Source organism: Bradyrhizobium sp. HKCCYLS2038 (assembly GCF_051167655.1).
Lineage (GTDB): Bacteria > Pseudomonadota > Alphaproteobacteria > Rhizobiales > Xanthobacteraceae > Bradyrhizobium.
Genome location: NZ_JBNPTM010000006.1, coordinates 451013 through 508683, shown reverse-complemented (window position 1 = coordinate 508683; position 57671 = coordinate 451013). Strand labels below are relative to the sequence as shown.

Genomic DNA, 57671 nt, shown 5'->3' with positions numbered 1-57671 from the left:
CTCCGCGCCAATCGCTCTCGCTTGCCAAAAGAGCGCCCAACCGCTCCAATTGATCGGTCTGGAGAAGTCCGCGTTTTGCATAGGTCGTCAGGATCGTCAGCTCGTCCGCTGTCCGTCCATGCAGACGATAGAGGGCAATCAACCGGGCGAGCTTGTCGGGGCTGGGCTGTATCTCCACAGCGTGGGCCAACACCGCGAAATAGCGATCGACAAGACCGGTCTCGATCAACAGGGTGTACTGCTTCTGCAGCGCGACGAGGTCGTCCGGCCGAGCGGCGAGATACTGGTCGTATAGCGAAATGGCGCGATCATATTCGCCAAGTGCGGCATGGGAGCGAGCAAGCGCCGCCAACAGGCTGGCGTCGTGGGGACGTTCTGCCAATTGTCGGTTGAGGAGGCGGATCGCCGTCTGGTAGCGTCCATCCGCCGCCAGCGTCGATATCTGCTCCGGCTGACGTTGAAATGCCGCGGCCGACATGAGACCCAGGAGCAGGACCAGCACGATGACAAACCTGGAGGGTGTCGTCATAGGGAGGCTTCCCCTCAGTATCGCGGTCGTGACACCGAAAAACGTTCTATTTGACGTATCTGTCGGTACGGTAGCAGGCAGAATGCTGCCGCACGAAATCGATTGTCTGTCTCAGGCCGGTATCGAGCGAGATGGTGGGCGACCAGCCCATCGCGCGACGCGCGAGCGAGTTGTCCGAAACCAACTTCATGACCTCGCTGCGGGCAGGGCGTAGCCGTTGATCGTCAGTTACGATGGGCTTTTGGACGCCCATCAAAGTGAGAATGCGATCGGCGAACCAGCCGACCGGATGGGTCGCGCCAGTGCCAAGGTTAATCGTTTGGCCATCGAGTCCGGGAGTGGTCGCGGCTGCCAAGAAGCCTGCAACCGTGTCGCTGACGTAAGTCATGTCGCGCTCAGGTGTCAGCGAACCTAGGCGAATTTTTCGGCAATCGATGGCTTGCGAAATGATCGTCGGGATGAATGCCCGAGCACTCTGGCGAGGCCCAAATGTATTGAAAGGGCGTACGGTCACGACGCTTGTACCGAACGATCGATGATAACTTTCAGCGAGCTTGTCTGCCGCGATCTTGGAAGCGGAATATGGCGATTGACCCTGCAGCGGGTGGCTCTCGCTGATCGGCGTGGAGAGGGCGGTCCCATAGACCTCGGACGTACTAGTGTGGATAACGAGGTTGCCGTACCGTCGCGCCGCTTCGAGGACATTCAATGTCCCCTCGACATTCGTACGCAGATAGCTCCGTGGCGCGTCATAAGAATACGGAATGGCGATGAGCGCGGCGAGATGGAAGACAATCTCCGCGTCCTTTAGGGCGCGGTAGACGAAGTCGCTGTCCTCGACGTTTCCGCTCACGACATTGACTGCACCGAGGTGAGCTGGCTCCAGGAAGGCAAGATTTCCGATCGAGGACGCAGAATTGTAGCGAACAATCGCCGTTACGTTCGCGCCGGCGTCGATCAGCGCATCAACGAGATGGCTTCCGATGAAGCCGGCAGCTCCGGTTACCGCGACCCTTCTGTTCGTCAGCATGTCAAAAATCCCAGGGTTGAGATGAACGAAACGTCAGTGCATCAGCGAGTCCACGACTAGGTCAAAGCGAGCTGTTGTTCGTGATGAACGCGTGAAAATGAATCCAGGGCAGCTCCTTCATGAGGAGACGAAAGCCGACGAGCAGGCTGGCTGCTGACGCAAAGAGACTGCCGTAGCCGTAGAACGCCGGGCCAAGCGGCAGAAACGCCAGCGTCAGCGCGCCATTGAGAACAAGAAAAGTGAACACGATCCGAAGGGCCGGGCGACGCAAGTCCATCAGCAGCAGGAAATTGAAGCAAAGGATGGCGCTGGAGTAGAATGCCATCGCGCAGAGAGCGATCCGCAGGATGCTCATATAGGCTGGGCGCAAGCCGAGCTGAGGCATGAACGCCAAGGATGCAAGAATCATCATGGCTGCGACAATCGTGAATGTTCCAAACAGAGCGACAATGCTTGAAAGTACAAGGCTCGTCGCGTCGCTGACGAGGTCCTTCAGATCGGTCAAGCTCGCGCGCGCCTGCATTGTTCGGTGGAATGCCGACAGGCGGGCTGAGAAGCGGGTTTCAACATGGACGACGAAGATCGCAATGACCGGTATCGACGACAATTGCGACCAGAACATCGCCGTGTCGTAGCTCGGCATCGTCTGAAAAAGCCCGGCGACGGCGAGGCTGTCGGAGGGAGCGAGGTGCCACATGACGATCTTGTCAATCCACAGTCCGAGCGCGTAAGCGAAGCCGGCAAGTGGCAGCTCCCAGACCTCGCGAAGTTCGCCGATCAGGTCGCGATCCACTATGATCGTGCAGCCAAATCTGCGGACGATGACGCACATCATGATCAGATCGATGATCGTGAAGCCGCCATTGAACGACAGCAGAAGAGACGTAACCGTGGTGTCAACCGGGATATGGCTGAACAGGAGTATTGCCAGACTTCCGCTGCCGAAGGCGAAGATGATCTGGTTGTGAGCGCGGATGGCGCCAAGAAAGGGAATGAGGAGCCAGGCGCAGCCGATCAGGAAGAGTGTCTGTATGCTCGCCAACGCCTCAATCGCCTCGAGTGTGGTTCCGAAAACATAGAATGGAACGACTAGCAGCAGTGCAATGACAAGAAATATGGCGAGTGAAAGCACGAGCACATAGTAGACGTGATCCTCGGAGCCTCGATAGATCTGACGAGATGCATAGCGGCCTGCGAAGAACGCCAGCGGGCTGGTTATGATCAAGGAGAACATTGAGTTGTAGATGACGACTGAACGGAAGATCGTCAGATCAAGGCATGTTCCGTCGCAGGCGGTGGCGCTCAGGAACGATAGACCGAGGACTGTAAAGAGCCACGGGCCGGCAACGATCATCGCTGCATAGGAATAGGCGCTGAATATGCCGGCAAGGGTGCCGCGCCGTGTCAGGTCCACAATGGTCGCGTTGTTGTTCATCATGCGTGGGCACCAGACGGGTTGGAGACGAGGTCGGTGTAGAGCTGCTCGTAGAGGGCCTTGACGCGATCTCTGTGGTAGTAAGTCGCGGTACGCTCTCGCATCACCCGACCCATTCCATCACGCAGGTCGTCGTCATTTAGGATGGTTGCGAGCGCCGCGGCCATTGCGCCGGGATTGCATGGTGCGACGACGAGCCCACCGGCGCCCTTGACCGGATCATCTTCGAATCCCTCGATAATCTCGCGACAAGATCCGACGTCGGTCGAAACCACAGGCAGTCCGGTAGCTGCAGCTTCCAGGACCGCAATCGGCTGCGCTTCACTGATGCTCGACAAAGCGAGAACGTCGGCCGATAGAAGATAGGTCCGGACGTCTGGGACCCGACCCAGGAAATCGACTGATGACGATACGCCGAGCTGCTCAACGAGTTGACGGCATCCGGCTGCATAGGCCGGATCCTCGCCTTCGGGACCGATGATGATGCCGAGCACATCCGGCACGAGGTCCTTCAAGAGCGCGATCGACATGATGAAGGTGCGGATGTCCTTGATCGGAACGATGCGTCCGATCATCAGCACGGTCGGTCGGCGCGATGCCGTGTTACGGGCAAGGGCCGAGAAGGCGTCAGCGTCGATACCGTTGGGGATGATACGCAGCTTCTTTTCGGGCGCGCCTTCCAGGTTCTGGATCAGCTGGTTGGCGCGATATTGGGTGGTCACGACATCGGCGGTTGCGTAGCTGATACGGGAAATGCATTGGAAGGCGTTGAGCCAGATCGCGCGGAGCTCGGTCGGGTGCGTGGGGATCCCGAACCCGCTTGCGCCGGAGTCGAACAGCCATTCCGAGACGGCGAGGTCGATGCGGCGTTCGTTGGTGTAGATTCCGTGCTCGGTAAGAAGCAGCGGGCGTCCGGTCGCAATCTTGGCGAAGCTGCCGACAAGGCCAGAGAATCCCGTCGCTGAGGCATGGAAGATTTCGACGCTCGGCAATCGGGTCGTCGCGATGGCCAGCACGCTACGCAACAGGAAGCGCCATGACCAGAAGAAGTCGAGCAACGGGCTGCGGGGCAGGAGTTTGGCGTAAGCAGCCTCGATCGCGAGCCATCCCGCCCGCGAGTCCAGGAGCGCAGCTTGGCTGAAGCCTGTCGCGAGAAGTTGCGAGATGAGCTGCCTGAAGATGGCGTCATCTCCGGTGATCATGGAGGAGTGCAACAGGTGAAGAAGTTGCTCGATCTTTTCGTGGTCTTGCCGCGACGGAAGCCGTCCGGCCGGACAAGCATCCAGAATGATGTCGGTGAGTCCGACAACGTTCGGCGGGAAGTCGTAGCTTTGACGGCGGGCTTGGCTTGAGACGCCGATGGCGATGATGTGGAACCGGAGTTGAGAAGAGGCGCGCATGAAGGCATCGGCCCACGATGCGACTCCGCCGACGACGTAGGGGTAACCCCCCTCCACGATCATGCAGACGTCCGCGTCGCTCGACATCTAATTGCTCCGGCGGTCGGTCGTGGTGGAGGTCGCGTTTGCAGGCGCTTCATGACGCCATCGGACGGTTGCATGGTCCATCTCGACGAGGCCTGGTTCCAGCGGATTGATCTCCCTGGCGCGTAGAAGGGCCGCCATGGCTGCGTCGGCTTCGCCCCTGGCTTGCGTGGGCTCGAGCAGCCCGCTCGCCGCATAAGCCAGCCGGGCGTCAGCGAGCTCCAGAAAGACTTTGGCGTCAGTCGTCTCGATTGCGCTGTTCGCCTGGCGTTCGCCGATCCTCCGACTAAAGAGGGCATTCAGCCTTGCGATCACCGTGGCGGCGAGCACGCGGACGGAGGCGTCAGGATCCTCCAAAGCCCGCTTGAGCAGCCGCGCCAAGCTGGCATCGTACGTCCTGAACACGACGGCGAGTGCCTCCAGCTTGTCCGAGCGGGAGCCATCGATCATGACGTCCATCAAGGGGCGGACGTTCCGGGCGCCGTGGATCCGAACACGGTGGTTGCGGAGCGCGCTCTGCAATCGCTCCGCTGGCGTGTCGCCCCTACGATCCGTCGGGGCCTCGGCCAAGTCCGCGGACTCCCGTCGATGTACGTGCGGGGTTGATCGCAACGCCAGAGCGATGGCCACAATGGCTCCTCCGGCGCCAACAAATGTCGACCAAGCGATCATTTGGAGAGCGACGTTGCGCTCGCGATGGATCGGACCGAAGCACTTGAACACCGAGACGGCGAGCAGGATGCAACTGACCAGGTGGCAAGCGAGATATTGGCTGAATGCGATGAGGCCAGCGAGCAGGGCTGTGAGGAGTATGAGCTGCCAGCCAAGGAGGACCGCTGCAAAGCTCACAAGGTGAAGCGAGATAAGGCCGCTACGATCGATCACGGGCATGTCAGCAACGCGCATGTCGCGTCCCTGGCCTGTATCGCAGGCAAGTGATTTGAAGGATTGAGCGGAACCCATTGTCGAATCCTAGGCCTGTTGCTCGGGAACCGTGGACAGGATGGTCGTAAAGGCGCGTTTCAGGTTGTCCAGGCGACGGTCGAGCCGTTGATCGTTGGATGCGTCGGGCGGGACGAGGTAACGGATTGCAGCAATCGGGGGACAGCGACCTGTCGCGTTGGAGCGCAACACGAGCGTGCGCTGGCCAATCGGCGAAGCCATCGGATCTTCGCTCGGCTCGCAGCTGCCATCCAATGGCGCTACCGACGTCAAAGGCCGCCGTATGTCGTTTTCGATGGCCAGAACGGGCTGCAGGAGTCCGTCACTCCGGACGAAGACCGTGAAATCCTGCGCGCCGGTCGCAGTCCGGAACAGGTCGCCCAGGCTGGCTGCCGCACTCGTCCTGCTGCTCATATCAATCCGGGACAGAGCCTCGGTGAAGGTGGCGACAGTCGCAGCGTCGGTGGCGATGCGTCGCTCCAGAGCCGTGATCTCTGTGAGAGCATTCTCGAGCCCGTTGGCGAGGTCATTGGCGCGTTGCTCGAACAGAGACAGCTCGTTAGCGAGCTCACTCGCTTGATGGATCTGGAGGCTGCGCAGTCCGCCGAGCACCAACGCGGTCGCGAGCCAGAGTGTCGGCTGAAGTGCGGCCGCGCTGGCATAGACATAGAGATCCTGTGCCGCAGATCCCGGCGGTATCGCGAGGAGATAGAGAAGAGATGCCGCCGAGGCGGCGATCGTGCCACCGAACACGCCGTACTGGCTGGATATGAGCAGCACGGGGATCCAGTACGGGTGCGGCAGGCCGGAGATACCGGAGAGGTGAGGAAACCAGAAGGTCAGAAGGGCAGTCGCCGCGAGAATGGCCGAGGTCTCCAGTGTGAATTTCGGCCAGTTCGCCAGCGACAGTGATTGGAGCAGTGCGAAGTCCGGCCCAGCTGGCGCGTCGATCGGCCGAACGATTTGCGACGAGGCAGCTCCATCCGTGACGCAATCCGTCGTCATCACGCAAGTCCTCGGTGAGCCTGGACGCGGGTGTTGGTGACGATCGCGCGCCTCAGGAGTGCCTGGGTTCCATTTTGAAAGCTAGCGGCCGCGAGCCAGCAACGCCAATGCAGACCTCTGACGCAAATCAGTGAAACGGCGCGGAGCGGTCGCCAATGCACTCGCAATGATGGGGATGCGAAAGGTCGTCAGCTGGGTTCGGGCACGATGCTGTCAAGCAGGCGTGTCGCGACATAGGGATGGTGGCCGAAGGCCCGTTCACGGCGGTAGAGCTCAGCGATCATCTTGCGGTCGCCGGGATCCCAGTAGTCGAGGCTGAGAATGGGGAGCGGCGGCCGGCGTCTTGCCGCTGGCGCGAGCAAAGCCCTCTCACGTGCAACGGCGTCAGGATCGGCAAGTACGAAGTGTCCCTGTCCGTCCGGCACCGTCAGCAGGCTCTCCACGATCACTGCGTCAATCCTCGGCGCGAGGTCGGCAAGCAAGTCATAGCCGCGGTTCATGATCACAGTCATGTGCGGATGCTGGTCGCGGATCGTGTCGACGAGCGCGATTGCCGCCGCCCGCATTCCCCGGTAGCGCTCAGGGTCGGTTGACTCGAGATATGTGGCAGTATCCAAGGTGTCGAGCATCAGACCGTCAAAGCCCGCGGCCTCGATCGAGGGGATGACTGTATCGAGAATGAAGGAGCGCCAGGACGAATGTCTGACATCGACCCGACGCGTTCCAGGCCAGTCCGGGTTCGGCTCGAGCAGTGCTGACGCGTGAAGAGCATAAAACAGAGGATCTCCGGTTCTGATCTCGCAAAGGCTCAGATAACTGCAAACGCGAGCGCCGCCCGCGCCGATCTTCGTGATTGAGCCGCGATACCCACGGTCCAAAATGACGATCTGATAGCCATCAAAAGCCACATCGTCGGCGATCTCTCCATAGAACGCGAGCCATCGGATTGAGCTCATCTCCTGCCTGCTTGCTGACGGGCTCGATAGCGAGCCCAGACTGATTGCAGCCGCCGAAACCCAGCTCGCGCCGATGATGCATCTCCGCCTGTTCAGACGTAAGATCATCGGATGTGGCTGCTACGCGATTGGAACCTGGCCGCCTCGGCGATGCGCGACATCAGCGCCGGAAAGTCGGTTTTGGGTGGCGCACATCCGAGATCCGAGAGGAGTTTTGTGCTTCCGACGATGGTCGCCAATTCCTTCTCTCTGAAACGGGCGCGGTCGAGCTCGACCCGGACCGGCTCGCCGAAATCGACGATCATCATCTCGACCAGGGCGCGCAGAATGGGAGCTTGGCCGCTGCACACATTGACGATGCCGCGTGCCGCCGGATGATCAGCCAATCGACAAAGCAGGGTAGCGACATGCTCGACGTCGATCATGTCTCGCCTCACATCGAGATTGCCGACCCTCAGTGTTCCTCCGCCTCGCGGCATGGACGCGAGCTGCTTCGCAAAGTCACCGATCGCGAGATGAGAGGGCATGTCTGGCCCGAGCGCGTTAAAGATGCGAGCAACGAGGACGGGATGTCCGGTGTTGTCGGCATAACGTAGCGCGGCGTGGGTCTGCGCGTATTTGCTCATGCCATACTCGGAGCATGGCGCGCATGGCGTCGACTCCTCGATCGGCTCTCCATCGCGTATGGCCGAGCCATACTCGGCCGCGCTTCCTGCAATCACCAGCACCGGGCGTGAGTGAACCGACGCCAAGCCGTCGAGCAGAGCCTCGGTCATTCCGAGATTGATTCGCGTCAGTTCCTCACCAGGCCCAACTGCTGTACCTGCCAGATGAAAGACGCAGTCGGGGTCGACGGTCCGTAGAATGCCGGCAAGCGTGCCGGCGTTCCAATCGTCTCCGCCCAGAACGATATGCCTGCCGTCAAGCCTTAGCTGGCGGCCGATCGTATAGACCTCAATACCGCGACGACCAAGCGTCCGTACGAGATGTCTTCCGATGAAGCCGGAGGCGCCGGTCACTAGCGCGCGATGCATCACGACAGCGCGCTATGCATGACCGAGAAAGGCGTCACGATCGCGCTCGAACATCTGCTGAGCCAACGCAAAGTCGTCCGGACGGCCGATATCGAGCCAGACGCAATCATCCTGGAAACATACCACGGTGCCGTTCGCAGCGTGAATCTTGAGAAGCAGGGTGGGCATATCGAGATAGTCGACGTTCGATACATGTGGCCGGATGGCGGCGCGATCGAGAATATAGACGCCCATGCTCACAAAATACTTGCTGGTTGGCTTCTCGCGATAGGCGCTCAACCGGTGATGGTCATCGAACTCGATCAGGCCGAAATCGATCTTGTTCTCTCGCTCGAAGACGCCAATCGACGCATCCGCCTTTTCGGTCACATGGTTGAACGCCATTCTGCCGAGATCCATGGTGGTCAGAAGATCGCCGTTGGCCAGGAAAAAGGTCTCATCCAGGATATCGAGCATGTTGCCGAGCGCGCCTGCGGTTCCGAGCGGCTTGCTTTCATTGCTATAGCGAAGCTTCAGCCCGATCGACGCGCCGTCGCCAAAGTAGGCTTCGATCAAATGTCGAAGATGATTGACAGCGATGATCACCTCTTCAACGCCGTCCGACTTCATTCGCCGCAGCAGCAGTTCAAGTATCGGCATGTCGCCAAGGGGCATCAAAGGTTTCGGGAAAAGAGCAGAGTAGGGATGCAATCGGGTTCCCTTGCCGCCGGCCATGATGACGGCCTGCCTCACGAGCGGCGCGTTCGGGATTGCAAGACGCTCGGAGTGACCGCTGGGGCTGTGCTCGGCTAGCAAGATGTGCTTGTTCATGATCATCCTCCTGCGAACTGCTGAAGATTGCGACACCATCTCGATCCAGAACGTCACGATACGAACTCACGACGATCGAGGCGAAGCAAAAACTCTGACGTCGATCAGTGCAGTACGAGCAAGTCCGTCAAGCATGACAGTGAGCCGGCGCGATCAATCGGGGCGCGCGAGCTAATCGGCCTCGGAAACGCGGCAGATGATCTCGATCGTAACGGGATCAATGGCATTAGCCGGTATTGCGAAGCGGAGCTGTCCGACGGCATCGGGCTCGGCGTTGTCGCGCCACAGCTCGCGGTCGGATTGCGTAACGCTGATCAGATAGCCTCGGGCGCTCGCGCCAGACCAGGAGAACGTGCCGGGACCGAAACCCTGTGCCTCGAAGCGCGTCGCGCAAGGACCTCTCGTTACATGTCGAATCTGCCATCGACTATCGTCCAGGGCCAAGGTCCCCGGCAATGTCGCTTTCGAGGAGGTCATGACGATGACGGCCGTTTCGACGTCCTCGTCGAGGGCGAGGTAGAGCGCGTGTCCGACGCGCCGTTGTCCAATGACGCCGACGCTGCCATCGATCGACGCGCTCATGCCGTCGGCGTCATCGAAGCGGATCGTCTGCAGGGCACCGCGGTTGCCAATACGCCACGATCCGCTGCCGTCTCTCTCGATGCGTGCGCTGAAAAATCCGTCGACGATGGCGGCATAACGATCGGCGGAGATGGGAGCCAGCGCGGCGGTGTTCGCGATCTGCAGGATCCGGCGTACGCTTTGAAGGAGATCCGCCCGTTCTCCGACATGAGCTTGATAATTCAAATTGAAGGGTGTCAGCCGCGGCGGACCTTCCGTCCTGGCGAAGGTCTGCTCGAGCCCGGCGAGATCCCCCTCGTTCGTGGCGCCTCCGGCATCAAAGATGACCCCGGCGTTCAAAGCCGTATTGACAACGCGTTGGGCTGGGATGCGGGGGCTGGCGCTGACCAGCGGCGACAGGTTGGAGATCGAAGGGTATTCAGCGTCGAATCGTGACCGTGGCGCCTCGAAGCGACGCCGGGAGTTTCGAACGCCGGGTGTCGCAAGGATGTCGTGCGCGATCCGTCTCGCCTCGAGAGCGCTCCGGCCGGACTTTGGAAACGCGTCATCGGGCAGATCGATCGACGTCGGCAGGTCGGGAAAGGCGCCGATGAGCTCGTGCAGAACGACACGGGCCGCGGTCGCGCCGTCATCGCGAAATTGCTCGATCGTGCTCGGCCGGCTCCAGCCCTCTGAGCCAAACAGGTTGAAATAGATCCGACGGCCGGAAGCCGTGGTCGTGTCGGGGATTGGCTCGCCCTGAGAGCCGAGCGCTGCACGAAAGAAGGTAATCGGGTCGATGAGCCAGCGTCCCTGATACACGGGCTGTGTCGGATGACAAAACTCGTAGTTCAGGGCGGCATAGCCGCCGCGTGGCCCGATGGCGACAGGTACCGTCGTGCGGCCGGATTCATATGCTGGCAGCCGAAGCATCAGACCGATGCGTGTGTCCGCGCCGGCTGGTTCGAGTACCGGAAAATCCGGGAGAACTGGATCGAGATGGCATTCGAACTCCAGGAGCTCCGGGTCTTTCTCGACGATACGGGTCCCAAGAGTTGGCGATACGAATGTGCCGGTATGACGCAGGCCAGCGAGCGCGAGCAGTCGGTTGACGACCGCGATATTGTCGGGCCCGACCGCAACACCGATGTCGCCGAGTATGATGAAATGGATGTCTCTTCGTGCGACCTGATCGGCCCATGTCAGATAGTCATCGGGATTCTGGACCGGGCCGGCGAACCACGTCAGGACCGCGCGGTATTGGTCGAGATCGGCGTCATCAGGCAGCTTGTCACGGACGTCACGAAAGTCGAGGATGAAGCCATCGTGATTGAGCGGCAGCTCTGCGAAGCGATGCAGCCTCGTGAAATTGATGTTGCCGCCCTCTTGTCCACCGTCATAGAGCGCCAGGAGGTGGCGTTTGACTGGGCCGATCTGCGGGGCGCGTGCCGCGGCATTGCTGCATCCGGTGGCCCAGATGGTAGAGATGACGAGCAGTATAGCGAGTCGTGTTTTCATCTGCATATGCCGCCGTTTTATTCAGCGTCGGATCAGGGGGCAGAATCATCGCTCCCGAAAAGCTCGCCCAAGCTGATCTGCGAGGGGCTTGATGAAGTAGGACAGCGCGCTTCGGGAGGGAGTCTGGATGAACGCGTCGACTGGCATGCCCGGCAGCAATTTGTGGTTGCCGAGCGCTGTAAGATCGGCGGCATTTGGTAGGATACGAACCGTATAGTAGAATTGATTGGTTTCGCTATCGCGGCTCGCATCGGGGGAGATGCGGGTGACCGTACCGTCGACCTCCGGCGTGGTCCGTTGATTGAAGGCGGTGAAGCGCAGCGTGCTCGTCTGGCCAGTCTCAAGTTGCTCGATGTCGGAGCTGGGAATGCGGACTTCCACTTCGAGCGTGTCGTCGCTCGGCACGATCAGCATCAGCTGCTCTGCCGGATTCACGACCCCGCCTATGGTGTGGACGCTCATTTCATTGACGATACCGTCAATCGGCGACCTCAGCTCAACATGCCGAAGCTGGTCTTCCGCAGCGATCTTGCGCTCCATCAGCTCTGCAATGCGGCCTTCGATATCGCGCAACTCCTTCTGCGAATCGGCCAACCGGCTTTGGCTCAGAGCGATAATCTGTAGATTCGCTTCGGTCATCTGGCCGCCAAGCCTAGCGATTTGCGCGGTGAGCGTGCCGATCTCACCTTCGATACGTGTTTGATCTCGTTGCAGACTGAGGACACGTGTGATCGGGAGTAGGTTCCGCGTGTAGAGATCGTTGACGCGATCGAGTTCCTCGCGGATCAAGACGAGCTCATGACCTTTCGCTTCATTTTGCCGGGTCACGCCGGCGCGTTCCTCGTCATACTGCTTGATCCGCTCTCGCAGCTGGGCTTGCTGTCCTTGCAAGGCTGCGAGGCGAGCCTGGAACAGGCGCGTTTCGCCATTGGCGACGTTCGCGGCCGCGGGTCCCTCCGCGGAGAACTCAGGCGGAAACGACAGATTTTCGAGGCCGTCGCGTTCGGCGGTCAGACGGAGCTTACGGCCGTTCAGCTCGATCAATTGCGAGGTAACAATGCCGAGGGTTGCGCGTGGCTGTGTATCGTCCAGCCGAACCAGGAGATCGCCGGTGACGACGCGAGTCCCGTTCCTCACCTCGATCCGTTGGATCGTCCCGCCCTGGGCGTGCTGGATTTTCTTGCTGCTTCCAGCCGAGACTACGATCCCGCGCGCAACGACGGCGCCGGACAGTTTCGCCAGGCTGCCCCACATGAATATCGTGAGGACGATGGATGCGGAAAGGAACAGTCCGATCAGGATCGGTCGCCACATCTCGGCGATATCCGGCCCGACGGCCGCTTCGGCGCTGGCTGGTCGCGGCGTTGGTTTGAGGGCGAGAATTGAAGCAGGCATCCGTTCATTCCTCCCGCTGGCCGCTGGCCTTCAGCCGACAGCCGTACGAAGCGGTTGACGCAGCACTTTTCTAAGAACGTCCTCCTTCGGACCGAAAGCAGTGAGTTGTCCGGCGTTGATGACGGCAACGAGGTCGACGGCATTGAGCGCGCTTGGTCGATGGGCGACGACGACCGCAATGCCATGGCGATCTCGGATACCTTGGATGGCCGTCGTCAGGCTTTCCTCACCGTCTGAATCGAGATTGGAGTTCGGCTCGTCCAGGACGACAAGAAATGGGTCACGGAAGAGGGCGCGCGCAAGCGCGAGGCGTTGGCGTTGCCCTGCCGACAGGGCGGATCCGTCAGGGCCGACATCCGTTTCATATCCGTTTGGGAGGCGCAGAATCATGTCGTGGATGCCTGCCGCTTTCGCGGCGGCGATAATGGCCATGCTGTCTTTTTCATCTTCCATGCGGCCGATATTGTCTGCGATGGTTCCGTCGAACAGCGTGACATCCTGTGGCAGGTAACCGATATGCTGTCCGAGTTGCTTGGAAGACCAGTGATTGATCTCGGCACCGTCAAGGCGGATGCAGCCCTGCTTCAACGGCCACACGCCGCAGATGGCGCGAGCCAGCGATGATTTCCCGGCAGCGCTCGGGCCGATGATCGCCAAGGCCTGTCCGGCGCGCAGCTCGAAGCTGATATTGGACAGGACGAGACATTGGGTGCCGGGAGCGCAGAGCGTTGCGTTCTCCAGGGACAATCTTTGTGTTGGAGCGGGAAGCGCGAACGGCGGATCCAGAAGTGGCAGGTTCCGGAGCGTTTCGGACAGGCGTCTGAGACTTTGCCGAGCGGCGAGGAACGGCCGCCAATGCGCGATGACCTGTTCGATCGGCGCCAGCGCTCGAGAGGTGGTGATCGATGCTGCGATGATCGCGCCGCTCGTAATTTCACCGCGGACCGTGAGATATGCGCCGAGTCCGAGCATGCCCGATTGCAGCGTAAGCCGCATGAAGCGCGACACGGACGTCAGCCTCGCAATCAGTTGGCTCGAGCGCGTCTGTACGGCCAGATATGAGCGATTGGCTGCGTCGAACCGTTGAGCGGCTCTGTCCTCCAGACCCATCGCCTTCAGCACCTCAGCGTTTCGTGCCTGGGTGTCCGCGATGCCGTGCCTGGCAGCGTCGGCGCGTGTGGCGGCAAGGGCATCCTTCTGCGTCAGCCATTCCGTGAGCAGCGTCAGCATCACCAGCATCAGCATGCCGGCGAGGCATACCAAGCCAAGCAGAGGATGGAGCACGAAGACGAAGGCGAGATAGACAGGCATCCATGGCAAATCGAGAAAGGCGACGGGTCCGCCATTGGCCAGGAAGTGTCGAATGGCGTCGACATCGCGCATGGGTTGTTGCGCAAGCGACCGCGACGCGCCTTGGAGAGGCAGGTTGAGAACCGCAAAATGCACCGGGCGTGCCATGCGCCGATCGAAGAGCGCCGCAGCGTGGCTCGATGCTTGGCTACGCAGCATGTCCAACGTGCCGTGAAAGGCATAGAGCACGATCATGAGGAACGACAGAGCAATCAATGTCGGTACGCTGTGGCTCGACAACACCCGATCATAGACCTGGAGCATGTAGAGCGAGCCTGTCAGAGCAAGCACGTTGATGATGCCGGAAATCACCGAGACACCCAGGATCGCGCCCCGAAAACCTGCAAATGCGGCGCCCGGGGTCGCAGGCGATGTGGCACCGTTCGCGATCGGCGAGTAAGGCAAAGCGTGCTCCGTCTGAAGAAGGCTGATGATCCGCAGGTCATTTCAGCGGGTGGACGTAATCTCCTTCCTTCACGCGAAGTGAATATCGGCCAGCGCACCCAGCTTCAGCGTCGCGAGGCTCACGTTGTTCATCGTGATCGAATCCGTTGAATCGATGGTGATGACAGTGCTTGTGCCCGACTGGGCGACTGTGACGGTGCCTCCCGAAATATTGTGCGCGGTGCCGGCGAGCAGCGACGCCGCGGTCGTGCCCGTTGCGAACATTGTCGCGGACAGCTGAAGAATATCGTGATTGGTATTGTTCGCGTTGGCGATGAAGTCCGTGATGGTGTCATTGCCAAAGCCGGCGCTATAGACGCCGTTCGTCGTCACCGGCCCGACGTGCGCGAAGACGAACGTGTCCTGGCCGGCCCCACCGGACAACTTGTCGTTGCCAGCCCCGCCGATCAGCGTATCTGCGCCGCCATTGCCGGTGAGCGTGTCGTTGCCGGAGCCGCCGGTGATGGTATTGGCGAGGCCATTGCCCGAACCGGTGAAGTTGCCGGTTCCCGTGTAGGTCAGGTTCTGGACGTTGGCAGGCAGAGTGTAGCTCGAAAGCGTGGTCAGGACGGTCGCATTGGCGCTGCCGGCCACTTCTGAGACACTGGTGGTCGCATTGCTGACCAAGAAGGTGTCGGCTCCGCCGTTGCCGCGCAGGATGACATTGGCGAAGTTGCCGTCGCCGAGCGTGTCGGCCCCGGTGCCGCCGGTCAAGGTCTCTCCGGCTGCCGTTGCCGTAGAGGTGAAGCTGCCGACGCCGACGAAGGTCAGCTTTTCGACATTTGCCGGGAGCGCGTAGTCGTTCAAAGTGGTCTGTATCGTGTCGGTTCCGTTGTTCGGCAGCTCTTTCACGATCGTGCTTGCGCTGTGGACGATGTAGGTGTCGTTGCCGGCGCCGCCGACCAGGGTGACCCCGAATATGCTATTATCATTGAGAATATCGGCACCAGCGCCGCCGTCCAGGATCTGGCCGTTGGCGCCGGCGGTCAGCATGTCGTTGCCGGCAAGGCCCTGGACGAGTGCGCTCGGTGTCGAGGTCGTCAGAACGTCTGCGCCGGCCGTTCCATTGATGGTCAAGGCGGTGGTGGCGAGTTGAGATGCGGTCAATACGAGGCCGTCGCTGAAGTCGAAGAAAGAAACGGCACTCGCCGTCAGAGTACCGTCCGGAGAGCCTGCCCTCTTGTCGACGAAGGTGACACTGCCGTCCGCATTGTTCACGACGCTGTATTGGTTGAAAGTTCCGCTGAAGTCGATGGTGTCCGTGCCTCCGCCCCCGCTTACCGTGCTGACGCCGGTAAACCCGCTGAAGATGTCGTTGAGGGCGTTGCCGATGATCTGGATTCCGGTCTTCCCCGTGTAGAAGAACTTCTCGATGTTTGCGGGCATCACAAAGCTCGAGAGACCAGTATAGATGGCTGCCGCAACCGTATTTGGCATTTCGAAGATCGCCGTTGCTGCGTTGCCGACGATAAAGATGTCATTGCCGCCGTCGCCGATCAGCGTCACGCCGGCAAAGCCTGCGTCGCTCAGCGTATTGGCGCCTGTTCCGCCATCGAGCGTCTGGTTGGCGGCGCCGGCGATGAGGCTGTCCGCGCCCGCCAGACCAAGCACGACTGCGCCGGTGAGTGCACTGGTCAGGACGTCGGAGCCCGCGGTGCCAAGCAGGACGCCGTTTCCATTCAATTGTGCGGTGGTCAGAACCAATTGATCGAGGAAGCGGAAGTCTTGGAAGTTGTAGCTGATATCGGTGCCGTCGGGGGTACCGGCCCTCGTATCAATCAGGGTGTTGCTACTGTCCGCATTCAGCTTGATAGTGTAGTTCTCGAAGAGACCCGTGAGATTAAGTGTATTTGTGCCGGATCCGCCAAATAGAATGTTCGTCCCGCTCGACAGGACAGCGGTCGTGCTTTCGACGATCGCGACGTTGTGGAGCACGGGCGTGCCTTGCGGCGAGCTCGATGAAATCGCCAACTGGCCGTCGTTGAAGGCGAGGGACAGGTCTGTGCCGTTGAGCGATGCCGCGGGAGCTCCCTGCACGGAAACAATATTGAGACCCGGTGTCTTGACATGTACATCGACGATGCCATCCCCCGTCATCGAAAAGCTGAGATTCGATCCGTCGCCCCACACGGTCTTCAGATCGACGCGCATCGGCAGCAGGTCGATGTGTGTCACATCATCCTGTGTCGTCCCGAGCGTGACGTTGAACGTTCCGCCGCCATAAGGCAGAAACAGGCTGTGGGTATCATAGGCGTACCAGTTTCCAGCATTCTGGATGACTTGGCCCGTGGCGGCGTTGGTGACGTTGAGTGCCATAGCACCGAGATCAGGCGCGCTGGCATCAGGCGTAATCGTCGCCGTGATGACGTTGCCGGTCGTCGTCTCGGACAAGTGGGCCTTCTGTTGGGCGGAGATGCGGGCTGCGAGATCTTCTTGCGTCACGAACTCGTAACGCGCGGCGGCTGCATAGGCGATGAAATCGCTGAACATCTGGGTGGTATATGCGGGAGGACTGCCCGTGCCATTGGTGTTCCAGTCCGTCGGACCGTAGTCGTGCCAGGGCCAGACGATGATCGGCGTCTGCGAGTGTGCGGAGAGCTGGTTGAACAGTGCTTCCCAATCGGCAAGCGCCTGGGCCGCTGTCTTGTTTTGGAATTGGATCTCCGTGAAATCAAAAGTGATGTTGGGCGCAATATAGACCGATCCCGTGTCGGTCGGGCTGAGATAGCCGAAGGCATTTGGATAGCCGGCGCCGACGCCCGTCCAGCCGCCGCTGACATAGCCAGTCAGGCCGCCTGCCACGCTCTGGTAGTATTGCATGATCTGCTGGGCTGTGCTGAACGTATCGCCCGCGCCGGGCACGGCTGCGCCGGCGATCGTTATGCCGAGGTTCTGCTGCTCGACGGTCTTTGACTGGCCGAACTCATAGGAAAAAGTCCAATTTGGCGCAGAGCCGTTCGACGGCGGAGTCACGTAGAGAAAATTCGTGTTCTCGTTCCATAGCGAGACAGGGGCGCCGTTCACCAGGATTGTGGGAACAGGGTTTCCGTTGGCGTCGATCGTTGGCGGATTGATCAGGTGGGTATAGGAGTGATTTCCGATTTCGCTGCCGAGGGCGATGATTGCCTTGTAGTAGGGGGCGGAGACAGACCAATCGGTCGTGTTGCCATTGGCAGGATTGGCGTTGTCACCGACATTGACATAGAACGAGCCGACAAAATTGTACTGCTGCTTCCACTGCTGCAGCAGCGGAATCAGCTGATCGTAGATCCCCTGTTGACCGGCGCCGGGGGACACATCGGATGGGAATTGAGACTGATCCATATCAGTGCGTGACGCGACGACGCCGGCCATTCGGGTCAAGTCAATCGTAAGACTTGGCGTCGCGCCAAAGACGGCGTTCTGGATGGCATGTTGCAGAAGATTGCTGTCGCCAAGCAGTGCTGTCGTCGCAAAGTGGGTATTGGTGGCGCCCGTCACGGTTTGGACGACGCCGGGCAGCGTGGCGCCGCCCTGGAGATTGATATCCGCGAGCACTGTGGCGGGCTGGGTAACGCCGGAAAAGGTGAGGTATCCGGAATTGGTATAGTATCCGGAGGTCGTTCCGGCGATCTGTCCGCTGGCGCCGCCGATCAGCTCGGTCGCCCCGTAGCCGGTCATCACCGGGTTCTGGCTGCCCAGCGCCGCCGGATCGGCCGTGACGGAGTAGGTCGCAGTTCCGTAGCCGCTCTGGGTCAGGTTGAGCAGGGTCTGCATGTAGATATAGGGATTTCCCGGAAGCGCTGTGCCGGTCTGGTCATTGGTCAAAAAGTCGCCGGCCGTGATGAGCGGCACGTGGTAGCTGTAGACGACCTGACTCAGTGCGTTCGAGATCGCTTCGACCTGGCTGCTCTGGACGTTCTGCATGTCCGGGAAGATGAGCGCGCTGTATTGCGCGAGCTTGGCTACGTTGGTGAGGTCGGCCTCAGTCAGAAGGTCGTAGGAGACACCTGCGGCTTCCGCCTGGTGCTGAGCGGCCATGAACAGGTCGGCGTAGGCCGTCTGTCCCGCTTGGCCGCCGCCAAAATACAGCGCGGCTGTCGTGGCGGAGTATACGATGCCGACCTTCTTGATCGTGTGGTCGACCGCGACCAGTGTCGATGGATCCGTGATCGTGTACTGGGGGTTGCTGGCGAAATCGCCTGGCAGTGCTGCCGCGCCGTTGTTGATCAGCGCGTCGAAGTTGATCGTATGAGGGGCCGATCCGCCGGCAGGTGTCAGCAGCGCCTGCGGAATGGCGAGTTCGACGCTCTTGCCGTCGCTGGACGTGGCAAAAGTGAGCGGCGCTCCGCCGTTCAGCAGCGACGCCGCCCCCGTCGAAGTCACGGAATAGAGATAGGGTTGAAGCGTGCCGCTCGACCCCACTGTGAACTGCACGTAATATTCCGCGCCGACAGCGCCAAAAGGGCTGTAACCGGTCGATGGTGCCTGATCGGTGTTGAGGTAGATGAACGTGTTGGACCCGATCACCGCGTCGGTCGTGCTGGTCGCGTTGATGCCAATGACATAGGTGTTGCCAAGTGTCGCATCGTTCAGGAGAGCGCCGTAGACCTGATATCCCGCCACCGTATTCCCCGGGGTCATCAGCGCGTCAGATGCCGGCCAATCAGTGAAATGCCCATCGAGGGTGATCAGGTTGCCAATTGTCTTCGGCGCGACGGCGGCATGATCGGGGATGACATATTGCGGGTTGTTGGCGAAGTCGCCGGGCAGGGCCGCGGCCCCGTTGTCAATCAATGCGTCGAAGTTGATCGCATGAGGCTCAGGGCCGGCGGCTGGGGTAAGGAGCGATTGGGGAATCGCGAGCTCCAGGCTCTGGCCAGTGCTGGATAAGCCAAAATTGAGTGGTGCGCCCCCGTTGAGCAAGGTCGGCGTGCCGTTGGACGTGACTGAATAGAGGTAGGGCTGAATTGTGCCGGTGGCATCGGGCGCGAACTGGACGTAGTATTCAGCGCCGACAGTTCCGAATGGGCTGTACCCTGTCGACGTATTCTGATCGGTATTGAGATAGATGTAGGTGCCGGACGCGATCACGGGCTCCGCCGAGTTGGTTGATTCTATGCCGATGACATAGGTGTTGCCCAATTGCTGATCGGTGATCAGCGCACCGTAGACAGCATATCCTGCGACAGTGTTTTCCGCCGTCGTGAGGGATGCGGACGCGGACCAATCTGAAAAGAGGCCGTCCAGCGTGATCATGTTGCCGATGTTTGTGGTCATGCGACGAATCCTCAATCGATCAGTGAACGAGCCTTGGCGGCAGCCGATTCGTGGTGACAAGAGCCGCCATGGCGCGATCGAGAGGCCAGAACTAGACGGCATGCATCGCTCGCCTGTCCAACCGAAATCCCTGCTGCAGGTCAGAGTTCTTGTCACTGCTGCAAATCCGTATTGCTCTACGATCTGTGACCAGCAGGTGTCGATGATCGACGTGCGGCTTCTGTGCGAGTATCGCGTCACAGAGGCATGCCGTTCGGCTCACGGCGCCTGCACGGCGGTCAGCAGCAGGTCGCCGTGCACGCGTTCTCAGGGCGTCGGATGGCGCGCCATAGCCCGCTGCCGTTCGGGACGGTTGCGAAGGAGGCCTCATGAGCACAATCGGCGTGGCTACGCTGGATCACACGGTTCAGGAAACGAGCGTCTGGCTCAAGGCGCTCCAGGACGAGCTCGCGCTGACCAATCGCCAGCAGGCCTACAATGCCTTACGTGCCGTGCTGCATGCCGTGCGCGATCGCTTGCCGCCCGAGGTGGCCGTGAAGTTTGCCGCCCAACTCCCGATTCTTGTGCGTGGCATCTACTATGAAGGATGGCATCCGGCAGCGACGCCGACCAGAGAACGGCACCTCGAGGAGTTCGTGGAGCATGTCGAAGGCGAGCTGCCGCCGGCGTTTCCTTGCAAATCTCTGGCCGCGATCCGGGGCGTGTTCGAGACGCTCTGGGAAAAAATCGGCCCCGGCGAGTTCGAGAAAGTAAAGTGATGAGTCACCTGCCAGAGTCGATCAGGGACATGCGGAGTTCGTCATGACGGTCAGTGCAGTGGCTCTCATGTCATGACCAGTCGGCTGTCCACCGGGACGTCCGAGGTCACCATTCCGCCGTCGGATCTCGTTGGAACACTCACTGTGCCTCAACACGCGCGCGGGTTGATCATTTTCGCGCACGGCAGCGGGTCCAGTCGTCAAAGCCCACGCAATCAGGCCGTTGCGGGGGCGCTCAACAAGCTGACATTTGCGACTCTCTTGTTTGACCTGCTGACGCCGAGCGAAGAGGCAGACCGCGCTAACGTTTTCGACATTTCGTTGCTTGCGGAGCGGCTGGTGAATGTCGTTCAGTGGCTTGGGGTGCAGGAGCCATCCATCGCCGCGCTTCCGGTCGGGCTGTTCGGCGCCAGCACCGGCGCGGCGGCGGCCCTGGTCACCGCGGCGCGGCTGCCGGAACGGGTTCGGGCGGTGGTGTCGCGTGGAGGACGCCCGGACCTCGCGGGTCACGCTCTTCCCATGGTCCGCTCCCCGACGCTGCTCATCGTCGGAGGCGCCGACTTCAGCGTGATCGAGCTGAATCAAGCGGCTCTGACCGAGCTGGCAGTGCCGAAGGCGCTCGAGATCATTCCAGGGGCGACTCATTTGTTTTCGGAGCCGGGTGCAATGGACGCGGTCATCGCTCATGCCGCCCATTGGTTTGATCAGTATTTGACGGCTCGGGGGCGGCAAGGTCCGAGAACGGAATGAGATGATCGTTGGCCCTCGAGAGCGCGTGCTGTTCGCCGAGGTCCGGCCGAACGGAGTCCGATCAACAGCACAGCTGCACGCCAAGCACGTTTTCGACCGTATCGTGCTTCATCAGATGCTCTCAGCGCGTGAGCGGAACGGGTAGTCGCCCATGATATCGAGCAGTTCGGCCGCTTGGTCGAACATCTTGGGGATTTCCAGCATTCTGAACGGGCACGATGGATCTCCGTCCTGCGAAGCCATTGGCCGCAGTCTGTCCGGCCTCAAGGCCGGTCAGTTGAGTTGCGCCGGCTGGCTGTTGCCGCCGCTACGACGGAAGGCCCATCCTGCGATCCACCTCGGCAGCGAGCTGCTGCAAGGGCGGCGCTATCCGAACCGGATAGGGCGTCGACCGAGCGGCCCTCGTGAGCTCTACCGGCAGCCGCTGGAGCTGCCGCGCTGCATGAGCCCGGATGTCGTCGAGCGAAAGCTGTGGCGCGATCCGATGACCATTCGTCATGACCCGGTGAATCAATTGTTCGCCATCGTGCCTGTCGCTCTCGGTCGACAGAATATCGCCGGTCATGCGATGATCATGGCCGTCGTAATGTCGCCAGACCTGCTTGCGGCCTGGCCAAGTCGCCTTGCCGACGGATCTCTTGCGCCGTGGCAATCCAGCATACTCCTGAAGCTTGTAGGCACAGTCGAGCGCGGGAGCGTCTGACGAGGTGACAAGGCTCGTACCGACTCCGATGCCATCGATTGGTGCGGAGGTTTGAGAGAATGCAGCGAGAGTGGCGTCCTCGACACCCCCGCTGACAAAAATGCCAACGTCCCTCAGGCCACCTGCATCGAGGATATCACGGACACTTCGAGCAAGCGCTGCGAGATCACCGCTGTCGATTCGCACGGCTCGGACTGCGACACCCTCTTGCTTGAGACGTGGCGCCAACGCGACCAGCTTTCGTGCGGCTGCCTCGGTGTCGTAGGTGTCGATCAGCAGCGTCAGGTTTTCGGGGCGGGCGCGAGCAAACGCTACGAACGCAGCGACCTCGTCATCGAAGGACTGGACGAACGAGTGCGCCATCGTGCCATAGGTCGGAATTCCGAATGACTTTTCTGCCAGCAGCGTCGCTGTCCCGGCGAAGCCGGCGATATAGCTGGCCCGCGCCGCGAGCAGTCCGGCTTCAGAGCCGTGAGCCCGCCGCAGACCGAAATCGACCAGCAATTTCTCAGGCGCCAGCAACGCCATGCGCGCAGCCTTTGAGGCGATCAGTGTCTGAAAATGCAGGATGTTGATCAGTCGCGTCTCGACAAGCTGCGCTTGCGCGATCGGGGCGGTGACACGTAGAATTGGCTCGTTGGCGAAGAACAGCGTTCCCTCCGTGATGGCGTGCACGTCGCCGCTGAAGCGGAACTGGTCGAGATAGTCGATCAACGCGCTGCTGAACTTGCCGCTGCGGCCGAGCCAGTCGAGATCGTCTTCGGAGAACCGCAGGTTCTCCAGAAAGTCGAGCGCCTGCTCCAGCCCCGCTGCCAGGAGGAAGTTGCGCGACTCCGGCAGTTTCCGGACGAAGAACTCGAAGACCGCGATGTCGGACTGGCCGGACTCCAGATAGGCCTGGACCATGCTGAGTTGATACAGGTCGGTCAGCAGCGCGGTTGGTGACAGCGACATGCGTTACTCCTAGCGGTCCTCCGAGGCGGGTGGCGGCTGCTTGTCCGGAAATCTGTTCAACGCGGCGATGACCTCGTCATCATCGACCTGGCGGAAGTCACGGTAGAAGCAGCCGATCGCACCAAGCTCCTGAGGCGTGTCCAGGCAGACGATTGTGTCGACCTCGGGCCGCAGCCGATTGATGGTCTCATGTGCCGCGACCGGGACCGCGAGCACGAGCTCCTTCGGTTGACGCGTGCGGACGGCGCGGATGGCCGCGAGCATTGTCGCGCCGGTCGCGATGCCGTCATCGACGATGATCGTCACGCGTCCCGTCACGTCGGCGCGCGTCCGGTCGCCGAGATAGCGTGCGCGGCGCCGATCGATCTCGCCGCGCTCCTTCCGGCAGACCGTGTCAAACTCCTTTTCGCTGACGCCTGAGGCTTCGATGACGTCGCGGTTGCGTATGATAATCGGCTGTTCGCCTTCAGCAACCGCGCCCATTGCCAGTTCCGGCTGCAGCGGCAGGCCGATCTTGCGCACCAGGAGCAAGTCGAGGGTCGCATCAAGCGCACGGGCCACCTCGGCCGCGACCGGAACGCCTCCGCGAGGCAATGCGAGGATGACCGGGTGGCGGCTCTTGTATCGGTTTAACGCTTCAGCGAGCCGGCGGCCGGCATCGGTGCGATCTCGGAACAGCATGCACGCTCCTCCGCAATTTTGCGCTACGCTATAAACTGGGCAAGTTCGTCGATTGATCGATATCAAGCAAATGGGAGTTCCGATTGTGATATCCCGTGATGCCCGAACGTCAGAATAGACCATTCGACGTCGTCGACGACGCAGCAGTGCTCGCGCGAAAGGTCGGTCATCTCAAGCGCCCGCAGAGCTACCTTTCTGCACCTGCGGCCGTGGTCGCGCGCGAAACCCACATGTCGTGGGTCTTCCTCGCCGGCGACCGCGTCTACAAGCTGAAGAAACCGGTGCGGTTTCCCTATCTCGATTTTTCGACGCTCGAACGGCGTGAGACGGCCTGCCGGGCAGAGCAGGCGCTCAATCGCCGATTGGCCCCGGACGTTTATATCGGCTTGGTGCCGCTTACTGTGGCGGCGGGCGGAAGCTACGAGATTGACGGCACGGGTGCCGTTGCCGATTGGCTGGTTGTGATGCGCCGACTCGATGAAGCGGGCACGCTGGAAGCGGCGCTTCGTGCGCGCGACGTCACGCCCACGCATGTCCACCAGCTCGCGGCGGTCCTGCATCGCTTCTTCCTGCATGTTCCACGCATCCTGATCAGCTCAGACAGCTATCTCGGGTCGCTGCAGAAGGCGGCAATGGCCGATCGGCGTGTCCTGTTGAGCAGGAGCTTCGGTCTGCCGTTCGGAACCATCGAGCAGCTCGCGGATGTTCAGCACCGCTATCTGTTGCAGCGACGTGACGTGCTGGCAGGTCGGGTTCGCCATCGCTTGATCGTCGATGGACACGGCGATCTGCGGCCCGAACACATCTGGCTGAGTCCTCCTTTTCCGATCATCGATTGCCTCGAATTCGATGCCCGGCTGCGAGCGTCGGATGCGCTCGACGAATTGTCGTTCCTTCACCTCGAATGCGAGCGGCTCGGCGGTCGCTGGGTCGCCGATGCGCTACGACGGCGCTTGATGGTCTTGCTCGCGGACGAGACCACCAGCGGCTTGTTCCTGTTTTACCGGATCGGTCGGGCGATGTTGCGCGCGAGGCTCTCGATTGCTCATCTTGCCGACGAACATCCGCGGACCCCCGACAAATGGCCGCGTCTCGCCCGCACCTATCTGGCATTGGCGAGAACCGACGCGGCGCGGCTTGAGCGGCTGCTGACTTCGTAAGAGCTCATCTCGGGCTACGACTGGTACGGCAGCAGCTCGGCGAGGTCTTCGCCGTGATGGATGCGGCGGATGGTCTCGGCGAGCAGCGGCGCGGCCGAGACGAGCTGGAGCTTGTTGCGCACCGGACCGGGCGGCAGCCTGAACGGTGGAACACAATCGGTGGCGATGATCCGGTCGATGGCGGGATCTGCCAGCGTTGTCTCGGCGCCCGGCATGAACAGGCCGTGAGCGATGCACGCAACGACCTGCCTGGCTCCGCGGGCGCGTGCCGCCTTGGCGGCCCTTGCAAGGGTTCCCCCGGTGCTGACCAGGTCGTCGAAGACGACGCAGAATGCGTCCGCCACGTTGCCTGCGAACATGTCGCCGGAGACCACGCCTGCGCTGCGATGCTTCTCGACCAGCGCTTTGCCGATCGGGCGGCCAGTGACTTTCTCCAGCATCTCGCGGAGAATCTCCGCGCGCTTGCCGCCACCGAGGTCAGGCGATATGACGCAAATCGCCTGATCTCCGGCGAGCTCCTTGATCGCATCGACCAATACCGGGGCCGCGCTCAGCGCAACGGTGGGACACCGGAAGGCATTCTCAAAGGCGGCCTCATTGTGCACCTCGAAGGTGACGACCACGTCGACCCCGACCGCCTCGAACAGGGTTGCGAGATAGCGGATGGTCACCGGGTCGTTTGCCTTGGTCCGACGATCCTTGCGCGCATAGCATAGATAGGGCGTGATCGCCGTGATCCGCGCGGCGCCAGCGTCCTTCAGGGCGCCGATGAAGAGCAACAGGCGGCACAGCTTGTCGTTCGGGCTGTGCTCCGGGCCGCCATACAGGCTGTGCAGGATATGCACGTCGCAGCCGGCGACGCTCTCGATTGGTCGGATCTTGTGCTCGCCGTCCTCGAAGTTCCGTTCTTCGAGGGCAGCCAAGCCGCAACCCAAGACGTCTGCAATGGTCTTGCCGAGGATCTCAGTTCCATGCAAGGCAAAGAGGCGCAGCCGGTTGCTTCCGCGTGTCGGCGACAGCATGATGATCTCCGTCTAGAGTCGCAAGCCGTGCTTGCCGAGAATCTTGACGGTGCTTGCCTGCGACCCTTTCTCGCCGGCTTCCTCGACATAGCTCACGCGTGTGCCGGGCGTTATCTTCGCCGGGCTGGCCAGAACGCTACGGGAGTTGAAGTAGATCTGCCGGCCGTCAGCGGCTTCGATAAAGCCAAACTCGCCGCTGGGATCAATGCTCACGACGGTTCCGAGCGGCTGCACCTCGTGGGATTTCACTGAGCCCTGGACCAATCTCGCTTCGTCCTGCAATTGCCTGCGCGCGCGCTTGAACGCGTTGTCCACGGCGAAGGTCAGATCGGAATAGCGCTCATCCGCCTTCGGAGTTCGCCCGACATTGACTTCCCGACCGTTCGGCAGCGAGAGATGGATACTCACCTGGTATTGTCCTCCGCTGTGATGCCGCTCGCCCGGACCGCGGACCACAATGTGGCAGGATGTTGCGCGCCCGAACCGGTTCTCCAGCTCCTTCACATGCTCGCCGATGGTCGCCTTCAGCTCAGGAGAGGCCGGGACGCCGTCGAATTCAATCTGGGGCAACGTCTGCATGTGCGCCTCCGCCATTTGACTCATATCGACAATTCAGGCGCCGGCCTTCGCTCCGGGTTCGTCTCCGGAACCTTCGTCATGGTCGCCTCGGTCAGCAGCAATACGCTCGCAACGGAGACCGCGTTCTCAAGGGCGGTGCGAACGACCTTGACGGGGTCGACGATGCCGGCCTCGACCAGATCAACATACTGCTTGCGTGCCGCGTCAAAGCCGAAATTGCCCTGACCGGTCAGCATACGTGCGACGACGACACCGCCATCGGCCGCGGAATTCTCGGCAATCTGCCGAGCGGGGCATTCCAGCGCCCGCTTCACGATCTGGATGCCGGTCCGCTCGTCGCCTTCGCAGCCCGCCTCCTCCTTGCTCACGGCCTCGATGCACCTCAACAGCGCAAGACCTCCGCCCGGCACGATACCCTCGGCAACCGCCGCTTTGGTCGAGCTGATGGCGTCGTCGAGAGCCTCCTTTCTCGACTTCATCTCGGCTTCGGTCGGAGCTCCGACCCGGATCACGGCTACTCCGCCTGACAGCTTGGCGATGCGCTCCTCGAGCTTGTCCTTGTCATACTGGCTTGTCGTTTGCTCGATCTCGTGCCGAAGCTGCTGCAGGCGCGCATCGATGCGCGTGCGCTCCCCCTTGCCACCGATCAGCGTGGTGTTTTCCTTGTCGACGACGACCCGGGTGGCGTGGCCGAGCTGCTCGACGGTCGCGCTTTCCAACTTCAGGCCGATGTCCTGCGAGATAACCTGCGCTCCAGTCAAAATGGCAATGTCTTCCAGCATTGTCGATGCAGCCGGCCAAGCTTTGACCCTGATCAATGATAGAGACGTCCAGAACCGGCCAGTTTGGTCGTGATAGCAAACAAGGGCCGCGCTGACGAAAGTCCAAGAGACACTGGCGTGGAACAAGCGCGTAGCTAACCGCATCCGTACAGACCGACCACGCGCGCTTTGGGAGGCGCAATCACGAGATGAGGTCGACAGCCACTCCGTGCGCATCGATCAGGTGAACGCGCTGGAGTTCGGTGCGCGGGAGCAAGGCACGAATCTCTGCCTCCGCCATCAGGCTGAAGGCGGTCGATAGGGCATCGGCTGTCGTGGCATCCCTGGCGACAGTGCTGACGCTGCCATAGCGGCCGGCGCAGCGGCCGCTATGCGGATCGAACAGATGGTTGAAGCGGCCTGCCGCATCGAAGCGGAGGCCATACGCACCCGAGGTCGATACGGCGAGATCGATGATCGGAAGCATCGCGGCAGTCCGACCGGGGGTCTGCGGGTCGTCGATCGCGATCTCCCAGGGCAGGCCATCGGGCCGTGTCCCGATGGCGCGGGCCTCGCCCATATCGACGAGGCTCTGCTGAACGCCCCGGCTGCGCAGGAGGTCGACGATGCGGTCGGTGACATAGCCTTGCGCGATTCCGTTCAGGGTGATCGCCATGTCGCGGGGCATGACGATCCGGTCGCGGTGGATCGAAAGCTTGCTGAAACCCACTCGCGCCAGCGCCTCGCGCACGGCCGCCTGCGGCGGGCCGCTGGGGTCCGCATCTGGCCGCGAGAAGTGATCGACATATAGCGTCCAGAAGGGCTGCACGGTAGGATCGAAGCGGCCACCGGTCAGCTCGGCGTAGTGCTGCGAGCGCAACAGGATGTCGACAAGCTCCGGTGCCGGATCGAGCAGCACGCCGGTGCGGTTCAGGCTGACCAGGGCCGAGTCCGTCAGGTACAGGCTGAACAGCCGCTCCAGCCGGCGCGCTTCGGTGATCGACAGCGCAATCAGGTGCTCGGCCTCGTGCGGGTCGCGATGGTGAAGCTTGATGGTCGCGACGGCGCCGAGCAAGGTGCCGCGCCATTCGACCAGGCTGGTGTCGGCCTTGGCGCGCGGGGTGCCAAGCGGAGCGATGGAGAGGCCGGCGACCGCAGCACTGATCTGGATGAAGCGTCGGCGCGAGAGGTGATGTGTCATGACCGCCGCCTCAATTGGTTTTCCTGGCATCCTGCTCGGCTGCACTGGCGCTGTCCTCCGGCGCGCTCAGCACGTAGTCGCGCGGCACCTCGCTGAAGCCGACGATGCGGCCGCCATGCTCGGCGGCGAAGCGCTCGGCGGCTGATCGTTCCGAGAACGGCACCGCCTCGTCGCTGCCCATGCCGCTCTTGAGTCGGCTGCCGATCACGAACAGCGCTTTGCGCGCCTCGATCCAATTGTCGGCGCCGGGATTGTCCCAGCTCGCGGCCTTGCCCATGTCGGAGACGTAGATCGCCTGGATGTCCTTCGGTTCGTCGGGCAGCAACGTGAAAGCGATGGCGTCGCGCGCCGACGAGAACCATACCGGCTCGATCAGGCTGGCGGCGAAGATCTGTCCCTTGGGGCCGGAATGCTCGAGCAGGTTCATGCCGCAGTAATGCCCGATCGCCTGCTGGGTCAGCTTGATCGGCGGCGGCGGTGCGGCGGCTTGCTTCTCGTTGCAGCCCGTGAGGACGAACGCGGCGACGAGCGCGCAGGTAAGAGCGAGGCGGTTCATAGCTCCCTCCGGGAGAAGGCCAGCGTGGCGCCGGCGAGGGGGACCAGGGTCCACAGCACCAGCGCGGTCAGCAGCGCCCGCACCGACAGCGTGCTGCTGGCGGCGAGCCCGGCCATGCCGGAGAACAGGCTGACATTCGCGAAGCCGGTGAGGTTGAACAGCCGATAGGCATCGGCCGGGTTGAGCAGCAGCAGCGCGCTCAGCAAGCCGCCGGAGATATTGCGGCCCTGATCCAGCACGAGCAGACCGAGCAAGGCCATGTCGTAGATCAGCACCAGCACGAGCCACAGCCCGATGCATAGCCCCGCGGCGGTGCCGCGGTCGCGCACCACGGCGCTGACGAGATAGCCGATCGCGACGAACACCGCGCCGAGCAGCACCGACGAGCCGATCATCGCGGCGAAAGCGGCGAGCCCCTCGGCATCGAAGCTGCTGCCGGTGATCAGCAGCGCCACGGCCGCGGCGCCATAGCCGAGGCAGGTTGCGAAGGCGAGCACGGCGAGATGGCCGAGGAACTTGCCGAGCAGCGCCTGCCAGCGCGCCACCGGATAGCTCAGCAGCAGCAGCATGGTACCGCGCTCCATGTCGCCGACGATGGCGTCATGCGCGATCAGCAGCGCGATCAGCGGGATCAGGAAGATCGTCAGGCTCGACAGGCTGACGATGACGACATCGAGCGCGCGGGCGCCGACGGTGCCGGTCGGCGCGCTGCCGAGGAAGGTCAGCGACAGCGCGAGCCCGGCGAGCAGCAAGGTTGCTGCCAGCACCCAGCGATTGCGGATGGCCTGCTGGATTTCCTTGGCGGCGATGGTGATCAGACCGTTCATTGCAGGCGCTCCGCGTGGCGCAGGAAATGCGCGTAGAGCTCGTCGAGATTGGGCGGGATGAGCTCGAGGTCCTGCACGGCGTTGCCGACCGCCGTCGCGCGGCGCAGCAGGTCGATCTTGTCGTCCGGTGCCGCGTCGATCTCGACGATGTGGCCGTTGATCCGGCGATACGTCGTGGCCGGCGGCAGCCAGGCCGGCGCGCCCGATGGCGGCAGGTCGGCCACCTTGATCCGGATCCGCGTCGGCAGCCGCGCCAGGTGGCGCAACTCGTCGAGCGAGCCGTCGGCGACCTTGAGGCCGCGGTTCATGATGATGACGCGGCCGGCGCGCTCTTCCAGCTCGGTCAGCGCGTGCGAGGACAGCAGCACGGTGGTGCCATCGGCCGCGAGCCTCTGAATGACGTCGTAGAAGGTCTGGCGCAGCTCCGGGTCGAGGCCGGTGGTCGGCTCGTCGAGCAGCAGCACGCGCGGACGGCCGATCAGTGCCTGTGCGAGGCCGAGGCGCTGGCGCATGCCCTTGGAATAGGTGTTGACGCGGCGCTTCGCGGCATCGCCGAGGCCGACGACATCGAGCAGCGCCAGCGAGTCCTTGACCGGCTCACGCTTGAGACGCGCATAGAACGCCTGCGTCTCGCAGCCGGTGAGGGCGGCATCGAAGGCGACGTTCTCCGGCAGGTAGCCGAGCTGGCGCCGCGCGGAGAATTCGCCGGCGGCGGGATTTTCGCCGATCACGGCCACCGCGCCGCGGGTGGGACGGATCAGGCCGAGCATCATCTTCATCAGCGTGGTCTTGCCGGCGCCGTTGTGGCCGATCAGCGCCACCATCTCGCCTTCGGCGAGATCGAACGACACGCCCTTCACGGCTTCGACCTTGCCGTAGTGCTTGACGACATCGGCGATATGAACGGTCGCGCTCATCGATTGGTGCTCCCAGCCGCGGTGCGGCGCGCCGGCGGCGACATCAGCGGGTGGCTGTCGACGACGCCGCCGGGCAGGATTGCCGGGAATTGCGCCTGCGCCCAGCGGATCACCTGCACGGCGGGGCTGTTGATCAGCACCTTGGCGGCCGGCGCTGTCCACAGCACGCGGTCGATCAGATCGTTCGGCCGGTAGGCTGTATCCGCCACGCCGTCACCGTTGAGGTCGAAGCCGGGATTGTCGCTCCAATAATTGCCACGGCCGTTCTTCGACCAGTCGAGATGGCGGGTGCCGACATATTTGATCTGGCTGGCATTGTTAACGAAAGCGTTGCCACGGATGTCGTTGCCCTCGGAGCCAGCGGTGAAGTGCACGCCGATCTCGCAGCCCTCAAACCAGTTGTCGGTGATGCGATTGTTGTTGGTATTGTAGATGAACACGCATTTCTCCGGTCCCGGACGAACGCCTCCGATTGGCGTGACCGCGTTCGTCTCGGTCTGCGGCACGCCTTCGTCGGCGCCGCGATTCTCGGCCGTGGCCCAGCGCTCCGCCGGCTGCAGACCGCCGATGACGCTGTTGCCGGAGATCTTGGAGCCGTTGGTTGCGTTGAACAGCATGCCGCGGTCGCGGTCGTGATCGGAGACATTGTCCTTCACCACGAGGTTCTTGGAGAACATCAGCGCATAGCCGATGATGTTTCGGGTCGAGACGTTGCCGGTGATCTCACCGTCATTGGCGTACATGTAGTGGACCGCGAAGCGCAGGTCGCTGAAGCGATTGTGGCTGAAAATGTTGTTGCGGCTGGTGATGGCGAACACGCCATCGCGGCCGTAGCGGATGTCGTTGTCGACTACCTTTGCGCCGGGCGCGTTCCATACCGAGACGCCGTTGCCGGCGCCGCCGGGATGCGTCGCGCGCAGGCCGATGATGCTGTTGTGGCGGACCAGCGCGTTGGCCGAGCCGTGCAGATAGACGCCGAACAGATTGCCGTCGATGTGATTGTTTTCAATGAGCGTGTCGTGCGCAGCCTGCTCGACGAAGACGCCGGAGTCCATCTGCTCCAACGAGTGGCCGGAGCCACGGATGGTCAGGCCACGGATGACGGTGCCCGGTGCTGTCACGGTGATGACGCTGCCTTGGCCGTCGGCCGTGATGGTCGTGCCAGGGGAGCCGGTCAAGCTGATGCTGTGCGTGACGCGCAACGGCCCGCGATAGGTGCCGTCGGACAGCGAGATCTCGTCACCGTCATTGGCGCGATCGAGTACGCCTTGTAGGTCATTGGTCTCGGCTGTGACCTGCAGCGTCTCCGCGCGCGCATGCAAGGTGAGGCCGGCGGCGACGAGCGCCGCCAGCCCCGATATCGTGATATGGCGCATCCGCCGCATCGTCAGGCGTTTCGCGGCGAGACCAGCATGCGGCCGCGCATTTCCATATGCATGGCGTGGCAGAACCACGTGCAGAAATACCAGTAGACGCCGGGCTTGTCGGCGATGAACGTCACCGACGAGGTCTGCTGCGGATCGATCTCCATGTTGACGCCGTAGTTGACGATACAGAAGCCGTGGACGAGGTCCTCCACGTCGTCGATGTTGGTGACATAGACCGTCACCTCGTCGCCCTGCTTGACCTCGAACTTCTCGAGCGCGTAAGCGGGCGCGCTCGACCACATGTAGACGCGCACCTTGTTGCCGTCGCGGATCACCTTGGCATCGCTCTCCAGCGTCACGCCGTCGGCCGCCGCCTGCTTGCGGGCGTCGGCGAAGAACGGGTCGTCGCGCTTCCAGATCGAGGTCACGCGGCCCTCGAGCTTGGAGCGGTGCACGATCACGGCATCATGCGGCTCGGCGAAGCTCGGGCCGTCATGCACCAGCTCCATCTTGTCGCCGGAGATGTCGATCAGCTGATCGTTCTCCGGCTTCAGCGGGCCGACATTGAGGAAGCGGTCCTTGGAGAACTTGTTCAGCGACAGCAGCCATTTGCCGTCGGCTTCCTTGGTCTCGCCCATCGACGAATGGTTATGGCCCGGCTGATACTGGACGTCGAGCTTCTGGATGATCGGATTGACCTTCTCCCCTTTGAAGGCGCGCTTGGCGAGATCGATGCTCCATTTGCAGACCTGGCTGTCGAGGAACAGCGTGGTGTAGGCGTTGCCGCGGCCGTCGAAGGCGGTGTGCAGCGGCCCGAGACCGAGCTCCGGCTCCGCGACCACGACGTCGCGCGGCTTGATCTTGTCGTCGAACAGGCCGTCGATCAGGCGGACGTCGATTACGGTGACGGTCGGCGCCAGCTTGCCGTTTGCAACGATGTGGATACCGTCCGGGCACGTGTTGAGACCATGCGGACTGTTGGAGACCGGCACATAGCGGGTGTAGGGCGAGCCCTTACGGCCGTCGATGACCGGAACGCCGTTCATCTCCTTGAAGTCGCCCTTCTTGACGGCCTCCTCGATGCGCTTGATGTTGAAGATCGTCACCCAGTCCTGTTCGCTGGCCGTCATCTCCGCCAGGGTCACGCCCTTCTCGGAATTGTAGCAGGTCGAGAACGCATATTTGCCTTGGTAGTCGCAATCGGTGTTGTCGAGATTGCCGTCGACGATCACCTGCCAGGCGACCTTCATCGTGTCGCCGTCGACGGCCGAGAACATCGACCAGTATTTGGACTTGTCGTCGAGCACCTTGCCGTCGTTGGGCAGCGGCACCTCATATTCGCCGTTGCAGAACACGTAGCCTGTGCGCGGGAATTTCTGCGGCCGCATGCCGTGGATGGTGTACTGGTTCGGCAGCTCGATGATCTTGTCGCACTTCATCACGTCGGTGCGGATGCGGGCGAGGCGGGTATTGGCCTTGTCGTTGATGAAGATGTAGCGGCCGTCATAGGTGCCGTTGGTGAACGACATGTGCGGATGATGGGTGTCGCCGTTCATCCAGATGCCGAGCCTGTCCTTGAGCCGCTCGCGCGTCTCCGGCAGCAGGCCCTCGGTCATGATCTTTCGGCTTTCGTTGGTCTGGCCCCAGCCGGTGGCGCTGCAACGGTTGAAGACGGGAATGCGCATCAGCTCGCGCATCGAGGGCATGCCGACGATGCGCAGCTCGCCGGTCTGGCCGGAGGAGAAGAACACGTAATATTCGTCGAGCTGGCCCGGTGCCACCTCGGCCTTGTTCTGCGCAGGGCGCGGCTGCGCCGCGGCCGGCGTGGTCTCGAGGCTCTTGCCGAGGCCGATGCCGCCGGCCACGCCGGCCGCGCCGAGCGCGGCCGTGCCGACGATCTGCCGGCGGCTGAGTTTCGTCTGGTCGTCGTCGTGCGTCATCGTCGTCTCCTTATGATGGGCGAGTGAGATCGGGGGATTGGACAGGGGCCGTCAGCGGCTGGCCGGCATGAGTGATGAGCGTCTTTGGGCCGGCCCTTGGGGCGCGCATCGTCGGCGACGACATCGCCTCGAACTTCTCGCGCTTGAGCCGGACCTGGATCATGTGCGGGCAGCGCTGGTCGTCGTAATAGAGCTCCTGGCAATGCATGCAGTAGATGCATTCATTGACGTTGATGTGCCCCTCTGGATGGATCGACTGCACCGGACATTCCTTGGCGCAGCGCTGGCAGGGCGAGCCGCATTCCTTCCAGCGCCGCAGCCATTCGAAGGTGCGGATGCGGCCGGGAATGGCGAGCGCGGCGCCGAGCGGGCAGAGGTAGCGGCAGAAGAAGCGCTCGATGAACAGGCCGATGCCGAGCAGCGCCACCGCGTAGAGCACGAACGGCCAGCTGCGCGCGAACTTCAGGATGATCGCGGTCTTGAACGGCTCGACCTCGGCGACCTGCTCGGCCAGCGCGACGGAGTACAGCGACAGGCCGAACAGGCCGAGGAAGATGATGTATTTGACCGGCCAGAGACGCTCATGCAGGCCCCAGGGCACGGTGATCTGCGGCACCTTCAGCCATTTCGCCACCGTGTTGGTCAGCTCCTGCAGCGCGCCGAACGGACACAGCCAGCCGCAGAACGGGCCGCGGCCCCAGAACAGCAGGCCTGCCGCGGTGGCGGCCCACAGGATGAAGATCAGGGGAGCTGCGAGGAAGAACTCCCAATGGAAGCCGGTGAGCAGCGAATTGGTGAAGGTGACGACGTTGACGACCGAGAGCTGGGCGTTCGCGTACCAGCCGAGCCAGACCAGGACGAAGAAGAGATAGGCGCGTCGCACCCAGGTGTAGAGTTGCGGACGGCGCACCAGCACGTTCTGGAAGAAGAAGATCGCGGTGAGGATGGCGAGAGCGACAGCAGTGATGCCGATGTTGACGGTCTGCGTACGCCAGATGCGCATCCACAGCGGCTCCTCCGTCTCGTCTGTCGAGACCGGCGTGGTCGTGGCCGGAGCGGGCTGTGCCGCGGGCGCCTTCGCCACTGAGGGCGCCGGGCGTGTCTCCCGCTTCAGATAGAGGTCAGGCAGGGTGTAGTTGAGGTCGAAGGTGAGGAACGCCTTGTCGCGGCTGCCGGTGGCCCGCTGCACCAGCAGCTGCAGCAGCCAGGGCTCGGTCGGGTCGAGCGTGAATTCGGGCGGCGTGACGAACAGTCCGATCTCGCGCAGGGCAGGGGCGCCCGCGGCCTGGAGCTCGCCGAGGCGTGTATGGTTCTTGTCGCGGAACCGTGTGCTCGACCCTTCCTGCAGCACCTCGATGCGGTCGAAGATGCCGCCGCGGACATAGGCCGAGCCCTTGAACGAATAGGCGCCGTCGCCGGCGACGATGATCGCCTGCTGGCCCGGCTGCAGCCGGGCCTTCAGCCGCTGATAGCCGTCGTCGCCGAGCAGGCTGCGACCGATGGTCGGCGCGCTGGCGAGCGCGACATAGAGATCGATGAAGGTGTCGTCCGCGCCGCCCGGCTCCGGGTTTTGCGCAGCCGCTGCATTGCCCGACTTCGCGAACGCGTCGTTGACGTCGCCGATGCTCAAGTGCAGTCGCCGCACCGAGCCGTCGCCGAGCAGGCTGGCCCAGTCGCGGATCTCGCTCTTGTCGGGATCGATCGACTTGATCACGCTGGGCTGCGCAGCAGCCGCTGTTCCCGGAGCGGCAGCGCCGATGCGGCCGCTGCGGATCAGGCGGCTCGCGGCGCGTACGATGCTGTCGTGCATGACGAGCACGGTCACCGTCGCGCCGGAGACGATGTCGGCTTGCGGCGGATGCTCCGCGCCTTGCGCGATCGGCGTCATGTCCTTGCCGAGCAGGCCGTTCAGCGCGGCGACGATGCGCGGCTCGGGAATGCCGATCAGCACGATCGGCTCCTTGTGATCGACCAGCTTCAGCCCCGTGATCACGCCCTTCGGATCGATGCCGACGAGAATATGGATCGGCTTGCCGGAGTAGCCGACCGCATTGGCGAAATCGGAGTTCAGATAGACGTAGCCCTTGAGCTCATCGCCGCGATAGACCGGGGCAATCGGCGGCTCGCCTTGCGCCGCGCCGAAGCGATCCGCATCGGGGAAGAACGCGCCCGGCGTCAGCTTCGACAAATAGGTCGCGAGATCGCCGGCCGCATGCGCCGTCCGCGGCGCTGCGATCATGCAGAGCGCGAGAATGACGGCCACGATCGCGGCAGCCATGCGTCCTCGATTGGTGGCGACATGACTCGCAACCATTGATCACCTCAAGCGGAACGGCCCGCCCCCGAAGGACGCGTATTCCTATCAGTACTGTGTCTGGGAAAGAGGGATCGTCGCCGTTGGCGACCCCCGAGCAAATCGAGCCAACCTAAATTGACTCCTGATGTGGCCAGATGTCTAGTGGGTCTGGTTGCGACAAACGTTGCGCTGGATCAAACAGACCCCGGGCGAACACACAGGCCGACCCATCATGTTGTTGTCACGAACGCTTCTGCTCAGGTCGGAACCGGCCGGAAGCCTGCATTCGCTCGAGGAGATGTTTGCCCTCGCGAACGCGATGGAGCAGGAGGCCGCCGATCGCTACACCGAACTCGCCGAGGAGATGCAGCGGCAGGGACGGGGCGATCTAACAAAAGTGTTTACCGATCTGGCAGCGGCCGAGCGCGAGCATGTCGACAGCGTCGCGAAATGGTCACACGCGCGAACCGGACACGCGCCGGATGCGTCGCTCGTGCGCTGGCAGGCGCCGGAAACCTTCGATGCCGATGCCGTCGCGGAGATTGAGCGCTCGCGCCTGATGACGCCGTACCGCGCGTTGTCGATGGCCGTGCGCAACGAGGAACGCGCCTTCGCATTCTGGTCCTACCTCGCGGCGTATAGCGACAACGCCGAGATCAAAGCTGCGTCAGAGGCCATGGCGCGCGAGGAACTTGGTCATGTCGCGACGCTGCGCAAGGAGCGGCGCCGCGCTTATCATCGTGAGAACGAGGCGGGCCGTGCACCGGAGGCGACTGCAGGCCTTTCGATTGAGGCAGCCCAGCTCGAGGGGCACTTGGCGGAACTTCTCAGTCTCAAGGCGACACACGAGAATGAACCGGCATCCCAACGCCTGCGGGAACTCGCTGCGGAAGCGTCCGCCATGGCACTTGATACGATGCCCCTGTTGACGCTGCCTGCCGCGCTCGCGCATGCGGACGTAGTCGTGATCGCTGAAGGCCTTGCCGACGCCTACCTGCAGCGCGCGGAGCGCGTGGATTGCCCCGAGCAGCTCGATGATCTCCAGCGACTGGCATCCCGCGCAATCGCAAGGCTGGCGTGGCTGCGGTCGATGTCCTGTGACGGTGCAAGTCGCGGCGCGTAAATTGGATCAGTCGCGCTCGGGCTGCCTCATCCACGGCAAACGGGCCTTTTCGGCGCAAAATAGCTGTTGAGACCACTGCCGGTGCGTCAATGCTGATCATGGCGATCTGTGTCACGTCCCGAGCTCAAGTCCGAACGATCTGCAGACGGGATGGACCGCGCCGACAGCCGCGCTCAGATTATGATTGCGAGCTCGCCCGTCCACTGCAGCAGCAGCACGGCCAGAAGTCCGATGACGAGGAAGGGGCCGAACGGCAGGGCGGTCTGCCCGGTCAGCGTCCGCCCGGTGACGTAGAGACCGAGAACCGCCGTCAGCGCCGACAACGTCGCGATCAGCAGTAGGATCGGCAGGCCGGACAGCCCGGTCCAGAGTGTCGCGGCCATTAGAAACTTGACGTCGCCAAGGCCCAGGCCCTGCTGTCCCCGGATCATGACATAGAGCCGGCGCAGCAGCAGCAGCGCGGCGCCGACGGCCACAGCGGCGGCGCCATCCCACAGCGACGCCTGCCAATCGGCGGTGACCGTTTCCTGGACGAAGCCGCTCGCCGCAACCAGGGCATTCATCCAGTCGGGCAGGAGGCCATGGCGCATGTCCGTCCAGATCAGGCCGGCACAGGTCGAAAGCAGCACGAGGATGCAGATGATGTCGATGGTGTTCGTCACGCCGCCCGAAGAGTCCAGCTATCAATGACCACAGCATAGACGCGGGAAGGGGCCGAGCGATAGTCCGGCTCGCCAGCTGTCAGCGCGCGCGCTGAGCCCGCCTGCGGCTTGCCGATCAGGGGGCGACGCCGAGCGCCGATTTGATCCAGTCGGCAAAGGCGCGCACGGCCGCGCGCTGTCGCGCCGCGCGCGGAAACACCAGGCGGTGCCCGACATAGCGAATGTCGGTTGCGCGTCCCGCGAGTGGCGCGACGAGCCGCCCGGATGCCAGCTCGCGCTCGGCCAGCAGGGTCGATTCCAGCGCAACCCCGAGGCCTTCGGCCGCCGTCGCCAGCGCCAGGAAGCTGCGGTCGAAGCGCATGCCGTGCAGCGCCGGCGCTTCGAGACCGTTGGCGGAGAACCATTGCTGCCACTGCACCTGCTTGAGGTCGGACCGGATCAGCGTGCGCTCGAGCAGGTCGGCGGGACTGCGGATCGCCGCAGCGAGCGCCGGCGAGCACAGCGGCGTCACCGTTTCCTCCGCGAGCGGGACGATCTCGACGCCTTCGGCGTGCGGCCGGCCGTAGACGATGTCGATGTCGAAATCGTCGTTCTTGAAGCGCGCATAATCCGTGTTGGCCGCCAGGCGCACCTCCAGCTTCGGATGGGCCGCGAGAAACTGCGCCAGCCGCGGCGTCAGCCATTGCGCGGCAAAGCTCGGCGCGGCGTGAACCCGCACCAGCTGGGGACCGCGCGCGGCAACCTCTTCGAGGCCGCGGCGCAACTGGTCGAACGCCGCGCCGGCGTGGCGCATCAGGTTCTCACCGGCCGGCGTGAGCCGTACCGAACGTGCCGTACGCTCGAACAGCACGGTGCGCAGCGTGGTCTCCAGCTTGCGGATCGCGTGGCTCACTGCGCTGGGCGTCAGGTGAAGCTCATTCGCTGCATCGCGAAAAGAGCCGGTCCGGGCGGCAGCCTCAAACGCCTTGATTGATGAGATTGGCACGTTGGACAGCATTCGAAGAGTGAACCAGATTCATCTATCCATGACAACTGTGCGTTTGTCGTACGGGGTCTCCGCGTTCATCCTGGCTTTACCAAAACAAGAACTTGGGAGGACAGAATGCTGCTCAGCGGCAAGACGGCGATCATCTCTGGCGCAGCCTCCAAGCGGGGCATCGGGCTCGCGACCGCGCGGCGCTTCGCCGCCGAAGGTGCCCGCGTTGCCATTCTCGACATCGATGCCGCTGCGGCGGCGGACGCGGCCGCGACGCTCGGCGATCAGCATCTCGGGATCGGCTGCAACGTCGCCGACAAGACCTCCTGCAACGACGCCGTCGCGCAAGTCATCGCCAAGTTCGGCGTCATCGACATTCTCATCAACAATGCCGGCATCACCCAGCCGGTGAAACTCCTCGACATCACCCCGGCTGACTGGGACCGCATCCAGGACGTCAACCTGAAGGGCGTGCTGTTCCTGTCGCAGGCGGTCATCCCGCACATGCGCGCGCGCAAGCAGGGCTCGATCGCCTGCATGTCGTCGGTCTCGGCGCAGCGCGGCGGCGGCATTTTCGGCGGGCCGCATTACTCCGCCGCCAAGGCCGGCGTGCTCGGCCTCGCCAAGGCGATGGCGCGCGAGTTCGGCATCGACGGCATCCGCGTCAATTGCGTCACCCCGGGCCTGATCGGAACCGACATCACGGCGGGCAAGCTGACCGACGAGATGAAGGCCAAGATCCTCGAGGGCATTCCGCTCAACCGCCTCGGCACCGCCGAGGACGTCGCCGGCATCTACACGTTCCTGGCGTCGGATCTGTCCGCCTATGTCACGGGCGCGGTCATCGACGTCAATGGCGGCATGCTGATCCACTAAACAAGGTCTCAAAAGATGGACACCGGAACCAATCGGCTCGCCAACGTGCCGACGCTGGCGCAGCGCGCCTACAACATCCGCCGCAATGCGCTGCGCATGGGCGAGGTGCAGGGACAAGGCTACATCGCCCAGGCGCTGGACATTTCCGACGTGCTGGCGACGGCCTATTTTCATGCCATGCGCTACCGGCCCGAGGATCCCACCTGGGAGGAGCGCGACCGCTTCCTGCTGTCGAACGGCCACTACGCGATCGCGCTCTACGCCGCGCTGATCGAGGCGGGGATCGTTCCCGAGGCCGAACTCGAAACCTATGGCAGCGACGACAGCCGGCTGCCGATGTCGGGCATGGCGTCGTATACGCCGGGCATGGAGATGTCGGGCGGCTCGCTCGGTCTCGGCCTGAGCATCGCCGTCGGCATGGGGCTCGGGCTGAAGCGCAAGAAATCGGCCTCGCGCGTCTACACGCTGTTCTCCGACGGTGAGCTCGACGAAGGCTCGGTGTGGGAGGCGATCTCATCCGCCAGCCACTACAAGCTCGACAATCTGATCGGCATCGTCGACGTCAATAATCAGCAGGCCGACGGCCCCTCGACCCAGGTGATGGGCTTCGAGCCGCTGGTGGACCGGCTGCAAGCCTTCGGCTGGTTCGTGCAGCGCGTCGACGGCAATGACCTCGAGGCCGTGGTCGCCGCCTTCGATGCCGCCAAGACTCACCCCGAGCCTAAGCCGCGCATGATCGTGGCCGACACGCTGATGGGCAAGGGCGTGCCGTTCCTCGAACAGCGCGAGAAGAACCACTTCATTCGCGTCGAGCCGCATGAATGGCAGCTCGCGATCGCCGCGCTCGACGCCGGGAGGCCGTGATGACATCGAAGAGACCCGCTCCTGATCTGAGCAAGCCGCGCCTGACGACGTCGGCGATGATCGCCTCGATCGCCTCCGAAGGGCAGCGCACCAAGCCGGCGCCGTTCGGCCACGCTTTGGTCGAGCTGGCGCGCAGCCGGCCTGAAGTGGTCGGCATGACCGCCGATCTCGGCAAGTACACCGATCTGCACATCTTCGCGAAGGAGTTTCCCGACCGCTATTACCAGATGGGCATGGCCGAGCAGATCCTGTTCGGCGCCGCCTCCGGCATGGCGGCCGAAGGCTTCATGCCGTTCACCACGACCTATGCCGTGTTCGCCTCGCGCCGCGCCTACGACTTCATCCACCAGACGATCGCCGAGGAAGATCGCAACGTGAAGATCGCCTGCGCGCTGCCTGGACTGACCTCCGGCTATGGCCCGAGCCATCAGGCCGCCGAGGATCTGGCGCTGATGCGGGCGATGCCGAACATGACGGTGATCGATCCCTGCGACGCGCATGAGATCGAGCAGGTGGTGCCGGCAATGGCCGCCCATCAGGGTCCGGTCTACATGCGGCTGCTGCGCGGCCAGGTGCCGCTGGTGCTCGACGAGTACGACTACAAGTTCGAGCTCGGCAAGGCCAAGCTGCTGCGCGACGGTCGCGACGTGCTGATGATCGCCTCCGGCCTGATGACGATGCGCGCGCTGGAGGCGGCCAAGGCGCTGTCCGACGATCGCATTGACGTCGCCGTCCTGCACGTGCCGACGATCAAGCCGCTCGATGCCGAGACCATCGTGCGCGAGGCCGGCCGCTCGGGCCGCCTGGTGGTCGTCGCCGAGAACCACACCGTGATCGGCGGTCTCGGCGAGGCCGTGGCCGGGTTGCTGATGCGCTCCGGCGTGCACGTGCCGTTCCGGCAGATCGGTCTGCCCGACGAATTCCTCGACGCCGGCGCGCTGCCGACGTTGCACGACCGCTACGGCATTTCGCTGTTGGAGGTCGTCAAGCAGGTCAAGGGCTGGCTGAAGTAGCAGCCAGCCGGATTGCACCGCTCATCGATCCGCCGGCGCGCCAAAGCGCCGGCCTTAACAACAATTTCACATTGGAGGGACGGAAATGCGTAACGAAACGACGCGTCGGCGATTCATGGCTGGAGCAATGGTGGGAGCGGCGATCTTGCCGTTGACCACACGCTTCGCGAAGGCGGCCGAATTCACGCTGAAGCTGGCGACCGGACAGGATCCGTCGCATCCGGTCAACAAGCGCGCCCAGCAGGCGGCCGATCGCATCAAGGAGGCGAGCGGCGGCCGGCTCGAGATCAATCTCTATCCGGCCAATCAGCTCGGCTCGGACACCGATCTGATCTCGCAGGTTCGCGTCGGCGCGGTCGATGCGATCAACATCGCAAGCTCCGTGCTGGCGACCCGCGTGCCGCTGGCCGGCATCGTCAACACCGGCTTCGCCTTCACGTCCTACGACCAGGTCTGGAAGGCGATGGATGGCAGCCTCGGCGATCACATCCGCAAGGACATCGAGAAGATGGGCGCCTTGGCGCTGTCGAAGCCGTGGGACAACGGCTTCCGCCAGCTCACCTCGTCGACCCGCGAGATCAAGACGCCCGACGATCTCAAGGGCTTCAAGATCCGGGTGCCCGCCGCGCCGATCCTCACCGGCCTGTTCCAGGCGCTCGGCGCCGGCCCAACGCCGATCAACTTCAACGAGGTCTACACCGCGCTGCAGACCAAGGTGGTCGAGGGCCAGGAGAACCCGCTGCCGATCATCGCCACGGCCAAGCTCTACGAGGTGCAGAAATATTGCTCGCTGACCAGCCATGTCTGGGACGCCTACTGGATCCTGATCAATCGCGCCGCCTTCGGCAAGCTGCCGTCCGATCTGCAGGCGCTGGTCTCGCAGGAATTCAGCAAGTCGGCGGATGACGAGCGCGCCGACATCGCCGCGCTCAGCCAGAGCCTGCGCGCCGATCTCGCCGCCAAGGGGTTCACTTTCGTGGATGTCGACAAGGAGGCGTTCCGCACGACTCTCGCCAAGAGCACCTTCTACAAGGATTGGCGCGGCAAGTTCGGCGAAGAGGCCTGGGGTATCCTGCAGTCCAACGTCGGAGCGCTCGGATGAAGACCGTCGACATGTCCGTGCTATCCTCCACGAAGCCTGGCATCGTCGACACTCTCGAGCGCGGCCTTGCCAGGCTGATCGAAATCCCCGCGATCATCGCGCTGGTCGCGGAGGTCGGCATCCTGTTCACCGGCGTGACGGCGCGCTTCGCCTTCAACCGCCCGCTGACCTGGGCCGACGAGCTCGCGTCCATCACCTTCCTGTGGCTTGCGATGCTGGGCGCGGTGCTCGCGCTCAGCCGCGGCGAGCACATGCGGATGACCGCGCTGGTCGACCGCGTCAGCCTGCGCACCCGCGCGGTGCTGGAGAGCGCGGCGCTGATGGCGCCGGCGCTGTTTCTGGCGATCCTGCTGCATCCCGCGATCGACTATGCTGCCGGGCAGGCGTTCGCGGAGACGCCGGCGCTCGGCCTGCCCGACAGCGTGCGGGCCGCGGCCGTGCCGGTCGGCATTGCCCTGATGCTCGCCACTGCGCTACTGCGCATGGCGCGCCAGAGCCCGCGTGACGTCGCGATCACGCTCGGACTGCTGGCGGCGACCGCCGTCGTGCTGTGGGCCGCGGCCCCGGCGCTCAAGGCGCTCGGCAACTGGAATCTGATCGTCTTCTTCGCCGTGCTGCTCGGCGCGGCCGTGTTGGCCGGCGTGCCGATCGCCTTCTGCTTCGGCTTGGCCACGGTGGCCTATCTGCTCACGGTGACCTCGGCGCCGCTGGAGGTCGTGACCAGCCGGATCGACGAGGGCGTCTCGTCGCTGGTGCTGCTCGCCATTCCCTTGTTCATCCTGCTCGGCCATCTCATCGTCATGACCGGCATGGCTGCGGCGATGGTCGGCTTCCTGGTCTCGCTGGTGGGGCACGTCCGCGGCGGCCTGTCCTACGTGCTGCTCGGCGCGATCCTGCTCGTCTCCGGCATCTCCGGCGCCAAGACCGCCGACATGGCCGCGGTCGCGCCGGTGCTGTTTCCCGACATGAAGCGGCGCGGCATTCATGACGGCGAACTGGTGTCGCTGCTCGCGGCGTCCGGTGCGATGGCCGAGACCATCCCGCCCTCGATCGTGCTGATCATCATCGGCTCGGTCGCCGGCGTCTCGATCTCGGCCTTGTTCACCGGCGGCATCCTGCCGGGCCTCGTGCTCGCGGCGGCGCTCGCCGTCGTCGCGAAGCGGCGGATGGTGGAGCCGGAAGGCGTGATCCGGCCGCGGCCGTCCTGGGCGACGATCCGCAGGGCGCTGATCACGGCGCTCCCTGCGCTGCTGCTGCCGGTGCTGATCCGCACCGCGGTCACCGAGGGCGTCGCGACCGCGACGGAGGTGTCGACCATCGGCATCGCCTATACGATCGTGGTCGGACTGCTCGTCTACCGCCGCTTCGATGTGAAGAAGCTCTATCCGGCGCTCGTTCACACGGCAGCGCTCTCGGGTGCGATCCTGTTCATCATCGGGGCCGCCACCGCAATGGCCTGGGCGTTGACGCAGTCCAACTTCTCGCATGCGCTGGCGGCGATGATGGTGGCGGTGCCCGGCGGCAAGTACGGCTTCCTGCTGATCTCGATCGCCGTGTTCATCCTGCTCGGCAGCATCCTGGAAGGTCTTCCCGCGATGGTGCTGTTCGGACCGCTGCTGTTCCCCGCCGCCAAGCTGCTCGGCGTCCACGAGGTGCACTACGCGATGGTGATCATCCTGGCGATGGGCATCGGCCTGTTCGCTCCGCCCTTCGGGCTCGGCTACTACGCGGCGTGCTCGATCGGTCAGATCGATCCCAATGCGGGCCTGACCCGGATCTGGCCCTATCTCGGCGCGCTGGTGATCGGGCTGCTGCTGGTCGCCTTCGTGCCCTGGCTGTCGCTCGGCTTCCTCTGAGACGACTGCGCCGTGCGCGGCAGCCGTGGCTGCCGCGTCACGGTGCGATCGCGCGCTGACGTTCGGCGGCGGTCTTGAACCTCCCGAAGCGCAGGGCCAGTGTCGGCAGCACCAGGAGGTTCAGCGCCATCGAGGTCAGGAGTCCGCCGAGGATGACGATCGCCATCGGACCTTCGATCTCGCGGCCCGGCTCGCCGGCGCCGAGCGCGAGCGGCAGAAGCCCGAGGCCGGTGACCAGCGAGGTCATCAGGATCGGCACCAGGCGATCGGCCGCGCCCTCGATCGCCAGCGCCAGGTCCCAGCTGCGGCCTTCGGTGACGACCAGATGCTCGTAGTGTGAGATCATCAGGATCGAGTTCCGCAGCGCGATGCCGAACAGCGTCACGAAGCCGATCATCGACCCCAGTGACAGCACGCCGCCCGTCGCCGCCACCGCGACCACGCCGCCGACGAAGGCGAACGGCAGATTGATCAGCACCAGCGCCAGATTGCGCCAGTGCTTGGTCACCAACGACAGCAGCAGCACGATGCCGAGCGTCGCCAGCGACGAGTTGACGATCAGATCGCGCCGTGACCGCGCCTGCGCGTCGGCGGCGCCGGTGAACTCGACATGCGTGCCGGGCGGCAGCTTCACCTCCTTGGCGATCTTCCGCTTGGCGGCGGCCACGAAGGATTCGAGATCGCGCTCGGCGACATTGGCGGTGACCGTCTGCGTCCGCTGGCCATTGCGATGGAGCACGACGTAGCGCCCGGACGTGCCATAGACGTCGGCGATCTGCTTCAACAGGACATAGGCGCCGCTCGGCGTGCGGATCGGCATGTCGCCGATCTGGGTCGGGCGAGCGCTGGCGTCCGGATCGAGCTTGACGATCACGTTGAAGACGACATTGCCTTCATACGCCTGGCCGACCACGTCGCCCTGATAGGCGGTGCGGATCAGCTCCAGCACCTCGACCGCATCGAGCCCCCAGGACTGCAGATCGGTCGGGCGCAGCGTGACGTTGACCTGAGGCATGCCGGGCGGCGATTGCTGCTGGATGTCGATCGCGCCCCAGACCTCGCCGAGCTCGCGCGCGATGTCGCGCGACGCCTGTTCGAGATCATCGAGATCGGGGCCGAACACGTTGATGACCACGGCGGCGTTGAAGCCGGACAGCGTCTCCTCGATGCGCTCGGTCAGGTAGGTCTTGATCGACAAGTTGAAGCCGGCAAAGTCGGCGAGCGCGGCGCGAATGCGCTGCTCGGCGCGCGCCTGCGCAGCGCCCGACAGGCCGGGCTTCAGGTCGACCTCGATCTCGCTCGAATGCGTGCCGGCGGTGTCGACGCCGGCTTCGGCGCGGCCGACGTGCTGGGCGACGCTGCGCACCTCAGGCACGCCGCGCAGGGCGTCGGCGATCAGCGTCCCGAGCCGCAGCGATTCGTCGAGCGAGGTGCCCGGCAGCATCGAGACGTGGAGGATCAGATGGCCCTCCTTCAGATCGGGAAGGAAGGTGCCGCCGAAGAAGGGCACCAGCGCGCCTCCTCCCAGTGTGACGAGCAGGGCGCTCGCCATCACCAGCTTGGGAAAGCGGCCGAGCCGCCGCAGCAGCCGCTCGTAATGGCGGCGCGACCAGCGCACCAGCGGCGGCTCGCGCACCTCGCGCGGCTTCCGTCCGGCCAGCAGCATCATCGACAGCGCCGGCGTGACCGTCAGGGCGATGATCAACGACGCCAGCACCGCGAGGATGTAGGCCATGCCCAGCGGGCCGAACAGCCGGCCGGCAAGGCCGGGCAGCGCCAGGATCGGCACGAACACCAGGAGCACGGCAAAGGTCGCGTAGGCCACGGAGCTGCGCACTTCCAGCATCGCGTCGTAGACGACACGCGCCTCGCCGCGCGGCGACGGCAGGTTCCGGTTCTCGCGCAGGCGGCGCACCACGTTCTCGACGCCAATCACGGCATCGTCGACGACCTCGCCGATCGCGATCGCGAGCCCGCCCAGCGTCATGGTGTCGAGGCTCTGTCCCATCCAGTTCAAGGCCAGCACGGCGGAGAACAGCGACAGCGGAATCGCGGTGCAGCTGATGATCGAGGTGCGCCAGTCGTACAGGAACAGGAACAGCACGACGACGACCAGCGCGCCGCCGATCAGCAGTGCGAACAGCACGTTCTCGACCGCGGTGTCGATGAACGTCGCCGGACGAAACAGGTCGGCGTGCAGCCGGACCTTCTCGCTGTCCAGCGCCGGCCTCAGCTCCTGCAATGCAGCTTCCACCCGCGCGGCGACGTTGCGGGTATTGGCGCCGTATTGCTGGCTGATCATCATCATGATGCCGGGCTGGCCGTTGATCAGCGCGCCGCCGATTGGCGGCTCCGGCGCGTTCACCACGGTGGCGACATCGCCGAGCACGACGCTGGCGCCGGCTTGATGCAGGAGCACCGTGCGCGCCAGTTGCTCCGGGGTCAGCGATTGCCCTTGCGTCTGCAGGATGACGCGCTGATTGGCGGTGTCGACGAAACCGGCGCCGCGCACGCCGGTGGCCTTGCGCGCCGCCGCGACGACGTCGTTCATGCCGACGCCGAAGCGCACCATGTCGTCGGTCCGCACTTGCACCTGGAGCGATCGGATGTCGCGTCCATAGGTCGTCACCTGCGCGACGCCGGGCACGGCGAGCAGTCGCCGGCTCACGGTCCAATCGGCAATGGTGCGCAGGTCCATCAGCGAGCGGTGTTCGGAGGTCAGCCCGATGACCAGCACGGTGCCGGCCGCGGGCACCAACGGCGTCATCGACGGCGCCCGCACGCCCTGCGGCAGGCTGCCGGTGATCACCGTCAGCCGCTCCGTCACGAGCTGACGGGCCCGGAAGACGTCGGTGCCGGGTTGGAAAACGACCGAGAGCACGGACAAGCCCTGGATCGAGGAGGACCTCATGCTCTCAACCCCGGCAAGGCCATTGATCGCGGTCTCGATCGGCTGCGTGACCAGCACCTCGACCTGCTCCGGGCTGAGCCCCGGCGCCTCCGTCTGAATGGACACTTGCGGCGGCGCAAATTCGGGAAAGACGGCGTATTTCGCGCTGCCGACCGCGAAGATGCCGTGACCCAGGATGGCGCAGGCGAGCGCCAGAATCATGCCGCGAAAGCGGATCGCGAACGAGACCAGCGCGGCTTGCGGCCCCGTCGCAGCCAGCCGATCTCCGTCAATCATCGTCGCCGCCGCCGCGAAGCTCGCTCTTGGCCTCTTCCGACAACAGCACCTGCGCGCCGCGCAGCACGATCTCGGACCCGGCCGGAATGTCCTGAACGACGTAGTCGTCATCGGAGATGGGCTGATCGGTCCGGATCGGATGCCGTCTAAAGGTCTCGGGACCGGCGCGTAGATACACCCAGGACCGGCCCTGCCATTGTACGACGGCCGTATCCTCGACGAAGACACCATCGAACGACTTGCCGGACGGCACGTAGGCGGTGGTGTTCATTCCCGGCAACAATCCGCTGTCGCCCGCGGCGACGAAGTAATAGCTGACGCCCTGGATTCGCGGATCGGTTCGCGGGGCGGGCGAGAGGTAGCGCAGCTCGATGTTGGCGGTGCGCGTCGGTGCCTGGCCGAGCGCGGTGCGCGGCGGCTCGGTCAGCGTCACGCCCGGCGGCAGCGTGACCTGGACCAGAAATTGCTCGCGCTCGATCAGCTGCACGACTTGCGGGGAGCGCTCGACGATGCCTCGTCCGATCACCGGCCCCCATTCCTGCCGCGCCGTCGCGACCAGCGTCTTCACCTGGGAGTCCGCGGCGGCGAGCGCGGCCTGGTCGGTGCGGAACGTGCCCTCCGCCGTTTCAGCGTCCTTGCGCGGCATCGCGGCCGACTGCACCAGATCGCGGGCGCGCTCGTAGGCGAGCCTTGCCACCTCGAGTTTGGCCTGGGCGGTCTGCAGCTGGGCTTGCGCGTTGGCGTAGCTGTTGGTGAGGTCGGTCAGCCTGGCGACGTCCAGCACTGCGCCATACGCCCGGAATTGCTCGGGATGGCTTTCTGCGGCAAGCACCGCCGTCTGCAGTCCGATCTGCTTCTGCTGCGTCGCAGAAAGCTTCACCGTCGCCGGCTCGCGGCCTTCCGGCTGGGCCGTCGCCATGGCGATGGGAAAAAGCGTGATCAGCGTGACGAGCGTTGCACCACACCCGGCCGCAGCCTTCATCCGTTGCCAAGACATGCAGTGTGGCCCCACCGACCGGGGAACGCCCAGGAGACGTTGTGTGACGATGACAACAGCTACTGCAGCTCTGCGGGGGTTTCAAGCGGCGCCGTCTTGCGCTTAAGGCACAGTTGCAGCACGGATATCCGCGCTGAGCGCGTGCGGTGCGGCGGCATCTCTGGTTTCGGATTGAGGGAAATGACGTGCGCCTCGTTGTGCGCTGCGCTGTCATCCCCAGACATTCGTGGCCATCTCCCTGCTGCAATCGGGCTGCCGATGTGGCCGAACATCGGCGGTCGTCGCGCGGCTCTGCGGCCATGCAATGGCGCGTCCCGCATCCGAATGTTTCTGCTTGGCCGTTAGAAGTATTCTTAGACGTTTTCTAGCGTATTTGCGTGCGAGCCATTCGCATCACCGGGCCGGCGCGGCTCGTTTCAGAAAAACCCAAGTCTAGCGCGGCCGTTACGAGAGATTCTGATCGCGCAATAACCGCGAGATTTTAGCTCTCTCCCGGCCTGGGGCGAGGTTCGTCACATTCCTCTACCTGTCGGGCCATTGGCGTGACGTCACTTCGCCATACGCCTCCGCGACGAGTCGATCGTTCCATCGGCGTTGCAGCGAGGAAAGCTTGTCCAGACCGAAGCCACCGTTTGATTGCCCCGGCCGCCGTGGTCAGCGCCGGAGCCATCCGTTCTGGTCAGCCTGTCGCCGGCCTGACGCCGATCTTGCAGCAGAGCTCAGCGGGGAATTTGTGCGATGAACCATCCGGTCCATTTGCGGCCCAGCGAGGGTCAACCGATCGACCGCGCCGCACCGATCGGCAGCGCCGAGCACGGCAGGCGGCTGCTCGGCGCCATCACGGCGAGTGCCGTGGCGCCTCCGGAAGCCGAGCTATTGTCCGACGCCCTCGCATCGGCGACGCAGGATGCGCTCGGTGCTGCGCCGTCTGGTGAGCCGCTTCAGGACGTCCTTGGTTGCCTGACCGACATCATTCGTGCTGCCAGTGGGCCCGCCGAGCGCCGGGACCCGTACGCCATCGACAGTCAGAGCTTTGCCCTCGATCAGCAGGAGCTGGAAGGTCTGCCCGGCGTCGTTCTCAACACGTTCGATGTCGATGGCCCCGTTTGGCTTGCTGTCGAGGCGCTCGTCGCGACGGAGCCGCCCGCGTTCGACCCCGATCTGGACGCGTGGCTCGAGCCGTCGTCGGATCCGGACCGTCGCCCGCTGCCGCGCGAGACCATGCAGGTCACCGTGAGCGAGATCGAAAAAAATCGCCTCACCTTCGCCCGGCACGCGCGGCCGGAGGATTTTTCGCCGGCACCGTCCGCCGACGCGCCAGGTGGCACCTGGACCGGTCGGCTGCGCCTGGAGCAGCGGGCGGATCTCGTGCAGCGCATCGAGCGCTACGTGGCGGGGCCGTGGACGGCATGGGCGGATACCGAGCGCGCACGACGGCGGACCATGGCGATCCACCGGCAGTTGCGCGAGCTCGCCGCCGTGGTTCGCACGGATCCGGCCAAGGAGATCATGTGGGGGATCACGCTGTCGTCGTGGCGGAAGGGCGGACGCGAATCCGAGCTGCCGCTGTTCGAGCGGCCGGTCGAAATCGAGATCCTCGAACGTCCCGACGCGGAAGTGAGGCTGCGGCCCCGTTTCACCGGCGCGGTCGTCAATCTCCGGGCGCTGGAGGCATTGGCGCCGGATGCTGCGCCGTCTTGGCACGACAAGTCCGAGCCACTGGTCGAGGCGCTCGAGCAGCATGGCGAGCTGTCACCATTCACGGCGCTCACCTTGGAGCAGATCCTGCGCGCCGTCGGCGGGCAGCCTGGCCAGAGGAGCGTTGCGGCTTGCGAAGGCGCTGAAGCGGTCGAGACCGCTGACGCCGCCATCGCTGGGCGACGCTGGGTCATGTCGGCACGCCGTCGGCCCGAGAGCCTGGCGCTGCGCGACATCGAGTGCCTGAAGAGCGCGATTGAACATGCGCCGCAGAGCGAGTGCTCCCTGACGGGTGCGGTAAGTGCGCTGCTGCCGCAGACTGGTGGCCGCGGACATTCGAGCTCGCGGCGGCATCTGTCCAGCGTCGTCGGCGCTCCGATCAACATCGGGCCAGCGGCAAAGCCGGTCGTCCTCGATATCGGCGATCTGTTCTTTCCGCTGCCGGCGTCGTCGGAGCATATCGAGGTCGTCCGTGAGCTGTCGCGGTCCGATGGCCTGGTGGTCCAGGCTGCATCGCAGGATGCGCGGGTCCAGACGCTCGTCAACGTCGTCTGTCATCATCTTGCGCTCGGTTCGCGCGTCCTCGTCGTGTCCCGCGACGAGACGGCGCTGGCGCTGCTGCATCAGAAGCTGCCGGCCGGCATCCGTGAACTCGCCGCCAGCTCGACCGGCGCCGACAAGGACGTGCTCAAGAAGGCGGAAGCGGCGGCGGACCGTTTGCAGGGAATCGTTGACACCACGAATCTGCGCGAGCTTGCCGACCAGATCGGTCGATTGGAGCGCGACATCATCTCGAAGCGCACGCAGATGGCCTCGCTCGATGGCGAGATCGCCGACATCGTCGGGCGCAATGTGCAATTGTCCGGTGGCCGGCATGAGCTGCCGCTCGATCTGATCAAGGGGCTGCTGACCGACCAGGACCCGCCAGCCTGGTTCAGCGATCGCCCGGCGTGTCTGCTGTCCAACACGGACGCGATGGTGATGGCGGTGGAGAAGGCGCGCGAGGCGCGGCTGCGGCTCGCCGAGCATCTTGCGCATATTGATGCCGAGTTGCCCGCGACGGCCACGCTTCCGGATGCTGCGGCGATGCTGCGCCTGCATGAAGAGCTGCGGCAGCAGGCGGGGGCGAGCTCCGAGGACAATCGCGACGAGGACCTGGCGCTCGATGCGATCGCCATGTTCGGACTCGACGCCACCACCCGGCTCGCAGCCGATCTCGACGCGCTGGTCGCTGCTCATCACGCCATCGCCAATGATGCTTGGCTCGCCCGGCTGTCGCCGCTCGGCGCCGCGAAGAGCGATGTCTCGGTCGGCAACGACAAGGTCGTGGGCTGGGCTCGCGATGCCTCGTTCCAGCTGTCGAGGAGCGCTGAGTTCGCCAAGCGGCAGGTGCATGCGCCGGTCGAAGCCTTCAACAAGAAGGATGCCATCCGTGTCGTCGAGCGCCTGGCGGCCGGCGAGAAGGCGATGCCGCGGTTCTCTCCGTCGCGGCGCGCCTTGAAGGCTGCGATCGAAGCCATCACCGTGGACGGCGCCGCGCCGGCGACGCCGGCGGACTGGCAGTATGTCCACCGCTTCCTCAACTGGCGACATGATCTGCTGGCGCTGCGGACGCGGTGGACGGCGATCGCAACCAGGATCGGCGCTCCCGCGATCGAGCTGGAATCCGCGCGTGCGTTCGACGACATCGAGCGGATCGTCAAGAGCGTCGAGGCGGCGGTCGTGATGGCTGCGTTGGCCGTTCGCAACGTCGTCGATGCCTGCCGCAAGCTGTCGATGCCGGACACCGAGGTGACGGCGATGCTGTCGGACGCGCAGCGGCCGAAGGCGCTCGGCGCCGCCATCAGGAGCGTGATGACGCGGGTGTCGGGGCCGTTGAGCCAGCTCGCGCGCGTCGGCGAGTTGTTCGCCGGCGCGGTCGAGCTGGCCGCCACCGTTCAATCCGACATTCTCTCGCGGATCGGCGACGCCGATGTCGAGCCGCGCGAGATCGAAACGCGCTGGTCCGGTGTTCTCGCAACCGTTGAAGCCATCGCGCGGGCGGATGACGACTATCGCATCGTCAGATCGGCCAGCCAGATGCTGCTGGAGGCGGGGGCGCCTGACATCGCTCAGCGCGTCCGCAACGAGCCGGCAACAGCCGGTGCCGGCGACCCGGTGCTGCTCCCGGATTGGGTGACGGCGTGGAATGCGGCGGCGTTGATGCGCATCGATGGTCACGACGAGCGCCAGCTGCTGCATGACCTCGCAGCGCAGCGGCTGCGGCTCGAGCAACGATCGCTGGCGCTGTTCGAAGCGGTGATCAGCGCGCGGATGACACTCGCGATCGCGCAGAACGCAAGCACCTCCGTCCGGCAGTCGCTGAAGCGTTTCAGGGACACGATGCAGAAGATGGTCTCGGCGTGCTCGAGCCCGACGGCGCGGCGCCTCCGCGTCGCTGTCCGCAAGTCGCTGGACGGCTGGTTCGAGGAGATCCCGTGCCACGTCATGCCGGCCTGGCGGGTCGCCGAACTGCTGCCGGCCCGGATCGGCAGTTTCGATCTGGTCGTGATCGATCAGGCATCGCGGTCCGACCTCCGCGAGCTCACCGCCATGCTGCGCGCCCGCAAGGTCGTGGTGAGTGACAGCCGTCGCGAGATCGGGGCCGAGGTCGGCCAGGAGGATACCGGTCGCCGCGCGGACCAGAAGAACCTGCGCGGCGTGCTGCCGGCGTTTCGCCGCCTGATGCTGCCCAACGCCTCGCTGCGCGATCTCGCTGAAATCCTGTTCCCGGATCGTTTCATCGATGTTCGCACTCAGGCCGGCGACGTGTCGCGGCTGCCGGCCGTTGCCGAGAACCGGGCCGTCGCGCCGGTGGCTCAGCCGCGAGCGGCGAGCGCGGGGACGAAGCGGCGTGGCTCGGCCAAGGCGACTACGCATACGATCGAGGAAGAGATCGCCACGGTCGCGAAGTATCTGTCGCTGGCGCGTCGGTCAGGTGGAGAGATCCCGATGCAGCCGCGAGTCGATCGGCACGAAGGCGCCGAAGCGTCGGACGAGATGTCGCCCAAGGCGCTAAACAAGACACTCAGCAAGACATCAGCAAAGACATCACCAACGGCGCCGCTCACGACGCCACCGGACGTTCGGCTGTTGCGTCGGCGTCCGGCCGCGGTCACGCCGCCCGCGCCGGTGACGTCCTCATCTTTCACCGAACTGCCGCCTCAAGCGTTGGTCGCGTTGCCGCCTCAGGCGCCGCTCGAAGGTCCGAGTGCGGCATTGCCGCCACCGCTCCCACAGCCGGCCGTGCTTTCGAGCGCTGTTGCAAGCGACGCCCCAGCCGCCGTTGATCAGCGGGATGCGACGGCGCCGCTGCCGGCGGAGATCGCCGACGTGAAAGCAACGACAACGATTTCATCTGCCACGACAGCAGCAGCCGAGCCGGCGAAGCCGGGCGCAGTGGCCGATGAGACCAAGATCCACCCGTCACTCGTCGAGATGGCTTTCAAGTCGGCCGAGAGCGGTCGTGAGAAGTCGCGGCGGCTTCCCAGCCGGCGGATCATGGCGGTGGCCGCCGTCGGGCTGCTGGCCGTCGTCGGCGCTGCCGTGTCGTGGCAGCGCGCCGCGGACTTCATGCAGATCGCGCAGACCAGCGCGGCGATGGATTCGGCGCTGCCCAGCGAGCCCGGTGCACGCAAGATCAACGCCGAGCGTATCGTGCCGGATGGCAAGGAGGTCGCGGCCAACGAGACGGCCGGCACCGTCGGACAGAGCTCCGCCCCGGCGACGGTTGCTCCCGTCACGGCGTCCGCGCAGGCGTTCCTCTATCACGAGGATCCGCAGGAGCCGAAAGGCAAGCGCTTCACCGGCAAGGTGGTTTGGTCGCTCGAGCCGAGCAAGGGACCCCGCCTGAATGCCGCTCCCTCGCTCAAGGGCGAGATCGAGATCGAGAACGGCATGAAGGTGACGATGTCGCTGCGGCGGAACGCCGATCTGGAGCTGCCGGCGAGCCATGTCATGGAGCTGAGCTTCGCCTGGCCTGATCCGGCGATCGGGCTGACCAGCCTGCGAGGGATCGGGCTGAAGGGCGAGGAGGCGGAGCGCGGCACGGCGCTGGCGACGCAGACGGCGCGCGTCACGCCGAAGGTCTTCATGATCGCGCTGTCCGCCAATGAGGTCGACACCAAGCGCAACGTGCTGCTGCTCAGGGGCAAGCAGTGGTTCGACATCCCGATCGTGTACGAGGGCGGCAACCGCGCGCTGCTGTCGATCGAGAAGGGGCCGGAGGGCGACCGCCTCTTCAACGAGGCATTCACGAGCTGGGGTCAGTAAGCGAATCGGCAGCACGGCGAGGACGACATGAGCGAGCTTTCATCGTTGCAATGGCTGCGGGCGCCGAAGCTCGCGGAGGATACCTTGCCGGCTGAAACCCTCAGGGTCGATTGCCGCCGCTGCGGCCGATCGGTGCAGGTCTCGCTCAGCGCGATGCGTCCACCGAGCTTCCTGCACGTCGACGATCAGGTCGAATGCCCCGAGGTCCAGGAGCGCTGGAGCGGCAGGGGCGAGAGCGGCCTTCTGATGATGATGTGCGGCGCGCTGGAGCAGTCGCTCGATCCCGTGGAGGAGAATGAGGATCACGAGGCCGTAGCGCGGCATGAGCCAGCGCAGTTCGTTGAGATGCCGCCCTCGCGCATCGCGACGCCGCGTGTCGATCCGCCGCCGCAGCGGTGGGATGAGTTCGTCGATGACGGGTACCTCGAAGAGGATCGGCGTGAGGCCGAGCGGCGCGGCTGGCTGCCGTCTCTGCTTGCTTGGTCGGCGCCGCATCGCCGCGCCGTCGTCCGCATCGCGGTTGGCACACTGGTGCTCAGCATCGTTGCGGTCGGCGGCGTGCTGCTGCCGTTGCGCAACCTGCAGCTCCTGATCCAGTCTCCACCCGGTTTCGCCGGCGCCTCGACGATGCAGCGGGATGCGCTGCCGACAGCGATTTCGGTTCGCCGCATCACGATGGAAACGCCGAGCGCCGCCGCCACGCCTCAAGAGGCGCCGTTGGGCGTTCGGGCGCCGTCACCGCTTCCGGCGGCGATGCGCCAGGCTCCGGCCGCAGAGACATCGCCTGCACCTGCTCCTCAGCCGGTGGCGGCCTCCGTGCCAGAGCCGGTGTCGACGCCGGAGCCGAAGCTGCGCCTGCCGGAGATGATCGCGATCACCGGCGGCACCTTCGCGATGGGCGGCGAGGACGAGTCCGAGCAACCGGTTCACCAGGTCAGCATCCGGCCATTCGCGATCGGCAAATATCCGGTCACGGTCGGCGAGTGGAAGCCATGCGTCGCGGCGGGCGGCTGTGCCGACATCGCGGTCGGTGCCGACGACCGTCCGGTCACCAATGCGAGCTACGACGATGCGCAGGCCTATCTCGCCTGGCTCTCCAAGGTCAGCGGCAAGACGTTCCGCCTGCCGACCGAGGCCGAATGGGAATTTGCCGCCCGCGCGGGCCAGCGCAGCAAATACTGGTGGGGCGATCGCATGCGGGTCGGCATGGCCAACTGCAAGGGCTGCAACAATTCCGGCGACGCGACGGACGCGGCGCAGCCGTTGAAGGTCGGGAGCTTCGCGGCCAACCCGCTCGGCCTGTTCGACATGGGCGGAGCCGTCGGCCAGTGGGTCGCCGACAACTGGCACAAGAACTACAAGGGTGCGCCGTCGGACGGCTCGGCCTGGCTGGAGGACGGCAGCTACGCCCGCGTGATCCGCTCGGGCTCCTGGAGCAACGGGCCGTCCGATGCGCGTGCGGGCAGCCGTGACCGCTATGACGGTCGCATCCGCCATCCGACGCTCGGCTTCCGCGTCGCGCTGACACCCTAGGAGAAGAGCATGTGGAAACCGGCGTCTGTGCGACTCTGTCTGATCCTGACCGCATCCCTGGCGTTCGCGCCCTCGCTGGCGATGGCCAAGGGCACGAAGGCGCCGAAGGATGCGCGGGTCTATCTGATTTCGCCCGCGGACGGTGAGACGGTGAGCGGCGCGTTCTGGTGCCGCTTCGGCCTGCGCAACATGGGCGTGACCCATGCCGGTGATGATTTCGCCGGCAGCGGCCACCACCATCTGCTGATCGACGTCGACGAGACGATGGAGGCGGGCCAGCAGATTCCGCGCGACAAGAAGCACATTCATTATGCCGCCGGCGAGACCGAGGCTCGGATCGAGCTGTCACCCGGCAAGCATACGCTGCAACTCGTGCTGGGCGATTCGAAGCATCTGAACTTCGATCCGCCGCTGGTCTCCGAGAAGATCATGATCACCGTCAGCAGGCCGGACGAGCCGGCGCGGGTGAGCAGGAACACGAGCGAGCGGCGCAAGATTCTCGAGCGCAACGCGCGCTCAGAACCGCCACCGCAGCAGCAACCGACACTGACGCCGGAAATGACGAAGTCTCCCGAGAGCTCCGACTTCATCGCCCGCGTCTTCACCGGCGCGAAATAGCGTCGCGCGCGCCTTCGGCACGCTGCGCTCGCGGTCTGATCGCTATGCGTGGCAGCCGAGGCGTTGCACCTTGCCGCGTGCTGCTCGCCGTGAATGAACGCGCAGGCCGCGACACAGATGTCTTGCCAGGAACGATCCGTCGCCGCATCGCTTGTCGATGACGGCGACGCACGCGTCTTCCATGCGCTGATACACACCGCATGATCGACGGTTCGTGTCGGCGGGCGGCGTGATCGCAAGCGACGTGCAACGCCGAACTCCAAGATTTTTTTCCGAGACCAAACGTCGCATGTTTCGACGCTCGGCTTCCTTCTCGCCGCATGCCGGACACAGAGCCATTCGGGCAGGAGTATGGTCGCGTCGCGTCGTCGGCAACGAACGATGCAACCGACGCGTTTGATGCTCATGGTCCGGCGCGACTAGTTCCTTGCGAATCAATGTCACTCGCATGCGTGCGGCAACCGCGCTCGCGTGCCGTGTGCGGACTGATTGATCGTCAGAGGACACGGTTTGATCTTGACCGCAGCGTAGTTGCGGCCGCTCGCCAGCGACATTGCGGCCGCATGCGGGCCGGCTTCGGCCTCCGATACGCATTCTTCGCCGGCGGAGGCTGCCGACGCCGTCCAAGTTT

General features: G+C 64.0%; 41 protein-coding genes and 1 pseudogene (1 of these 42 cut by a window edge). 12 read left to right on the top strand and 30 right to left on the bottom strand.

Annotated elements, in window-relative coordinates:
- The 13 genes from ACQR1I_RS27435 to ACQR1I_RS27375 form a co-directional block, all read right to left on the bottom strand.
- Positions 1-529, bottom strand: partial view of a tetratricopeptide repeat protein gene (locus ACQR1I_RS27435; protein WP_434869148.1) — the beginning only. 830 nt of this gene lie to the left of the window's left edge; 529 of the gene's 1359 nt are visible here — the first part of the coding sequence; its start codon is at positions 527-529; its stop codon lies beyond the left edge, outside the window.
- A 46-nt stretch (positions 530-575) separates the two neighbouring features.
- Positions 576-1559, bottom strand: coding sequence for an SDR family NAD(P)-dependent oxidoreductase (locus ACQR1I_RS27430; protein WP_434869149.1), 984 nt, complete (start codon positions 1557-1559; stop codon positions 576-578).
- Between the two features lie 61 nt (positions 1560-1620).
- The gene (gene pelG, locus ACQR1I_RS27425; RefSeq protein WP_434869150.1) at positions 1621-2997 is read right to left on the bottom strand and encodes an exopolysaccharide Pel transporter PelG; all 1377 of its coding nucleotides are present in this window, start codon (positions 2995-2997) and stop codon (positions 1621-1623) included.
- Positions 2994-4481 (bottom strand): GT4 family glycosyltransferase PelF, encoded by a 1488-nt coding sequence (gene pelF, locus ACQR1I_RS27420; protein WP_434869151.1) that lies wholly within the window; start codon positions 4479-4481, stop codon positions 2994-2996. Before pelF ends, pelG begins: the two co-directional genes overlap by 4 nt.
- A complete protein-coding gene (locus tag ACQR1I_RS27415; protein ID WP_434869152.1) occupies positions 4482-5441 on the bottom strand; it encodes a hypothetical protein in 960 nt (319 codons plus the stop codon).
- Between the two features lie 9 nt (positions 5442-5450).
- Positions 5451-6425: a hypothetical protein gene (locus ACQR1I_RS27410; RefSeq protein ID WP_434869153.1), complete on the bottom strand. Its 975-nt coding sequence runs from the start codon at positions 6423-6425 to the stop codon at positions 5451-5453.
- Between the two features lie 188 nt (positions 6426-6613).
- Positions 6614-7381, bottom strand: coding sequence for an endo alpha-1,4 polygalactosaminidase (locus ACQR1I_RS27405; protein ID WP_434869154.1), 768 nt, complete (start codon positions 7379-7381; stop codon positions 6614-6616).
- A 104-nt stretch (positions 7382-7485) separates the two neighbouring features.
- Complete coding sequence (locus ACQR1I_RS27400; protein WP_434869155.1) at positions 7486-8400, bottom strand: NAD-dependent epimerase/dehydratase family protein; 915 nt, start codon at positions 8398-8400, stop codon at positions 7486-7488.
- A gap of 27 nt (positions 8401-8427) precedes the next feature.
- The gene (locus tag ACQR1I_RS27395) at positions 8428-9225 is read right to left on the bottom strand and encodes a sugar phosphate nucleotidyltransferase (RefSeq protein ID WP_434869156.1); all 798 of its coding nucleotides are present in this window, start codon (positions 9223-9225) and stop codon (positions 8428-8430) included.
- A gap of 171 nt (positions 9226-9396) precedes the next feature.
- Entirely contained in the window at positions 9397-11304 is a 1908-nt protein-coding gene (locus ACQR1I_RS27390) for a hypothetical protein (RefSeq protein ID WP_434869157.1), read from the bottom strand.
- A gap of 45 nt (positions 11305-11349) precedes the next feature.
- The gene (locus ACQR1I_RS27385) at positions 11350-12699 is read right to left on the bottom strand and encodes an HlyD family type I secretion periplasmic adaptor subunit (protein WP_434869158.1); all 1350 of its coding nucleotides are present in this window, start codon (positions 12697-12699) and stop codon (positions 11350-11352) included.
- Between the two features lie 30 nt (positions 12700-12729).
- Positions 12730-14454, bottom strand: coding sequence for a type I secretion system permease/ATPase (locus tag ACQR1I_RS27380; RefSeq protein WP_434869159.1), 1725 nt, complete (start codon positions 14452-14454; stop codon positions 12730-12732).
- A 69-nt stretch (positions 14455-14523) separates the two neighbouring features.
- Entirely contained in the window at positions 14524-19752 is a 5229-nt protein-coding gene (locus ACQR1I_RS27375) for a hypothetical protein (RefSeq protein ID WP_434869160.1), read from the bottom strand.
- Between the two features lie 368 nt (positions 19753-20120).
- Here ACQR1I_RS27375 and ACQR1I_RS27370 point away from each other — a divergent pair, with 368 nt between their 5' ends.
- Together ACQR1I_RS27370 and ACQR1I_RS27365 are read left to right on the top strand one after the other, a co-directional pair.
- Positions 20121-20510, top strand: a complete 390-nt coding sequence (locus tag ACQR1I_RS27370) for a DUF2267 domain-containing protein (RefSeq protein WP_434869161.1) — start codon at positions 20121-20123, stop codon at positions 20508-20510.
- 72 nt (positions 20511-20582) lie between these two features.
- Positions 20583-21260 carry a dienelactone hydrolase family protein gene (locus tag ACQR1I_RS27365; protein WP_434869162.1) on the top strand — a complete coding sequence of 226 codons (678 nt, stop codon included), beginning with the start codon at positions 20583-20585 and terminating at the stop codon, positions 21258-21260.
- Positions 21261-21371: 111 nt separating this feature from the next.
- On the opposite strand, the gene ACQR1I_RS27360 is transcribed toward ACQR1I_RS27365, so the two are convergent.
- The 3 genes from ACQR1I_RS27360 to ACQR1I_RS27350 all read right to left on the bottom strand — a co-directional run bounded on the left by ACQR1I_RS27360 (position 21372) and on the right by ACQR1I_RS27350 (position 23598).
- Complete coding sequence (locus ACQR1I_RS27360; RefSeq protein WP_434869163.1) at positions 21372-21503, bottom strand: hypothetical protein; 132 nt, start codon at positions 21501-21503, stop codon at positions 21372-21374.
- A gap of 64 nt (positions 21504-21567) precedes the next feature.
- Complete coding sequence (locus tag ACQR1I_RS27355; RefSeq protein WP_434869164.1) at positions 21568-22917, bottom strand: nicotinate phosphoribosyltransferase; 1350 nt, start codon at positions 22915-22917, stop codon at positions 21568-21570.
- Between the two features lie 9 nt (positions 22918-22926).
- Positions 22927-23598, bottom strand: coding sequence for a phosphoribosyltransferase (locus tag ACQR1I_RS27350; protein WP_434888852.1), 672 nt, complete (start codon positions 23596-23598; stop codon positions 22927-22929).
- 98 nt (positions 23599-23696) lie between these two features.
- On the opposite strand from ACQR1I_RS27350, the gene ACQR1I_RS27345 reads away from it, so the two are divergent.
- Positions 23697-24758 (top strand): hypothetical protein, encoded by a 1062-nt coding sequence (locus ACQR1I_RS27345; RefSeq protein WP_434869166.1) that lies wholly within the window; start codon positions 23697-23699, stop codon positions 24756-24758.
- A gap of 14 nt (positions 24759-24772) precedes the next feature.
- Here ACQR1I_RS27345 and ACQR1I_RS27340 read toward each other — a convergent pair whose 3' ends face one another.
- The 10 genes and pseudogenes from ACQR1I_RS27340 to ACQR1I_RS27295 form a co-directional block, all read right to left on the bottom strand.
- The gene (locus ACQR1I_RS27340) at positions 24773-25780 is read right to left on the bottom strand and encodes a ribose-phosphate diphosphokinase (RefSeq protein ID WP_434869167.1); all 1008 of its coding nucleotides are present in this window, start codon (positions 25778-25780) and stop codon (positions 24773-24775) included.
- 12 nt (positions 25781-25792) lie between these two features.
- Positions 25793-26359 carry an HPF/RaiA family ribosome-associated protein gene (locus ACQR1I_RS27335; RefSeq protein WP_434869168.1) on the bottom strand — a complete coding sequence of 189 codons (567 nt, stop codon included), beginning with the start codon at positions 26357-26359 and terminating at the stop codon, positions 25793-25795.
- 20 nt (positions 26360-26379) lie between these two features.
- Positions 26380-27141, bottom strand: a pseudogene (locus ACQR1I_RS27330) (TCP-1/cpn60 chaperonin family protein); the annotation flags it as partial.
- Between the two features lie 181 nt (positions 27142-27322).
- Positions 27323-28321, bottom strand: a complete 999-nt coding sequence (locus ACQR1I_RS27325) for an FAD:protein FMN transferase (RefSeq protein WP_434869169.1) — start codon at positions 28319-28321, stop codon at positions 27323-27325.
- Between the two features lie 10 nt (positions 28322-28331).
- Positions 28332-28877 (bottom strand): nitrous oxide reductase accessory protein NosL, encoded by a 546-nt coding sequence (locus ACQR1I_RS27320; protein ID WP_434869170.1) that lies wholly within the window; start codon positions 28875-28877, stop codon positions 28332-28334.
- Positions 28874-29704 carry an ABC transporter permease subunit gene (locus ACQR1I_RS27315; protein ID WP_434869171.1) on the bottom strand — a complete coding sequence of 277 codons (831 nt, stop codon included), beginning with the start codon at positions 29702-29704 and terminating at the stop codon, positions 28874-28876. Before ACQR1I_RS27315 ends, ACQR1I_RS27320 begins: the two co-directional genes overlap by 4 nt.
- Positions 29701-30621, bottom strand: coding sequence for an ABC transporter ATP-binding protein (locus ACQR1I_RS27310; protein WP_434869172.1), 921 nt, complete (start codon positions 30619-30621; stop codon positions 29701-29703). Before ACQR1I_RS27310 ends, ACQR1I_RS27315 begins: the two co-directional genes overlap by 4 nt.
- A complete protein-coding gene (locus tag ACQR1I_RS27305) occupies positions 30618-32006 on the bottom strand; it encodes a nitrous oxide reductase family maturation protein NosD (RefSeq protein ID WP_434869173.1) in 1389 nt (462 codons plus the stop codon). The genes ACQR1I_RS27310 and ACQR1I_RS27305 overlap by 4 nt, the downstream gene beginning before the upstream one ends.
- A gap of 2 nt (positions 32007-32008) precedes the next feature.
- A complete protein-coding gene (gene nosZ, locus ACQR1I_RS27300; RefSeq protein WP_434869174.1) occupies positions 32009-33928 on the bottom strand; it encodes a TAT-dependent nitrous-oxide reductase in 1920 nt (639 codons plus the stop codon).
- 10 nt (positions 33929-33938) lie between these two features.
- Positions 33939-36206: a 4Fe-4S binding protein gene (locus tag ACQR1I_RS27295; RefSeq protein ID WP_434869175.1), complete on the bottom strand. Its 2268-nt coding sequence runs from the start codon at positions 36204-36206 to the stop codon at positions 33939-33941.
- A 250-nt stretch (positions 36207-36456) separates the two neighbouring features.
- On the opposite strand from ACQR1I_RS27295, the gene ACQR1I_RS27290 reads away from it, so the two are divergent.
- Positions 36457-37347, top strand: a complete 891-nt coding sequence (locus tag ACQR1I_RS27290) for a ferritin-like domain-containing protein (RefSeq protein WP_434869176.1) — start codon at positions 36457-36459, stop codon at positions 37345-37347.
- Positions 37348-37520: 173 nt separating this feature from the next.
- On the opposite strand, the gene ACQR1I_RS27285 is transcribed toward ACQR1I_RS27290, so the two are convergent.
- Both ACQR1I_RS27285 and ACQR1I_RS27280 read right to left on the bottom strand, forming a co-directional pair.
- A complete protein-coding gene (locus tag ACQR1I_RS27285; RefSeq protein WP_434869177.1) occupies positions 37521-38009 on the bottom strand; it encodes a prepilin peptidase in 489 nt (162 codons plus the stop codon).
- 115 nt (positions 38010-38124) lie between these two features.
- Entirely contained in the window at positions 38125-39006 is an 882-nt protein-coding gene (locus ACQR1I_RS27280; RefSeq protein WP_434869178.1) for a LysR substrate-binding domain-containing protein, read from the bottom strand.
- A 105-nt stretch (positions 39007-39111) separates the two neighbouring features.
- Between ACQR1I_RS27280 and ACQR1I_RS27275 the strand changes: the two genes are divergently transcribed.
- The 5 genes from ACQR1I_RS27275 to ACQR1I_RS27255 all read left to right on the top strand — a co-directional run bounded on the left by ACQR1I_RS27275 (position 39112) and on the right by ACQR1I_RS27255 (position 44696).
- On the top strand, positions 39112-39861 hold the full coding sequence (locus ACQR1I_RS27275) for an SDR family NAD(P)-dependent oxidoreductase (RefSeq protein ID WP_434869179.1): 750 nt from the start codon (positions 39112-39114) through the stop codon (positions 39859-39861).
- A 15-nt stretch (positions 39862-39876) separates the two neighbouring features.
- Complete coding sequence (locus ACQR1I_RS27270) at positions 39877-40725, top strand: transketolase (protein ID WP_434869180.1); 849 nt, start codon at positions 39877-39879, stop codon at positions 40723-40725.
- On the top strand, positions 40725-41738 hold the full coding sequence (locus tag ACQR1I_RS27265) for a transketolase family protein (RefSeq protein WP_434869181.1): 1014 nt from the start codon (positions 40725-40727) through the stop codon (positions 41736-41738). Before ACQR1I_RS27270 ends, ACQR1I_RS27265 begins: the two co-directional genes overlap by 1 nt.
- Positions 41739-41823: 85 nt before the next feature.
- The gene (locus ACQR1I_RS27260; protein WP_434869182.1) at positions 41824-42840 is read left to right on the top strand and encodes a TRAP transporter substrate-binding protein; all 1017 of its coding nucleotides are present in this window, start codon (positions 41824-41826) and stop codon (positions 42838-42840) included.
- Complete coding sequence (locus ACQR1I_RS27255; protein WP_434869183.1) at positions 42837-44696, top strand: TRAP transporter large permease; 1860 nt, start codon at positions 42837-42839, stop codon at positions 44694-44696. Before ACQR1I_RS27260 ends, ACQR1I_RS27255 begins: the two co-directional genes overlap by 4 nt.
- Positions 44697-44733: 37 nt before the next feature.
- On the opposite strand, the gene ACQR1I_RS27250 is transcribed toward ACQR1I_RS27255, so the two are convergent.
- Positions 44734-47883, bottom strand: coding sequence for an efflux RND transporter permease subunit (locus ACQR1I_RS27250; RefSeq protein WP_434869184.1), 3150 nt, complete (start codon positions 47881-47883; stop codon positions 44734-44736).
- Positions 47876-48880 (bottom strand): efflux RND transporter periplasmic adaptor subunit, encoded by a 1005-nt coding sequence (locus ACQR1I_RS27245; RefSeq protein ID WP_434869185.1) that lies wholly within the window; start codon positions 48878-48880, stop codon positions 47876-47878. The genes ACQR1I_RS27250 and ACQR1I_RS27245 overlap by 8 nt, the downstream gene beginning before the upstream one ends.
- A gap of 738 nt (positions 48881-49618) precedes the next feature.
- Here ACQR1I_RS27245 and ACQR1I_RS27240 point away from each other — a divergent pair.
- From ACQR1I_RS27240 to ACQR1I_RS27230, 3 genes are read left to right on the top strand one after another with little or no spacing between them, the layout of a single operon-like run.
- The gene (locus ACQR1I_RS27240; protein WP_434869186.1) at positions 49619-54889 is read left to right on the top strand and encodes an AAA family ATPase; all 5271 of its coding nucleotides are present in this window, start codon (positions 49619-49621) and stop codon (positions 54887-54889) included.
- Positions 54890-54916: 27 nt separating this feature from the next.
- Entirely contained in the window at positions 54917-56422 is a 1506-nt protein-coding gene (locus ACQR1I_RS27235; RefSeq protein ID WP_434869187.1) for a formylglycine-generating enzyme family protein, read from the top strand.
- A gap of 9 nt (positions 56423-56431) precedes the next feature.
- A complete protein-coding gene (locus ACQR1I_RS27230; RefSeq protein WP_434869188.1) occupies positions 56432-57040 on the top strand; it encodes a DUF4399 domain-containing protein in 609 nt (202 codons plus the stop codon).
- Positions 57041-57671: the final 631 nt, after the last annotated feature.

Bases quoted from the DNA above. Each gene is read 5' to 3' on its own strand.
- ACQR1I_RS27255 (WP_434869183.1), top strand. From the start codon at position 42,837: ATGAAGACCGTCGACATGTCCGTGCTATCCTCCACGAAGCCTGGCATC.
- ACQR1I_RS27315 (WP_434869171.1), bottom strand. From the start codon at position 29,704: ATGAACGGTCTGATCACCATCGCCGCCAAGGAAATCCAGCAGGCCATC.
- ACQR1I_RS27295 (WP_434869175.1), bottom strand. From the start codon at position 36,206: ATGGCTGCCGCGATCGTGGCCGTCATTCTCGCGCTCTGCATGATCGCA.
- ACQR1I_RS27250 (WP_434869184.1), bottom strand. From the start codon at position 47,883: ATGATTGACGGAGATCGGCTGGCTGCGACGGGGCCGCAAGCCGCGCTG.
- ACQR1I_RS27235 (WP_434869187.1), top strand. From the start codon at position 54,917: ATGAGCGAGCTTTCATCGTTGCAATGGCTGCGGGCGCCGAAGCTCGCG.
- ACQR1I_RS27335 (WP_434869168.1), bottom strand. From the start codon at position 26,359: ATGCAGACGTTGCCCCAGATTGAATTCGACGGCGTCCCGGCCTCTCCT.
- ACQR1I_RS27290 (WP_434869176.1), top strand. From the start codon at position 36,457: ATGTTGTTGTCACGAACGCTTCTGCTCAGGTCGGAACCGGCCGGAAGC.
- ACQR1I_RS27280 (WP_434869178.1), bottom strand. From the start codon at position 39,006: ATGCTGTCCAACGTGCCAATCTCATCAATCAAGGCGTTTGAGGCTGCC.
- ACQR1I_RS27270 (WP_434869180.1), top strand. From the start codon at position 39,877: ATGGACACCGGAACCAATCGGCTCGCCAACGTGCCGACGCTGGCGCAG.
- ACQR1I_RS27370 (WP_434869161.1), top strand. From the start codon at position 20,121: ATGAGCACAATCGGCGTGGCTACGCTGGATCACACGGTTCAGGAAACG.
- ACQR1I_RS27365 (WP_434869162.1), top strand. From the start codon at position 20,583: ATGACCAGTCGGCTGTCCACCGGGACGTCCGAGGTCACCATTCCGCCG.
- ACQR1I_RS27415 (WP_434869152.1), bottom strand. From the start codon at position 5,441: ATGGGTTCCGCTCAATCCTTCAAATCACTTGCCTGCGATACAGGCCAG.
- pelF (WP_434869151.1), bottom strand. From the start codon at position 4,481: ATGTCGAGCGACGCGGACGTCTGCATGATCGTGGAGGGGGGTTACCCC.
- ACQR1I_RS27320 (WP_434869170.1), bottom strand. From the start codon at position 28,877: ATGAACCGCCTCGCTCTTACCTGCGCGCTCGTCGCCGCGTTCGTCCTC.
- ACQR1I_RS27265 (WP_434869181.1), top strand. From the start codon at position 40,725: ATGACATCGAAGAGACCCGCTCCTGATCTGAGCAAGCCGCGCCTGACG.
- ACQR1I_RS27245 (WP_434869185.1), bottom strand. From the start codon at position 48,880: ATGTCTTGGCAACGGATGAAGGCTGCGGCCGGGTGTGGTGCAACGCTC.
- ACQR1I_RS27260 (WP_434869182.1), top strand. From the start codon at position 41,824: ATGCGTAACGAAACGACGCGTCGGCGATTCATGGCTGGAGCAATGGTG.
- ACQR1I_RS27410 (WP_434869153.1), bottom strand. From the start codon at position 6,425: ATGACGACGGATTGCGTCACGGATGGAGCTGCCTCGTCGCAAATCGTT.
- ACQR1I_RS27390 (WP_434869157.1), bottom strand. From the start codon at position 11,304: ATGAAAACACGACTCGCTATACTGCTCGTCATCTCTACCATCTGGGCC.
- ACQR1I_RS27240 (WP_434869186.1), top strand. From the start codon at position 49,619: ATGAACCATCCGGTCCATTTGCGGCCCAGCGAGGGTCAACCGATCGAC.
- ACQR1I_RS27345 (WP_434869166.1), top strand. From the start codon at position 23,697: ATGCCCGAACGTCAGAATAGACCATTCGACGTCGTCGACGACGCAGCA.
- ACQR1I_RS27430 (WP_434869149.1), bottom strand. From the start codon at position 1,559: ATGCTGACGAACAGAAGGGTCGCGGTAACCGGAGCTGCCGGCTTCATC.
- ACQR1I_RS27405 (WP_434869154.1), bottom strand. From the start codon at position 7,381: ATGAGCTCAATCCGATGGCTCGCGTTCTATGGAGAGATCGCCGACGAT.
- ACQR1I_RS27275 (WP_434869179.1), top strand. From the start codon at position 39,112: ATGCTGCTCAGCGGCAAGACGGCGATCATCTCTGGCGCAGCCTCCAAG.
- ACQR1I_RS27350 (WP_434888852.1), bottom strand. From the start codon at position 23,598: ATGCTGTTCCGAGATCGCACCGATGCCGGCCGCCGGCTCGCTGAAGCG.
- ACQR1I_RS27375 (WP_434869160.1), bottom strand. From the start codon at position 19,752: ATGACCACAAACATCGGCAACATGATCACGCTGGACGGCCTCTTTTCA.
- ACQR1I_RS27395 (WP_434869156.1), bottom strand. From the start codon at position 9,225: ATGAACAAGCACATCTTGCTAGCCGAGCACAGCCCCAGCGGTCACTCC.
- ACQR1I_RS27355 (WP_434869164.1), bottom strand. From the start codon at position 22,917: ATGTCGCTGTCACCAACCGCGCTGCTGACCGACCTGTATCAACTCAGC.
- ACQR1I_RS27230 (WP_434869188.1), top strand. From the start codon at position 56,432: ATGTGGAAACCGGCGTCTGTGCGACTCTGTCTGATCCTGACCGCATCC.
- pelG (WP_434869150.1), bottom strand. From the start codon at position 2,997: ATGATGAACAACAACGCGACCATTGTGGACCTGACACGGCGCGGCACC.
- ACQR1I_RS27340 (WP_434869167.1), bottom strand. From the start codon at position 25,780: ATGCTGTCGCCGACACGCGGAAGCAACCGGCTGCGCCTCTTTGCCTTG.
- nosZ (WP_434869174.1), bottom strand. From the start codon at position 33,928: ATGACGCACGACGACGACCAGACGAAACTCAGCCGCCGGCAGATCGTC.
- ACQR1I_RS27305 (WP_434869173.1), bottom strand. From the start codon at position 32,006: ATGCGGCGGATGCGCCATATCACGATATCGGGGCTGGCGGCGCTCGTC.
- ACQR1I_RS27385 (WP_434869158.1), bottom strand. From the start codon at position 12,699: ATGCCTGCTTCAATTCTCGCCCTCAAACCAACGCCGCGACCAGCCAGC.
- ACQR1I_RS27360 (WP_434869163.1), bottom strand. From the start codon at position 21,503: ATGGCTTCGCAGGACGGAGATCCATCGTGCCCGTTCAGAATGCTGGAA.
- ACQR1I_RS27310 (WP_434869172.1), bottom strand. From the start codon at position 30,621: ATGAGCGCGACCGTTCATATCGCCGATGTCGTCAAGCACTACGGCAAG.
- ACQR1I_RS27325 (WP_434869169.1), bottom strand. From the start codon at position 28,321: ATGACACATCACCTCTCGCGCCGACGCTTCATCCAGATCAGTGCTGCG.